The following is a 53,547-nucleotide window of genomic DNA, read 5'->3' as shown; positions in this document are numbered from 1 at the left end:
GACGGACCTGGTGTCGGGGCGCGGTCATGGTGCGGGGTCCTGCGGGTGGAGCGCTGATTCGGGTTTGCCGGAATGTGGCGAGGGCCCGGGGCTGGGGTGCGTATTCCCTGCCTGTCCGGCGTTTGAGGACGGACCTGGTGTCGGGGCGCGGTCATGGTGCGGGGTCCTGCGGGTGGAGCGCTGATTCGGGTTTGCCGGAATGTGGCGAGGGCCCGGGGCTGGGGCGCATATTCCCAGCCCGTCCGGCGTTTGAGGACGGCCCCGGGCCCCAGGCCCGGTCACGGCGCGGGATCCCCACGGGTGGAGACCCGCCCCGCCGGAGCCCCCGCAACGGAGCCAAGGGGCCCGGGGCCCGCCCCCGGAGCTCACCCCCGCCGACCCCCCCGCTTCAACCGCCTCGCCTCCCGCACAACCCGCCGTACCGCCGAATGCCTGGGCACGGGCAGCCCGCCCGGCAGCCCCAGCGCCGTCAGCCGCCGCCGCTTGAAGTACCGCAGGGTCCGGGGCGTGAGGTGCGCCCCGAGATACGTCTCCGCCGCCTCGCGCAGATCGGGCCGCACTCGCGCCTGCATCGCGTAACCGACCGCGCTCACCAGGCCGTTCAGCCCCTCGGGCAGGGTCAGTCCGGCCAGGACGCCCTGGTCGAGGTCCTCCAGTTCCGGAAGCACCGCGTCGGTGATCGTCACGGGGATGCGGTTGCTGTTCTGATACGGGGTCAGCCGCTCCAGCAGCGGCTCGGTGCCGACCCGGGCCACGGGAATCCCGTAGAAGGTGCTCGCGGTGAACAGGGCCGTCGAGAAGCAGCCCGCGACCAGAGTGGGCCGCAACTGCCGGTAGAGCACCTCGGCGAGGAGCGGCCGGTCCAGGACGGTGAGTTCGACGTCGAGCGCGTCGGCCTCGCGCTCCAGCGCACGGGTCCAGGACGCGGGGGCGGTGGGGTGGGGCTTGAAGACGATCCGCCGGTGGCCCCGGGCGACCGCACCGCGGACCATGCGCAGATGGAGGTCCTCCTCCTCCTGCGGGGTGAGGATGCCGAGCGCGGCCAGATACTGGCCCAGCAGGAGTGCCGCGCCCTCCTCGTACGGGCCCACGGACACCGCGTCCGACAGCTCCGCCACGACCTTCACGAACGCCTCCGCCGGGACCACCCGCGCCTCGACGCCGAACTCCGCGAGGAGCAGGGGCTCCAGACCGGGTACCAGATCCAGATGGAACAGCCGGCGCACCCGCCCGCCGACGAGGGGATCGATCTGGTCGCGGGTGGGGCCGTAGCTCATCAGGCCGTCGGCGTAGACGTCCACGGGCGCGTCCGGGAAGATCTTGGCGATCGACAGGGCCGGTGTCACCTGGATGGACTCGACGGCCAGCTCGACCCGGTCGTCGCCGAGGCTCCACAGCATGCGCAGATACCGTTCCCACAGCGGGATGTCGCCCGTGCGGGGTGACCAGCCCCCGGGGTGGTAGGGCGCGACGGCCTCGTTCCACGACACCACGTCGTCGAACCTTCCGCGCAGCCGCTCGAAGCCCGGCATGGTGTCGAGGGACGGTGAGGTCTCCGGGACGGAAGCGTTGTTGGCGACCAGCAGCAGCCGCCGGTCGGCCGGGGTGAAGCAGCCGCTGTCGATGGCGGCGGCCAGCGTGGCGGCGCCGTAGAGGGAGGAGGCGTAGAAGATCTGAGTCGTGGGCATCAGGCCGCGACCTCACCGGACGAGCCGGGGGAGTTGGTCGGGCTGGTGGAGCCGGCGGTGGAGGAGCGCCTGCGGAGCCGTCGCAGCCGGGCCGCCCGTTCGGAATCCATGCCGTCGAGAACCTCCCGCAGCACGTCCTGCGGCATCCGCTTCAGCGCCGATGCGGTCACCGCGTACAGCTTCCTCGCCACCTTGGGTTCGAGCTGGTCCGCCCTTCCCAGGTGAAAGCAGATGAGGGCGCAGTAGGTGCGGACCACCTTCGGCAGCAGTTTCGCCGCGTCCCGGTCCTTCGCTGTTTCCTCGACTATCAGATCGAACGCGCGGGTGAAGTCGAGCTGCCGCATGTCCCCGATCTGCGTGAGCGATGTGGGGACCCCTCGGCGGTAGAACATGCCCATCTCACTCACGGCGGCAAACGATTCCGCTTCCCGGTGCAACCGCCAGATCCACGGCCGGTCCTCGCAGGTGCGCAGCTCCTCCACGAAATGCAGCAGACCCCGGTCCACGAGCCTCCGGTGAAACAGGCCGGTGCACGCGTTGGGGTAGTCCACGGCGGACGAGCGGTTCACCGGCAGAATCTCGTCGCGCGGCGACAGAACCTCGTTGCGCCGCGCGACCGGCACGCGGCGGATTTCACGGGCCGTGCCATTGACCTGCACATGATCGTTGCGGACAAAGTCGCATCCCAGATGCTCGATCGCTGTCACGAGTCGCTCGAAGTGCCCGGGTGAGGCCCAGTCGTCGCCGTCGAGGAAGCCGATGTACTCGCCTCTCGCGGCGTCGATGCCGGTATTGCGCGAGGTGGGGAGCCCGCGGTTTCGCTCGTGCCTGATCAGGCGCGCGCCCGGGATCTCGCGCACCCCCCGCTCCAGGACCTCCGGGGTCCAGTCCGTCGAGCAGTCGTCGACCAGGATGAATTCGAAGTCGTCCCTGGTATTCATCCGGAGACTTCTGAGGGTGTCGGGCGCGTATGTCTGCACGTTGTAGAACGGCACGATGACGGAGAGTTTCACCCGGGCAATGTAGCGCGACAACCGGAATCATGTCCCATGATGCTCTGGGGGGCCGGGAAAGTTGCAGCTGCCCGGGAAATTTTTGTAAAACTCTAAATCACGTAATAATCGATTTTAAATCTCTGTGAGTGCGTGAGCCTTGCTGCGATCTTTGCTTTTCCTTCTCTTTGCCCGTACTTTAATATTCCATGGCCCAATTCCTTGAAAACCTTCTTAGTGTCGCTGGGGTGCCATCACGTACAGACAAGGCCGTACGCGTCGCCGTGCTCGCCGACTCCGACACCCGGTGGAAGTGGGGCGCCCTGACCGCGCGCCGAATCGCTCCCGACACCGCCCGTCTCACCGGTTTCCTGCTGCGCGGCCGGGCCACGCCGACGGTCCGGCAGCTCGCCGAGGTCGGTGTTCCGGCGGACGAACTGCGCGAGGTGACCGGGCAGCAGTTCCTGCGGACCATCGCCGAAGGGGAGGACGGAAGTGAGGCTGGAGGAGGGGACGGAAGTGAGGCCGGCGGTGAAGGCAGGGGCGGCGGCGCAAGCGGAGGCGGCGGCGAGGAGGGGCCCGGTGCGTACGACGTCGTCGTGCTCGCCCTCGTCGGCGGCGCCGTCCAGGCGATGCTGCACGGCCTCGCGGCCCTGAAGCTGCGCCGCCGCCCCGTGGTCGTCACCGGTTATGTCGGCGTGGTCTACGAGAAGCTCTGCGACGGGCTGCTGCTGCGGCACGGCTGCGACATGGTCCTCGCCAACTCCCGTTACGACGCACGGCGGTTCCGCGAGGTGTACGAAGGCGTCGGCACCGACCCCTCCGCCGTCACCGAGGCGGCGCTGCCCTTCCTCGGCGGCGCGCCCTACCGGCCTCGGACCGGGCGCGACACGCTCGTCTTCGCCGCCCAGCCCTCCGTGCCGGCGACCCGCGCCGACCGGCTGTACCTACTGCGGCGGCTGGTGGAGCACGCCCGGTTCCACCCCGGCCGCGAGGTCCTGCTGAAACTGCGTTCCAAGCCGGGTGAGCACACCACCCACATCGAGGAACTGCCGTACCAGAGCCTCACGGAGCGACTCCCGGGCCGGCTCCCGCCCAACTTCAGCCTGGTGTACGGGAACATGGGCGAGGTCCTCGACCGTACGGATCTGCTGGTCACCGTCTCCTCGACGGCCGCGCTGGAGTCACTGCACCGGGGCATCCCGACCGCGATCCTCACCGACCTGGGCGTACGCGAGGTCCTCGGCAACCACCACTTCATCGGCTCCGGGCTGCTGACGTCCTTCGACCGCCTCGACGGGGGCCACCGGCCCGTACCGGAACCCGGCTGGACGGCGGACCAGGGCGTCGCCGCCGACGGCACGTACGACACCGCCTTCGACCCGGCGCGCGAGAGGCTCGCCGGGCTGCTGGCCGGGCGGGCCGAACTGCCGCCCGTCACGCCGTACTACACCCCCACCTCCGCGCCCGGCTATCTGCCGCCGCTCCTCGCGCGCCACCATCTCGCCGCCGACGGCACCCCGCTGGCGGCCGGCGCGGGCCGGGAGCCGAACGCCCGCGTACGGCGCGCGATGCGCGTGGCGGTACGCGGAGTGGCCCGGGGCGCCTACCGGCACGGCGTACAGCGCGTCGCCCCGGTGATCCGGCGGATGGGCCAACTGTGAACCACATAACGACTCTCCCGGGAGAACACCGGATGAACGTCCTCGCCGTGATCCCCGCCCGTGGCGGCTCCAAAGGCGTACCCGCCAAGAATCTCGCCGCCGTGGGAGGGATGCCCCTGGTGGCACGGGCCGTACGGGCGAGCCTCGCCGCGCGGCTCGTGACCGATGTCGTCGTCTCGACGGACGACCCGGACATCGCCGCCGCCGCGCGGAGGGCGGGTGCCGATGTGGTTCTGCGGCCGTCCGCGATCGCGGGGGACACGGCGACGAGCGAGGCGGCGGTGCTGCACGCGATGGGCGCCTTCGAGGAGCGGCGGGGCATGCCGGTGGACGTGGTGCTGCTCGTCCAGTGCACCAGCCCGTTCCTGACGCGGGAGGATGTGGAGCGCGTTGCGGCGGCGGTGGCGGAGGGCGGCGCGGACAGCGCGGTGACGGTGGCGCCGTTCCACGGCTTCGTATGGCGGGAGGGGGCCGGGGCCGGCGAGGCCGGAACCGCCGGTGACCGGGAAGCCGTACATGTGACGGGCGGTCGGGCCGTGGGGGCGACGGACTCCGGGCGAGGGCCGACGGACTCCGGCCAGGGGGTCTCTTGGCGGGGCGCGGCCCGCTCCGGGGCGGAGGGGCCGAATCCGGGCTCCGGCCAGGGGGTCAACCACGACTCCGCCCACCGGCCCCGGCGCCAGGACCGGCCCCAGGACTATCTGGAGACCGGCGCCGCGTACGCCATGAACGCCGAGGGCTTCCGCGCGGCCCGGCACCGGTTCTTCGGGCGGACCGCCCTCGTACCCACTGATCCCGCGCGCGTCCTGGAGGTCGACGACCCCCACGACCTCGACAGGGCGCGCGCGCTCGCACCTCTGCTGGACGTCACCGAGCGTCCCGCCCGGCACGACGTCGACGCCGTCGTCCTCGACTTCGACGGCACGCAGACCGACGACAAGGTCCATATCGACTCGGAGGGCCGTGAGACGGTCGCCGTCCACCGTGGGGACGGCCTCGGCATTGCACGGCTGCGGGCGGCCGGGCTGGCCCTGCTGATCCTGTCCACGGAGGTCAACCCGGTGGTCGCGGCCCGGGCCCGCAAGCTCCGGATCCCCGTGCTGCACGGCATCGAGCACAAGGACCTCGCGCTCAAGCAGTGGTGCGAGGAGCGGGGGATCGCGCCCGAACGGGTGCTCTACGTCGGCAACGACGTCAACGACCTTCCGTGCTTCGACCTCGCGGGCTGGCCCGTGGCCGTCGCCGACGCGCACGACGCCGTACGGACGGCGGCACGGGCCGTCACCGCGACGCGCGGTGGCGAGGGGGCGATCCGCGAGGTGGCGTCCTGGCTCCTCGGCCCGGCACTCGACGCGGTGCCGTAGCCCCCCTGCCCCGTACCACCTCACCAGGCTCCCCGTACCGCCTCACCCGCTCCCTTCACCACCTCATCCGCTCCCCGTACCACCCTGACCACTCCCCGTGGATACCGGTACCGCCACTCCCTATGGATACCGGTACCACCACCGCTCACCCCGTCCCCGTACGAACACCGGCCGGCTCGCGCCGATGCGGCCGTCTCCCGGTGTACCCGCGCCAACGGAAGCACCTCGCACCTCTCGCACAGTTAGGAACCGCACCATGAGCACGTCCCGTCTGCGCACCCTCGGCGACCGGACCACCGGTCCCGGCCACCCCGTGTACATCACGGGTGAGATAGGCATCAACCACAACGGGGACCTCGACAACGCCATCGCGCTCATCGACGCCGCCGCCGACGCGGGCTGCGACGCGGTCAAGTTCCAGAAGCGCACGCCCGAGATCTGCACCCCGCGCGACCAGTGGGACATCGAGCGCGACACCCCCTGGGGGCGGATGACGTACATCGACTACCGCCACCGGGTGGAGTTCGGGGAGGAGGACTACGGCCGTATCGACGAGCACTGCGCCCGGCGCGGCATCGACTGGTTCGCGTCACCGTGGGACACGGAGGCGGTCGCGTTCCTGGAGAAGTTCGACGTGCCCGCCCACAAGGTCGCCTCCGCGTCCCTCACCGACGACGAACTGCTGCGTTCCCTGCGCGCCACCGGCAGAACGGTCATCCTGTCCACCGGGATGTCGACCCCGCGCCAGATCCGGCATGCGGTCGAGGTGCTCGGCAGTGACAACATCCTGCTCTGCCACGCGACGTCGACCTACCCCGCGCAGCCCGAGGAACTGAACCTGAGGGTGATCGAGACCCTGCGGGCGGAGTACCCGAACGTTCCGATCGGCTACTCCGGCCATGAGACCGGCCTCCAGACCACGCTCGCCGCCGTGGCGCTCGGCGCCGCCTTCATCGAGCGGCACATCACGCTCGACCGCGCGATGTGGGGCTCCGACCAGGCCGCGTCCGTGGAGCCGGGCGGCCTGGCGCGCATGGTCCGGGACATCCGTACGATCGAGACCGCGCTCGGCGACGGGGTGAAGCAGGTGTACGCCTCGGAGCTGGCCCCGATGAAGAAGCTGCGCCGGGTGCCCGGTGTCGTGGCGGAGTCGGGCGACCGCGAACCGGCCGGGGTCTGAACCGGCCGCGCCCGCCCCGCGAAGTGACCTCCCCGCAGATGAACGTCGCGCTCGTGGAGAGCCCGGTCCAACTCCTCAACGTCCTGGAATGGGCGCACACCCGGTGGGGCGGGCGTGCCGCGCCGTCCGTACGCGTTCCCGCCCGGTGCGGCGGGGGCCGGGCCGCCGCCCCGGCCGGGGAGGAAGCCTTCGACCGGGCCGGGCAGGCGGCCTTCGACCCGGCCCGCAAGGCGGGTTCCCGTTCGGTCGGCCCACCCGGGGACGGCGGCTCCGGCCGGGTCCCGCCGTCCCGGCAGGGGGTCCCCGACCGGGCCGGCGGGCTCACCGTGGTCGTGCTGCCTCCGACCGATGTCCCGACGCGGGGTCAGCTGAGCCGGATGGCCGACCTGGCCCGGGCGGAGGGCGTCACCGTCCACTGGCAGGAGGCGCGGGGCGGGGCGGGCGGGCCGCTGAAGACCGTACGGAGACTCGTCCCGCTGCTGCACCGCGCCGGGCGGCTCGTCGTCGGGGACCCCTTCTCCCGCATGGTGCAGCTGCTGCTGACCTTCGTCCGCGCGGGCACGGAGCTGACGGTCGTGGACGACGGCACCGCCACCATGGAGTTCGTGGCACAGCTCACCCGGGGGGAGCGGCTGGAGCGCTGGCACCGCCGCGGCGGCAGGCGCGGTCCGCGCGAGATGGTGCTCGCGCCGGTGTCCCTGCTGGGGCGCCGCTCTCTGACGCCGTCCACGGCCCGCGGGGTCGAGATCTTCACCGCGATGCCCGTGGAGCCGCAGCCGGGAATCACCGTCACCGCCAACGGCTTCGACTGGACGCGCACCCGCTTCGGCCCGCCGAGGCTCATCCCGGGTGCGGAACTGATCGGCACCTCCCTGGTGGAGACGGGGGTGGTCGACCCGGACCACTATGTGGAGGCCGTCCGGGGTCTGGCCCGTACGCACGGAGCCGTGCGCTACTTCGCCCACCGGCGGGAGAGCCGGGGCAAACTCGACCGGATCGCCGCGGAGACCGGTCTGGCGGTCGTCCGGCCGGAGCTGCCGCTGGAGCTGGTGGCCCGGCGCGGGCCGATCGGAGCCACGGTCCTCAGTTTCCCGTCCACCGTCGTCCACACACTGCCGCTGGCGCTGGCGGGCTCCGGCGTCACGGTGGCCGTCTGCGACATCGCGCCGGAATGGCTCAGCGACGGGGCCTCGCCGAGGGCGCGGGGGTTCCTGGAAGGGGTCACGGACAGCGCGTCGGGCGCCGAGCGGCTGCCGGGAGCGGAGGGAGGGAGGTGAGGGCCCGCACGCGCACGCGGCGGACGGAGGGGTCCGGTGACCTCACGGCGTAACTCCGCTTGACCTTGACACGGTGACAGGGTCTTCACTGAAGCGGAGGAGGTGGTGGTCCCGATGAGCGCCCCGGCACAGGACAGCGACACAAACACAGGCACGGACACAGGCACGGACACGGACACAGGAACGAGCACAGGCACAGGCAAGGACACAAACACAGGCACAGACACAGACACAGACACAGACACAGACACAGACACAGACACAGCTACGGATCCGGCTACGGCTACGGATCCGGTTCTCCAGGGGCTGGAGGACAGCCGCCCGTCGGTACGACTGCGGGCGGCGCTGGCGGTCGGTACGGCCCCAGGCCCGGGGTTCATCGGCAAGCTCGTCGAACGATGCGCGATCGAACCCGACTTCTCCGTGCGCGAAATGCTGACATGGGCGCTCACCCGCCACCCGGCGTCCCTGACGGTCCCGGCGCTCGTGCGTGAAGTCCGCTCGGAGCGTGCGCAGGCACGGAGCCAGGCGCTGCACACGCTGTCCAAGATCGGGGATCGGACGGCGTGGCCTGCGATCACCCGGGCGCTGCTGGCGGACAGCGACGACGAGGTGGCGCGGAGCGCCTGGCGGGCGGCGGTCGCGCTCGTACCCGAGGACGAGAAGCCCGGGTTGGCCTCGGCGCTGTCCACCCAGCTCGGGCGGGGCGGACGGGAGACGGGGCTGAGCCTCAGCAGGGCCCTGATCGCGCTCGGCGGTGAGGTCATGGCGCAGGCTCTGCGCGCGGCGGCGACGGATCCCGACCCCCGGGTCCGGGCGCACGCGCTCGCCACGGAACGGCTGGCGCGGGACCCGGACTCCGGATTCGAGTTCGCGATCAAGGAGGCGAAGCGCGCCGCGGTCCTCGACGGGCCCGGCCAGGAGGGATGACGGACGGTGCTGATCGGTGAGGTGGCACGGCGGTCCGGCGTCAGCACCCGCATGCTCAGGCATTACGAGTCGCTCGGCCTGGTACGGCCCACGGGTCGTACCAGGGGCGGCTATCGGGAGTACTCCGGCGAGGACATCCGGCGGATCTTCCATATCGAGAGCCTGCGGTCGCTGGGGCTGTCGCTGCGGGAAGTCGGGCGCGCGCTCGACGACCCCGGCTTCATGCCCTCGGGGCTGATCGACGACCTCGTCCGCCAGACACGGGAACGCATCGAGGCCGAGACGAAACTGCTCACCCGCCTCTGCCGGATCGGTGCCGCGGAACCCACCGGCTGGGAGGACGTCCTCCAGACGGTCGCACTCCTCAGGGCGCTGGGGTCGAAGAGCGCCCGAAAGCGCCAGCGCGCCGCCCTCTCCTCGGTCGAGGAGGCTCCGGTGCCGGTGGAAGCACTGGTGGAGGCCGTGCTGAGCGAGACGGACCCGGTCGTCGCCGGAGCCCTTCGCTGGGCGCTGGCGCAATCGGGCGACGACGGACGGGCGCTGCTGGCGGAGGGCCTCGGCTCTCCGGACGCAGAGGTGCGGAAACGCGCCGTCCAGTCCCTCGCCGAGATCCCGGACGGCGAGGTGACCGCGGTACTGCGGGACGCCCTCGCGGACCCCGACGTCGTGGTCCGCCGATACGCGGCTCTGGCGCTCGGGGTACGCGGTGTGGCCGACGCGGTCCCGACGCTCATCGACATGATCGCGGAGGGGACGAACGACGTCGAGGCGGCCGACGCGCTGAGCGCGCTGGCGAGCCGTCCCGCGCTCGCGGACCGGATCGCCGCCGGGCTCGTCGACCGGCTCGCCGGCGGCACCGTGGAATCGTCCGCGCGCCGCAGGCTGCCGCAGGCGCTCGCGGACATCCCGGGAGACACGGCGTCGGGTGCGCTCGCGGAACTGTCCCATGACGAGGACCGGGTCGTCGCGCGTACGGCGTCGTACATTCTCGGGCTGCGCGACGCACGCTGACGGCTCTTTCCCGGGAGGCCCGTCTCGCCACCGGCCCGCCCGAGCCACCGGCCCACCCGGCCCGCGTAGGCGCGGGGCTGACGGGGGCCGCCCGGGTGCGCCCCGTACGAGAGCGCTCCTCGGCCCGGCGACCGTACGTCCCGACCCCCGGCGGACCCCGTCCTCCGGGCGGTGGTATGGCGCACGGGGAGCGACCGGGCCCGCGGCGACGGCCGTCACCGGGGCGTCGGCCGCGCTCCGGGGCGCCGGGCCGGGCGCGGGACAGCACGGGCTGTCCTCCGGGCGGACGGCGCCGGCACGCCGACAGGCGGCCCGGGGACCCGCCGACCGTTGGGCGAACCGACCGCGGGCGTACCGTCGGCGGCCCTGAGCCCTCAGCCCAGCTTCTCCGCGAGCATGATGATGATCCCCTCCGGCCCGCGGATGTAGCAGAGCCGATAGCTGTCCTCGTACTGCTCCACCCCGCCGAGGAGCTCCGTACCGCGGGCTTCGAGCCCGGCGACGGTGGCGTCGATGTCATCGACCGAGAAGGCGATACGGCGGATGCCCAGGGTGTTCGGCGGGGCGTTCCGGTCGCCGGTCCGGGCCGCGGGGGAGTGGAACCGCATCAGTTCGAGCTGCCCCTGGCCGTCCGGGGTGTTCAGCATCACGATGTCCACGCGGACGTCCTGGAGCCCCACGACCCGGTCCACCCAGTCGCCCCCGACCGGCCCCTCACCCACCACCGTCAGGCCGAGCTCGACGAAAAAGGCCGTCGTGGCCGCGAGGTCCTCGACCACGATGCCCACGTTCTCCATGCGCTGGATCGTCATGGGCCCGACGGTAGCGATACGACGGCCCCGGCTCCACCGTCCCTGGCTCCCATGTTCCCGGCGCCGGCCGGCGAGAATCAGCCTCGTCCCCTGTGCCCCTCTGCCTGGGGTGGCCGGGGTGGCCGGCCCGGAGGTGACCCGGTCCCACCGACAACTCCGGTGCCCCGGCCACTCGGGCACGGCGTCCGCCGGGCGGAGGCGGGCGAAGGCGTGTACGGTCGGAAAGAGGCGTGAGTTTACCCACACACGTGCCGAATCATGCACCTCGGGGCTGTGTTTCTATCCCCTATCGGATTGAACTTTTGTTGATCAGTGGTCAGTTGACCCCTGCCTGGCCGTACTCTTCAACAGGTGAACCAACTGATGTCCCGAGAGTCCGAAAACGATCTGCCCGGGAGCGTCGAACTCCCCGGCACGCTGTCCGAATCCCTGCGCGCCGAGCTGATCGCCTTCCGGCGCGATCTGCATATGCACCCCGAGCTGGGCAACCAGGAGTTCCGTACGACCGCTGTGATCAAGGCCCGGCTGGAGAAGGCGGGCCTGGAGCCGCGCGTACTCGGCGTGGGCACCGGACTCATGTGTGACATCGGTTCCTGGGACGGGGTGACACCCGCGCTGGCCCTGCGCGCGGACATCGACGCGCTGCCCATCCCCGACACCAAGGTGGGGGTGCCGTACCGTTCCACCGTTCCCGACCGGGCCCATGCCTGCGGGCACGACATCCACACCACCACGGTTCTCGGCGCCGGGCTCGTCCTCGCCGAACTGCACCGGCAGGGGCTGCTGCCCCGGCCGGTACGGCTGATCTTCCAGCCCGCGGAGGAGGTCCTGCCGGGCGGAGCGCCCGACGCGATCGAGTCGGGCGTGCTGGAAGGCGTCGGGCGCATCATCGGTGTGCACTGCGACCCGAGGGTGGACGCGGGGGTCATCGGGCTGCGTCCCGGGCCGATCACCTCGGCGTGCGACAGGCTCGAAATCACCCTCGACGGGCCCGGCGGGCACACCGCGCGTCCCCATCTGACCACCGATCTGGTCACCGCGGCGGCGAAGATCGTCACGGAGGTGCCGGCGCTGCTGGCACGCCGGGTGGACGCGCGGTCCGGGCTCGCGGTCACCTGGGGCCGTATCGAGTCCGGGCACGCCTGCAATGTGATCCCGCAGCACGCGGAGCTGTCCGGTACCGTGCGCTGCCTCGATCTGCCCGGCTGGCGCGCGGCCCCCGATCTGGTGCACGCGGCCATCGACGAGATCGCGACGCTGCACCGGGCCAAGTCGCAGATCAACTACATCCGCGGGGTGCCGCCGGTCGTCAACGACCCGGTGGTCACCGAGTTGCTGCGCGAGGCGCAGACGGTACGGCGGGGTGTGTACGCGATCGAGGACACCGAACAGAGCCTCGGCGGCGAGGACTTCTCCTGGTACCTGGAGCAGGTGCCGGGCGCGATGGCGCGGCTCGGGGTGCGGGTCCCCGGGGACACGGCGAAGAGGGATCTGCACCGGGGGGACTTCGACGTGGACGAGGAATCGATTCGCGTGGGGGTCGAACTGTTCACCGCGGCGGCGCTGCTGGACGCGGGCCACGGAAAGGAATAGTCCAGGCTCCTGGTATTTCGCCGCGATAGCCTTCAGGAACAGCCGACGAGGCGCCCGTGAACGACACGGGCGCCTCGTTTGCTTATGGAGAACCGAGCAGAACGGTCAGTGCTCAGTACCTGTCGGCAAAGGCGCGATCGGGTACCCGGAAGTCAGGGCAGTACTTCCTGGACTCCTCGCCATTCTTCTTCCAGGGTCCGAAGTAGACATTACCGCCGCACCAGACCTCGACCCGGACCCGGCCGCCCTCTCCCATGCCTGTGCACGAAGCCCATCCGTACTTGTACTGGCCGCCCCGGATGCCCGCTCCGCAGTCGGCCATAGCTGCGGAATCCGAGGCGGAAACCGACGGTGCGGTGGCCGCGGCCGAGGCGGTCGGCGCGAACCCCAGCATCATGGCCGCTGCGGCCACACCGACGAGCGAATTCTTTGCAATGCCCCTCAAAACCCCTCCTCAATTGATCGATTCGCCACGCCCGCAAAGCCCGTTGTCAGGGCGGGGCGATCGAATTAACGGCGACTTCAGTGGCCATGTTGTATCAGCGGTTCCCATGGCCCACAAGAGTGTTGGCCGTTATTGCGCGCGGCATCTTCGTCATCACGTGCTTATTCGCTCCGGCCGTGATAGGTAAATACCAATGAAGGTGGCCGGCCGGTGGTGATTTTTCGTACGGGAGGAAAACACGGAAGTGCGCGTCGGCGTCCCGGCACCGGATCGGTCCTCGGTCGCCGGACGGGCCGGGTGCTGCCGTCCTTGCCCGGTGGCGGTGCTCCGGAGCACGGTTCGTCCTCAAGCGCCGGACGGGCCGGGGGGCGAGGGTCCCGCCCTGTGACCGTGACCCGGCACACCGCCCGTCCTCACCGGCCGGACGGGGGCAGGCCATCAGTCGGAGGCGGGGCAGCAGTCCAGTCCGGCACAGGCCGCAGCCCGGCCGGCGCGACGACATGACGGCCGGGCCGGGACGAGAGACATGGCGACCGGTGTTCTCAGGAGAGCCAGTCGGCGTAGCGGGTGGCGGCCAGGTGGGCGTTCCTGTCGGTGAGGACGTCACCCTTGACGGCGGCGAACATACCGGCGCTGGGGTCGGTGACGACGGTGCGGTGGTCGCCCTTGTGGGACAGGGTGAGCCGGCCCAGCTCGTCCAGGGTGAAGATCTCGGGGCCCGCGATGTTGCGGATGCCGTTCAGCGGGGCGCCCGTGGAGACCTCCGCCACCGCGGCGGCCACGTCCTTGGAGGCGATCGGCTGGATCGGCGTGGCGGGCAGCCGGACGGTGTCGCCGTCGGCGGTCCAGGACAGAACGGCGTCCATGAACTCCATGAACTGCGTCGCCCGGACGATCGAGTAGGGGATGCTCCCGGCGGCGAGGAGGTTCTCCTGGAGCGCCTTGGCACGGTAGTAGTCCAGCTCCGGCACCCGGTCCGTGCCGACGATCGAGAGGATGACCACGTGGCCGACGCCGCCCTTGCGGGCCGCGGCCAGGAGGTTGTCCATCGAGGTCCGGAAGAAGGCCGGGGAGGCTTCGTCGAAGGTCGGGGAGTTCGTCAGGTTGACGACGACGTCGGCTCCCGCCACCGCCTCGTCCAGTCCCTGGCCGCTGATGACGTCGACGCCGGTGGACTGCGAGTGCGGTACGGCCTCGTGCCCGGCGGCGGTCAGGTTCTTGACGACCTGTGACCCGATCAGTCCGGTACCGCCGATGACTGCGGTCTTCATGGCATGCCTTTCGTGGGGGGTCATGTGCGGAACATGGCACATGAATAACTAGATGGGCTGGGCATGGAACGGGCCTCGTCCACCTGGGGAGGGGCGGCGTCAGGGGCCGTCGCGGTCTGGAGATACATGCCCACGTCCGCCCACTGGGGCCGGGCCATGCCGCGGTCGATGTAGCAGAACAGGGTGGCGGGCGCGCCGAAACGTCCCAGTTCGCGGATGCGGCCCTCGCCGCACCCTCTCCGGTTTCCCCGGGCCCGTCACGGGTCGGGGAACCTGCCCAGTCCAGCCCGTCCGGCGTTTGAGGACGGACCTGGCCCAGGGCAGGGGCCGCTTGGCGTGACCGCCCGGGCGGATCCACGTATTCCCAGCCCGTCCGGCGTTTGAGGACGGACGTTGCTCCGGTGCACGGTTACTTGGCGGGGACCCGCAACACCCTCCGGTTTCCCCGGGCCCGTCACGGGTCGGGGAACCTGCCCAGTCCAGCCCGTCCGGCGTTTGAGGACGGACCTGGCCCAGGGCAGGGGCCGCTTGGCGTGACCGCCCGGGCGGATCCACGTATCCCCGGCCCACCCGACGCCTGACGACGGACGCCGCTCCGGAGCGCGACCACCCGGCGAGGGCCCCGCACCAGTACGGCCCCGCACCCGAACCCGCACCCGCGGGCCCCGCGCCCGCCCCCGCGGCTCAGGGCACCCCCTCCCGGCCACCCGAGATCGCTCGACGCGCACCCCCACCCTCCCCGGGCTACCCTGTTCACGACGATCCGATAACGACTCATGAACAGGTCTTTAACTGACATCTACGCGCGTTACGATCGCCGCAAAACCAGCGCCGGAAGAGGCGCTTTCGGTCAGTCTCGAAGGGACCCCTCCTCTTGCGCCGGGTATCCAAGATCACTGCCGCGTGTATCGCGACCGCGGCCCTCGCCCTCACCGCCACCGCGTGTGGCGAGTCGTCGACCGACTCGGAGTCATCGAGCGGCGACAAGAAGCTCAAGGTCGGCATGGCCTATGACGTCGGCGGCCGTGGTGACAACTCCTTCAACGACTCCGCGGCCCGCGGCCTGGACAAGGCCAAGGCCGAGCTGGGCGCCGAGACCAAGGAACTGACCGCGAAGCACGGGGAGACCCCGGCCGACCGCGAGGCCCGCCTCACCTCCCTCGCCGAGGGCGGCTTCAACCCCGTCGTCGCCGTGGGCTTCGCCTACAAGGACGCGGTCGACAAGGTCGCGGCCAAGTTCCCGGACACGAGCTTCGGTCTGGTCGACTCCGTCTCCGAGGCGAAGAACGTCGACAGCATCGTCTTCACCGAGGAGCAGGGCTCCTATCTCGCCGGTGTCGCCGCCGCGCTGAAGTCCAAGGACGGGCAGATCGGCTTCATCGGCGGTGTGGACCTTCCGCTGATCAAGAAGTTCGCCGCGGGCTTCCAGCAGGGCGTGCTGGAGACCAACCCCAAGGCCAAGGTGCAGATCCAGTATCTGACCACGGGCACGGACCTCTCCGGCTTCGGCAGCCCCGACAAGGGCAAGGCCGCCGCCCAGGGCATGCTCGACAAGGGCATCGACATCATCTACGCGGCGGCGGGCGGCTCCGGCGCCGGTTCGATCGAGGCCGTCGCGGGCAAGCCGGGCGCCTGGTCGATCGGTGTCGACTCGGACCAGGCCAAGGACCCGGCCCTGTCGAAGTACGCGACCACGATCCTGACGTCCGTCGTCAAGAACGTCGACACCGGAGTCTTCGAGCTGGCCAAGTCCGTCAAGGACGGCAAGCCGCTGACCGGTACGCACTCCTACTCGCTCGCCGAGAACGGTGTCAGCCTCACCACGACCGGCGACCACCTCAAGGACATCCAGCCCAAGCTGGACGAGGCGAAGAAGAAGATCGTCGACGGCACGATCAAGGTCAAGACCACGACCTGATCCACCCGCCGACCGGGGCCCGGACGGGCGGCCGCGCCGCTCCTCCCGGGCCCCGGCCCGTACCATTTCTCCGCCTCCCCGAGAATGTTCCGGCGCTACGCGCGTAGTTCCTCGGTTACGCGATAGTTTTCGCCACCACGCATCCGGCACCACCCCTCCTATGCTCCTCCGCTCCTGCCCAGGGAGAGTGCGTCATCAAAGCGTCCAGCAGTCCCCACGCCGTACAGCTCCGGGGAATCACCAAGCGATTTCCCGGAGTCGTGGCCAACCACGACATCGACATCACCGTGCGCCGGGGCACCGTCCACGCCCTCGTCGGCGAGAACGGCGCGGGCAAGTCGACTCTGATGAAGATCCTCTACGGCATGCAGAAGCCGGACGAGGGCACGATCGAGGTGGACGGCGAACAGGTGTCGTTCTCCAACCCGGGTGACGCCATCACCCGGGGCATCGGCATGGTGCACCAGCACTTCATGCTCGCCGACTACCTCACCGTGCTGGAGAACGTCGTCCTCGGCTCGGAGAAGCTGTACGGGATCGGCGACCGGGCCCGCGCCAGGATCCGGGAGATCTCGGACGCGTACGGTCTGGGCGTCCGCCCCGATGTGTACGTGGAGGACCTCGGTGTCGCCGACCGCCAGCGGGTGGAGATCCTCAAGGTCCTCTACCGGGGCGCCCGTACGCTGATCCTCGACGAGCCGACCGCCGTCCTCGTACCGCAGGAGGTCGAGGCCCTCTTCGACAATCTGCGCGGGCTGAAGGCGGAGGGCCTGACCGTCATCTTCATCTCGCACAAGCTGGGCGAGGTTTTGTCGGTCGCCGACGAGATCACCGTCATCCGGCGCGGGACCACCGTCGGCACCGCCGACCCCGCGACCACGACCGCCAGGCAGCTCGCCGAGCTGATGGTCGGCAGCGAACTGCCCTCGCCCGAGACCCGTGAGTCGACCGTCACCGACGTCCCCATGCTCACGGTCGAGGACCTGCGGCTGACGGCCACCGACCCGGACGGCGTCGTCCGCGCGGTGCTCGACGGCATCGACTTCACCATCCACAAGGGCGAAGTGCTGGGCATCGCCGGTGTGGAGGGCAACGGCCAGTCCGAACTGGTCGAGGCGATCATGGGGATGCGTGCCCTGGACACCGGCAGGCTCACCCTGGGCACCGAGGACATCTCCCATACCCCCACCCGCAAGCGGCGCGAGGACGGCATGGCCGTCATCCCCGAGGACCGCCACCGCCATGGACTGCTGCTGGAAGCCCCCCTGTGGGAGAACCGCATCCTCGGCCATGTCACGGAGAAGCCCAACAGCAAGGGCGCGTTCCTCGACCTCAAGGCCGCCCGCGCCGACACGGAGCGGATCGTGCGGGAGTACGACGTACGGACCCCCGGGATCGATGTCACCGCGGCCTCCCTCTCCGGCGGCAACCAGCAGAAGCTGATCGTCGGCCGCGAGATGAGCCATGAACCCCGGCTGCTGATAGCCGCGCATCCCACGCGCGGTGTGGACGTCGGCGCGCAGGCGCAGATCTGGGACCAGATCCGGGCGGCGCGCCGGGAGGGCCTGGCCGTCCTGCTGATCTCCGCGGACCTGGACGAGCTGATCGGGCTCTCCGACACCCTGCGTGTGATCTACCGCGGCCGGCTGGTGGCGGACGCCGACCCCGCCACGATCACCCCGGAGGAGCTGGGCTCGGCGATGACGGGCTCGGCCACCGGCCACCTCGAAGCCCCCGCCGACACCGTCCCCGGGCCCCGGCCCGAAACCGGCACCACCGAAACCGAGCCGCCGGCCACCGAGCTCCCCGCCACCGAAAACCCCGGCACCGAGCTCCCCGCCACCGAACCCCCGGCCGACGGGACCTCCGCCGGCGGGACCCCCGAAGGCGACGGCCCTCAGAACGGGGGAGAGGACCGATGAAGAAGTTCGACAAGGAGCGAGTGCTCCTGGGGCTCGCGGCCCCCCTGCTCGCGATCGTCGTCGCGTTCCTGGTCACCGCGCTCGTGCTGGCCTCCACCGGCAAGGAGCCCTTCAACGCCTTCGGCATCATGTTCGACTACGGCAGCAAGTCGGACAGCCAGGTCTACATCCTGAACAAGGGCACCACCTACTACCTCGCGGGGCTCGCGGTCGCCGTCGGCTTCCGGATGAACCTGTTCAATATCGGTGTCGACGGCCAGTACCGCCTCGCGGCCTTCTTCGCCGCGGCCCTCGGCGGCGCGCTGACCCTCCCCGGGCCGCTTCAGATCGTGATGATCATCCTCTGCGCGATGATCGTCGGGGCGATGTGGGCCGGGATCGCCGGTGTCCTCAAGGTCACCCGCGGAGTCAGCGAGGTCGTCTCCACGATCATGCTGAACGCCATCGCCACGGCGATCATCGGCTATCTGCTCCAGGTGGGCCGCCTCGGCCATCTCGACCAGGCGGGTACCAAGATCTCCACCAAGCCGATCCCCGAGTCCGCGCGCTTCTTCGAGTTCCCGACCTCGCCCGCTCCCGTCTGGGGCTTCATCGTGGTCGCGATCGTCGCGGGCATCGCCTTCTGGTTCACGCTTTCCCGCACCCGCTTCGGCTTCGACCTCCGTACCGTCGGCCTGTCCGGCAGCGCGGCCGAGGCCAGCGGGGTCAATGTGAAGCGGATGGTCGTCACCTCCATGCTGATCTCCGGCGGGATGGCCGGTCTGATCGGTATGCCGACGCTGCTGAACGACTCGTTCGAGTACAGCGGCGACTTCCCCGTCGGCATCGGCTTCACCGGTATCGCCATCGCCCTCCTCGGCCGTAACAACCCCGTCGGTATCGCGCTCGGCGCACTGCTGTGGGCCTTCCTGGAGCGCGGCAGCGGCCAGCTCGAATTCAAGGGCTACGACAAGGAGATCGTCGGCGTCATCCAGGGCGTCATCGTCCTGTGCGTCGTCATCGCCTACGAGGTGGTGCGCCGCTACGGCCTCAAGCGCCAGCAGCGCCAGGTCGGCGCGGAACTCGCAGCCCAGGCCCGGAATACCGGCAACACCGACAAGCAGGAGGTGTCGGCGTGACCGTCACGGCGACTTCCACCCCGCCGCCCGCGGCTCCCCAGGTGAGCGGCGGCAGCGGCAAGCGCGGGCGCACCCGCCTCTCCTTCCCGGTCATCCTGCTGCTCGCGGCGGGCGCGCTCCTCGCCCTGTCCACGATCCGCTGGATCGGCACCACCTTCGGCTTCATCCCGGACGCGGACATCGACAACTGGTGGGCGCTCACCGCGAACGGCCAGATCACCGCCGCGCTCGCGATGGCCGTACCGATCGGGCTCGCCGGTCTCGGCGGGCTGTGGGCCGAACGCGCGGGCGTGGTCAACATCGGCCTCGAAGGCATGATGATCCTCGGCACCTTCTTCGGTGCCTGGGCGGGCTGGCAGACCGACCCCTGGATCGGGGTGCTCGCCGGTGTCCTGGGCGGGATGTTCGGCGGTCTGCTGCACGCGGTGGCCACCGTCACCTTCGGCGTCGACCACATCATCTCCGGTATCGCGATCAACATCCTGGCGCTCGGCGCCACCACCTACTTCGCCAAACTGTGGTTCAACAGCGGTGAGGCAGTGGACAAGGGCGGCAGCCCCAAGCAGTCACCGCCCGCCGACGACATCACCACGGTCACCGTGCCCGGGCTCTCCGACTGGCTCAAATCGATCGAGAAGGAGCGCGATTTCTTCGTCGCGGACGTCGCGGGCTTCTTCGGCGGACTGGTCACCGATGTGTCGCTGCTGACGATCGTGGCCGTCCTGCTCTTCGTGATGACGTTCGTCGTGCTGTGGAAGACCTCGTTCGGTCTGCGGCTGCGCTCCTGCGGTGAGAACCCGATCGCGTCCGAGTCGCTGGGCGTCAACGTCTACAAGTACAAGTACATCGCCGTGATCGTCTCCGGCGGTATGGCCGGACTGGGCGGCGCGTTCCTCGCCCTGGTCACCTCGCACATCTACAACGAGGGCCAGACCGGCGGCCGCGGTTACATCGGCCTCGCCGCGATGATCTTCGGCAACTGGCGGCCCGGCGGACTCGCCATGGGAGCGGGCCTGTTCGGCTACGCGGACGCGCTCCAGCTCCGCAACGGCGGCAGCACCGTCCATGTGATGCTTCTGCTGCTGGTGATCGTGCTGCTGGCGATCGCCGCGTGGAAGGCCTACCGCAAGAGCTGGATCCAGGCCGGGGCCAGCGCGGTCATCGCCGTCGGTGTGCTGATCTGGTTCCTCAACACCGACACCGTGCCGGTCGAGTTCGTGGCCGCCACCCCGTATGTGGTGACCCTGCTGGTGCTCTCGCTCTCCGCCCAGAGACTGCGGATGCCGAAAGCCGACGGAATGCGCTACCGCAAGGGCCAGGGCAAGTGACCGCCCCCGGGGCCGCGGCCGGCTTCGACTGGGAGGTGCTGCGCCGTCGGGCCCGCGAGGCCATGACCCGCGCGTACGCCCCCTACTCGGGGTATCCCGTCGGAGTCGCGGCACTCGTCGACGACGGGCGCACGGTCACCGGCTGCAATGTGGAGAACGCGTCGTACGGGCTGTCGCTGTGCGCGGAGTGCGGGCTCGTCTCCCAGCTCCACGCCACCGGCGGCGGGCGGCTGACCCACTTCACCTGTGTGGACGGCGAGGGCCGGAGCCTGGTGCCGTGCGGCCGGTGCCGGCAACTGCTGTACGAGGCCGGGGGGCCCGGGCTGCTGCTCGACACCCCCGAGGGCATCCGGACGATGGGGCAGATGCTGCCGCAGCCGTTCGGCCCCGGGCATCTCGCGTAGCGCTGTGACCGGAGAGTTCACCGGGGGACCTCTCCGGTCACATCACTGGACCAGCCGGGCCGCCCCCGTCAGGGGTCGGGGGCGTCCCGGCACCGGCAACACAGGAGGATTACCCATGAGCATGGACGTCATCTCCGTCATCCGCACCAAGCGGGACCGGGGCGAGCTGAGCCCGGAGCAGATCGACTGGGTCATCGACGCCTACACCCGCGGTGAGGTCGCCGACGAGCAGATGTCGGCGCTGGCGATGGCGATCCTGCTCAACGGGATGAACCGTACGGAGATCGCCCGCTGGACCGCCGCGATGATCGCCTCCGGCGAGCGGATGAACTTCGACGCGCTCTCCCGCCCCACCGCCGACAAGCACTCCACGGGCGGGGTCGGCGACAAGATCACCCTGCCGCTCGCGCCGCTGGTCGCCGCGTGCGGGGCGGCCGTGCCCCAGCTCTCCGGCCGGGGCCTCGGCCACACCGGGGGCACCCTCGACAAGCTGGAGTCCATCCCCGGCTGGCGGGCGCTGCTGTCCAACGAGGAGATGCTGGCCGTCCTCGGCTCAACGGGAGCGGTGATCTGCGCGGCGGGCGACGGACTCGCCCCCGCCGACAAGAAGCTGTACGCGCTCCGCGATGTCACCGGCACGGTCGAGGCGATCCCGCTGATCGCCTCCTCGATCATGTCGAAGAAGATCGCGGAGGGTACGGGGGCGCTGGTCCTGGATGTGAAGGCCGGCAGCGGCGCGTTCATGAAGAACCTCGACGACGCGCGCGAGCTGGCCGCGACCATGGTCGCGCTCGGCAAGGACAGCGGGGTACGGACGGTCGCCCTGCTCACCGATATGTCCACGCCCCTGGGCCGCACCGCGGGCAACGCCCTCGAAGTCCGCGAGTCACTGGAGGTCCTCGCGGGCGGCGGCCCCGCGGACGTTGTCGAGCTGACCCTGGCACTCGCCCGCGAGATGCTGGACGCGGCGGGCCTGAAGGACGCCGACCCCGCGAAGGCGCTCGCCGACGGCTCGGCGATGGACGTCTGGCGCCGCATGATCGCAGCCCAGGGCGGTGACCCGGACGCGGCCCTCCCCGTCGCCCGTGAACACCATGTCGTCAACGCCCCCGCCTCCGGTGTCCTGACCCGCCTCGACGCCTACGGGGTCGGCCTCGCCGCCTGGCGCCTCGGCGCGGGCCGCGCCCGCAAGGAGGACCCGGTCCAGGCGGGCGCGGGCGTCGAACTCCACGCCAAGCCGGGCGACACCGTCACCGAGGGCGAGCCGCTGCTGACCCTGCACACGGACACCCCGGAGAAGTTCTCCTACGCGCTGGAGTCCCTGACGTCCGCCTACGACATCGCCCCGCCCGGGACCCCCTTCACGGGGACCCCGATCGTCCTGGACCGCCTCGCCTGACGGTCCTGCGCCGTCAACCCCGTAAGGGTGACGACTCGTACGGCTGAACGGGACCGGTAGCCCCTCGCCGGTCCCGTTCAGCATGCTGCACTCGGTGACACATCCAGCGAGGAGATCACCATGAGCGCACCCGCGGCCGATCACACGGACCATGACCAGGAGTGGGACGAACTGGTCCGGATCTGGCAGGGGACGGACGCACCGGGGGGCTGCAAGGTGGAGATCGTCGAGGGGACCGTCACCGTGTCACCGCCGCCGCTCCGTGCCCACCACGACATCGCCGACACCGTGCAGCGACGTCTGTACGGTGTGATCCCCGAGGACTGGGGGATCTACCAGACCCTGGGCACGGCCGTCCCCTCCCGGGACGGTCTGTACATCCCGGATCTCGCGCTGGTACCGAAGTCCGTTCTGCGGGCGGAGCCCGGGCACTTTGTCTCCGCGTCGGCGCCTGAGCTGATCGTCGAGATCACCTCGAAGTCCACTGCGGGCAACGACCGCATCAAGAAGCCGGCGGGCTATGCCCATGCGGGCGTCCCGCTCTATCTGCTGATCGACGGCTGGGCCTCCGGCGGCCCCACGGCGACCCTCTACGGCGAGCCCGAGAACGGCGTCTACCGGGTGCTCCAGGCCGCGAAATTCGGCGACCCGATCCGCCTTCCCGCGCCCTTCGGCCTGGACCTCGACACCTCGTCCTTTCCCACCCCGTAGGGCCCCCGGAGCGCTCGGCCCGGGGAGCGGGAGCGTACGGCCCCAGGGCTATCACCGGTCCCGTTCGCGCCCCTGCGATGAGTTACCGGTCCGGTGGCGGTCTGCCCGGGTGTGGATGCCACAGAGACGGTCGTCATCAGAATCTCCGGGAGCCCGGGACCGGACGATGTGCCGCGCCTGTGCGCGGAATTGAGCGTTCTGCTCGGCGGCACCGAGGGCCCGGGCGAGGCCGTCTGTGATGTCGGGGACATGATCGCGGCCGATCTGACCGCGGTCGACGCCATCGCCCGGCTGCGGCTCACCGCCCAGCGGCTGGGCCGCGACTTCCGGCTGCGGGGCGCGGGGCCCGAGCTACGGGCCCTGCTGCATCTGGTGGGGCTCTCCGGCCTCGCCGGGCCGGGGTAACCGGTCCGGCCCCGGGCACGGTCGGGCCCCGGATAACGGTCCGGCCCGGGTGCGCGACCGGTCCCGGACAGTGGCTGGACCGAGTCGGCGGTCTGCCCCGGGTAGCGCCGGGCCCTGGCCGTCCAGGGCCCGGGTAACGGTCGGGCCCGGGCGCCGACGGGCCCGGCCACGGGAGCCCCCGTCACGCCCCCTCCGCGGCGCCCTCCTCCTCCAGCCGGTCGGGCAGGCCGAACATCGGGAACCAGCGGGCGGTGTCCAGGAACGAATTGATCGCCGCGATCTTCCCGCCGCGGATCTCCATGACCATCAGCGCCCAGGGGGTGTGCCCCTTGCCGTCCTCCGCCGCGTGGTAGTGGGCGAAGGCGGGCATGCCGTTGGCGATCGTCGGGACCAGACGCGAGCCGCGGCACACCGAACCGACGCCCAGCATCCAGCCGACGATGTTCTCGTGGCCCTGGAGCCACAGGTCGTACGGGGGCATGGAGAGCGTGGCGTCATCGTGGAGAACCGCCGTGAGGGCCTCCATGTCATAGCCCTCGAAGGCCGCGACATAGCGCTCCAGCAGCTCCCGCTGCTCCTCGTCGAGAGGGTCCGCCGCGTCGCTCACCGTCGGCGGGGACTGGGCCAGCGTCGCCCGCGCCCGCTGGAGCGCGCTGTTCACCGACGCGACCGAGGTGCCCAGCAGCTCCGCCACCTCACTCGCCTTCCAGGCGAGCACCTCGCGCAGGATCAGGACCGCGCGCTGCTTCGGCGGCAGATGCTGGAGCGCCGCGACGAACGCCAGCCGGATCGTCTCCCGCTCCACCGCCGTCTCCGCGGGGTCCGCCACCGACGGCAGCACCCGCCCGTCGGGCACCGGCTCCAGCCAGGTGGCCTCGGGGCGGGCGCTGAGCCGCGCCTCGGCGACGGGCGTCGGGCCCGACAGATCCATCGGGCGGGCCCGGCGATTGCCCGCGTTCAGCATGTCGAGACAGACATTGGTCGCGATCCGGTAGAGCCACGACCGCAGCGAGGAACGCCCTTCGAACTTCTCGAAGCTCCGCCAGGCACGGACCATCGTGTCCTGGACGGCGTCCTCGGCCTCGAACGAGGATCCGAGCATTCGATAGCAGTAGCCGGTCAGCTCCCGGCGATACCGCTCCAGCTCGGATTCCAGGTCTTCTTTTGTCGCGAGATCACTCATCGGGTCCACCCCTGTCGCCCATTGGCATCAGCCCTTGGGAACCTACAGGAGGGGACTGACAATGAGGCTCAGGTACCCGGCTTGCGCCCGTACACGTAGACGTCGTCGCCGTTCTTCAGCAGATTCCAGTAGGCCTTCGCGTCCGCCGGGCGCATATTCACGCAGCCCGCGGATCCCGGCGGGTTGTACATCGACTTGGTCACCGAGTGGAATGCCTGTCCGCCGTCGAAGAACTGCGCGTACGGCATCCTCACTTTGTAAAGCGTCGACCAGTGGTTGATGTTCCGCCAGTAGATCTTCTTCGAGCCGGTACGGGTCTCCGCGCCGTTCTTCCCGGTACGGACCGGCACCGGCCCGTACTTCAGCTTCTTGCCGTCCTGGATCCAGCTCAGCTGCCGGGTCAGATCGACACAGGCGATCCGGCCCCTGTTCGTCGGGCACTTGCCCGCCTTGTTGGGGTTCTTCCCGGCGGCCCGCTGCTGGAGGATCGTGTTCATCGTCTGCCAGGTCAGCGGTCCCGCGTAGCCGATGGCCGGGGTGATGCCGTGCTGCCTCTGGAACGCGCGGATGGCCTGGCAGTCGGCCACCGACTGCTTGCCGTCCACAGGACGCCCCAGGAACTTCTCCACCTGCTTCTGGTACGGACCCTTCGACGCCGTACAGGACGACGCCGCCTGCGCGGTCCCCGTACCGACGGCCAGCGTCAGCGGGACGATCATGCCCGTCAGTCCGAGCACGATCCCCGCGCGCCTGCCGGTCCTTTTGATGCGCCGTACTTTCCGTATGCTCCCCGTCGTTTCCATGTGCCCCCCACTCAGCTCCGGGTCTCCGGGCGATCGCCCCGGTCTGCTCGTTTGACGCCTGCCGGGGGCCGACCGGTTGTACGGAACATGTCTCAATCCCGCTACGGTCAGGGCGAGATGACCGGCACGACGGAGTCGATCACGGGTGTCGCCGGCCGGGAGCGGGTCCGGCCGGAGCGGGTAGGGGGCGGGGGCGCGCGACGACAGGAGGCCCGCCGTCGACAGAGGAGGCTGCTGTCGACGCAGCAGACCGCCGACGACGGAAGACCGTCGCCGGCGGGGAGTACCGCGGACCCGCGGGAGGGTCAGCGGCGGGCGGCCGCCACCGGAACCCGGGCCCCGGCGATGGGGCCCTCGACGGCCCGGCCCTCCAGCGCCCGGCCCTCGACAGCGCGGCCTCCGGTGGTCCGGGCCTCGGAGGCGCGGACCGTGGCGGTCCGGGCGGCCCAGCTCCCGTACAGCGTGATCGACACCACGCCGAGGACGGCCAGCACGCCCAGCGCCACCGTGCCCGCCCAGCCCGCCGAGTGGAAGGCGATCGCGCCCAGGGTGCCGCCGACGCTGCTGCCGAGGTAGTACGCGGACTGGTACAGCGCCGACGCCTGAGCGCGGCCCGTCCTCGCCGTACGGCTCACGGCCGCCGAGGCGACCGCGTGGCCCGCGAAGAAGCCCGCGGTGATCAGCACCAGGCCGAGGAGTACGGCGGCCAGCGCGTCCGCGAGCGACAGCAGCAGCCCGGCCGCGGTGGTGACGACTGCCAGATACAGCGCCCCGCGGCGGCCCAGCCGTCCGACGAGCGCCCCGGCGGCGGCCGAGGAGAGGGTGCCGACGAGATAGACCAGGAAGATCGAGCCGACGACGCCCTGCGGAAGGCTGAAGGGCTCCTCGACGAGCCGGTAGCCGATCACGGTGTAGACCGCGCCGAACACCGTCATGAACAGCGCGCCGATCGCGTACAGCCGCAGCAGCAGCGGATCGGACAGATGCCCGCGCACCGTCCCGGCCAGCGCCCTCGGGCTCAGTGTGCCGGGTGTGAAGCGCCGGGGCTTCGGCAGCAGCACCCGGAAGACGGCCACGGCCACCAGCGCCAGCAGACCCACGGCGGCGAGCCCGGCCCGCCAGCCCCACAGCTGCGCGGCCCAGCCGGTGACGATCCGGCCGCTCATCCCGCCGATGCTGTTGCCCGCGACGAACAGCCCGACCGCGGCCACCAGCGCCTTCGGCCGCACCTCCTCGGCCAGATAGGCCATCGCAGAGGCGGGCACCCCGGCCAGCGCCGCGCCCTGCACGGCCCGCAGCACCACCAGCCACTCCAGGCTCGGCGCGAACGGAACCAGCAGTCCGACGGCGGCGGCGACCATCAGGGACACGGTCATCAGGGTGCGCCGACCGAACCGCTCGGACAGCGCGCTCAGGGGGAGTACGAAGAGGGCCAGCGCGCCCGTCGCGGCGGAGACCGTCCAGCTCGCCGCCGACGCGCTCACACCGAACCCGGCGGAGACGGCGGGCAGCAGTGCCTGCGTGGAGTAGAGGAGGGCGAAGGCGGCGACGCCCGCGGCGAAGAGCGCGAGGCTCATACGGCGGTAGCCGGGGCGGCCGGGGGACAGGGGCTCGGGGACGGGGGCGACGGAGACGGCGGCCACCTCGGTGGACGCCTCGGTACTGGCGGCAGGCATGCCACGAACGTACGGCCGCAGAATTCATGCGTCCAATGCATAAAACAGCGATAATCGTTCCCATGGTGCATGATCGCAGTTCAGAGAAGCGGCTGTCACACAGCAGTGACACAGACGACACAGCCCTGCTGCTCGTACCCCGGCTCGCGTACTTCGCCGCGGTCGCCCGGCACGAGCATGTGACGCGCGCCGCGCAGGAGCTGGGTGTGCCGCAGTCCACGCTCTCGCGCGCGATGGTCCGGCTCGAACAGGACCTGGGAGTCGCCCTGTTCGCCCGCAAGGGCCGTACGGTCTCCCTCACCGCGGCCGGACGGACCTTCCTCGCCTCCGTGGAGCGCGCGCTCGGCGACGTCGAGCGGGCCGCCGACGCCGTACGCGCCGACGCGGACCCGTACGCGGGCAAAGTCGCCTTCGGCTTTCTGCACACGATGGGATCCGAGACGGTTCCGGCGCTGCTGCGGGCCTTCCGTGCCGACCATCCGAAGGTCCGCTTCACCCTCGTCCAGAACTACGGCGAGGCCATGCTCGGCGGCCTGCGTACGGGCGAACTCGACCTCTGTCTGACCTCACCGCTCCCCGACGCGCCCGACCTCGCGGCCCGCCGCCTCGACGAACAGCGGCTGCGCCTGGTCGTGCCGGACGACCACCGGCTCGCCTCCCGCAAGCGCGTCCGCCTCGCCGAGGCCGCCGACGAGTACTTCGTCACCCTCGAAACGGGTTACGGGCTCCGCCGTATCACCGACGACCTCTGCGCGCAGGCGGGCTTCACCCCGAGGGTCGCCTTCGAGGGCGAGGAGGCGGAGACCCTGCGCGGCCTGGTCGCCGCGGGCCTCGGCGTGGCCCTGCTGCCCCCGCCCGCGGTGGCCCGCCCCGGCGTGGTCGAACTGACCGTGACCGCGCCCCGGGCCGTCCGCGAGATCGGCCTCGCCTGGCTCGACGGCCACCCCGACACCCCACCCGTAGCCGCCTTCAAACGCTTCCTCCTCTCCCGCCGCGGCCACCTCCTCCCCGACTGACAGCGACGATTGGCCACGACACCGCTCAGGAGCCCGCCCCCACCCACCCGGCCACGCCAACGTCCCCAGCGTGCGGGGGCAACCACTCCAGCCTGTCCGGCGTTTGAGGACGGACTTCGGCCTCGGGTGGGTCTCACGTGGTGTGGCTGCCGGGCCGGATCCACGTATCTCCAGCCTGTCCGGCGTTTGAGGACGGACCTCCGCCCCGCGCGGGGCACACTCGGCGTGACCGCCCGCGCGGGCAACCACTCCAGCCCGGCCGGCGCCTGAGGACAAGGCCCCGGCCCCAGGTACCCGCACCCGGCCCACCCTCACGGTCTCAGCGACTTACCGAACCCCGCCGCCAACGGCATCCGTAGCCCCAGCGGCGGCGGCGCCGCCAACGCGTCCGCCACCGGACGCGCGTACGGATGCGGGAACAGCGACCCCAGCACGAAGTCCACGGCCAGCGCCAGCACCTCGTCATGGTGCTGCCGCAGCGCGTTGCCGTCCGTGTGGACCTCGAACCGGCATATGTTCCGGTTCGCCTTCTTCACCCGCTCCGCCAGCCGGTACGACAGATCCGGCGGCGTCCGCTCGTCATTCGTGCCGTGCACGATCAGCACCTGCCGTCCCACCAGCTGCTTCACCGGCTCCGGCGGCGACGTCATCTCGTCCGCCGGCAGCCAGGGAGCCATCGCCAGGACCGAGCTGACCGCCGGATGCCCGCCCGCCCTGAGCGCCGCCCGCCCGCCGAAGCCGTGCCCGGCGAGGCACACCGGCACATCCCCGTACCGCCGTGTCACCTCGTCCGCCGCCCACTGGGCGTCCACCGCGAGTCCCGCCTCGGACCCGTTCCAGCCGCGGCAGCGGTAGTGCACCGGATGCACCACCAGCCCGTCCGCGCGGCCCGCCCGCGCCAGCGCCCGCCCGAGGGGCAGCGCCGCCGCGTGCGCCCACCGCGACCGCCCCCGCGCCGACTGAGGCACACCGTCCGGCAGGACCAGGACCACCCCGCCGACAACGGGCTCCACGGCCCGCCTCCCGTACGCACGCCCCAGCCGGGCCCCTCGCTTCACCTCGGTCGTCGCACGACCGTCCGTACGCCCCCTCCACAGGGGCAGCGCGTGGTGTGTCACGGCAGAACAGTGTCAGAATCGCGGGCCCCGTCCACCCGTACGCGCGATCACTGTTACATATCGAGCCGCAGACATCTACGCGCGTAGGGGCTAGAGTGCGCCAATGACGACCCAGACCATCACCACGCCCACCGCGGACCAGATCCGCCGCGCTCCGAAGGTGCTGCTCCACGACCACCTCGACGGCGGGCTGCGTCCGGGCACGATCATCGACCTGGCCCGCGAGAACGGCTACGGGGCGCTCCCCGAGGACGAGCCCGACAAGCTCGGCGTCTGGTTCCGCGAGGCCGCCGACTCCGGCTCGCTGGAACGCTATCTGGAGACCTTCGCGCACACCTGCGCCGTGATGCAGACCCGGGACGCCCTCTTCCGCGTGGCCGCCGAGTGCGCGGAGGACCTCGCCGAGGACGGGGTGGTGTACGCGGAGGTGCGCTACGCCCCCGAGCAGCACCTGGAGGCCGGGCTGACCCTCGAAGAGGTCGTCGAGGCCGTCAACGCGGGCTTCCGCGAGGGGGAGCGGATCGCCAGGGCGGGCGGCCACCGCATCCGCGTCGGCGCCCTGCTCACGGCCATGCGCCACGCGGCCCGCGCCCTGGAGATCGCCGAACTGGCGAACCGGTACCGCGATGTCGGCGTCGTCGGATTCGACATCGCGGGCGCGGAGGCCGGCTACCCGCCCACCCGCCACCTCGACGCCTTCGAGTACCTCAAGCGCGAGAACAACCACTTCACCATCCACGCCGGCGAGGCGTTCGGACTCCCGTCGATCTGGCAGGCCCTCCAGTGGTGCGGCGCCGACCGGCTCGGCCACGGCGTCCGGATCATCGACGACATCGAGGTCTCCGAGGACGGCGCCGTCCAGCTCGGGCGGCTGGCCGCGTACGTACGCGACAAGCGCATCCCGCTGGAGCTGTGCCCGACCTCCAACCTCCAGACCGGGGCAGCTGCCTCGTACGCGGAACACCCCATCGGGCTGCTGCGCAAACTGCACTTCAGGGCGACCGTCAACACCGACAACCGGCTGATGAGCGGTACCACCATGAGCCGTGAGTTCGAGCTGCTGACCGAGACTTTCGGATACACGCTCGACGACATGCAGTGGTTCACCGTCAACGCGATGAAAAGCGCGTTCATCCCTTTCGATGAACGGCTCGCGATGATCAACGACGTCATCAAGCCCGGATATGCCGAGTTGAAATCCGAATGGCTGTTCCGTCAGACCGCCACGACCAGCGAATCTTCCTCGCGGGAAGGCTGAGTTTCCTTGTCGGGGAGCGGCCGGGAACGCCAACACCCCAGGACTTCCGGGTGTTTGCGGCCATGGCGCGGGGGTGGCTAGCTTGCGGAGCCGCTCGTATTCCCCCGTCCCAAGGAAACACACCTCATGAAGCAGTCCCCCGCCAAGACTCTCGGTGTCGCCGTGCTCGGTGCCGCCTTCGCCGCCACCGCCGCGGGTACCGCCTCCGCCGCCCCCGCCTCGCTTCCCGAGGCGGCCACCTCGCTCGACACCGTCACCAGCGTGCTGCCGGTGCAGGAGAGCCTCACCAAGCTCCCGGCGGGCGCCGAGTCGCTGGCCGGCGGTCAGGCGGCCCTGACCCAGGCCGCGGGCACCGTGCCGGGCACGCTCCAGGGCGCCGCGCACCGGGTGCTGTCCGCCGAGGCCACCGAGCCCGTCGCCGCGCTGCTCGGCGGCCTCCCGGCCGGTGATCTGGCACAGGGCCTGCCCGTCGGCGGCCTCGGCTGATCCGCGACCCCGCCGTCGGCTTCCGCCGTCTCTTCCCCCTGAACGGCACATCCTCCTGAACGGCACGGCTGAGGGGCGCACCCGCGATACGCGGTGTGCGCCCCTTTTCCCATGCCGTACGGGGTTTTCACTCCGTACGGGGACTCCATCCCGTACAGGGACGGCGGCGGTCCTACCAGGCGGTGGTGGCGGTCTTCTCCGCCGGCAGGAACGCCCACAGCCCCAGATAGATCAGGAACTGCGGTCCCGGCAGCAGACACGAGACCAGGAAGATCACTCGCATGGTGGTGGCGGAGGTGCCGAAGCGCCGTGCCAGCGCCGCGCACACCCCACCGATCATGCGACCCTCACGCGGGCGGACAAGTGCGGCCATGGTGGGCTCCTTCGCGAGAACCGGTCGTGGGTTCGGGAGCCGCTCTCTCCGGTGCTCCCGTCATGTCTCCATGGTGGCCGCGCGAAGGGGGTCAAAGCGTCGCTCTACGGTGCGATCCCGACCCTGGTAATCGTCGGGGTCGAGCCCTGGGCCGGCTCCTCCGCCGGTACCGGTCCCGGGGGCAGTGCCTCGGCCCTGTGGCTGAGGGCGACGGGCCGCCCCGCCCGCTCCCTCGGTCCCCTGCGGCGCAGCCTGGCCCGGCAGAGCGGCACCACCAGCAGATGGGCGAGCGCCACACCGGCGGTGTTCAGCAGCAGGGAGTCGACGTCCAGCACCCGGCCCGGTACGCCCGTCTGCAGCAGTTCGATACCGAGGGAGATCAGCGCCCCGGCCGCGACCGTACGGGCCAGGGAGGCCAGCGGGGACACCTGGACCTTGCCGCCGGCCATCGGCAGCAGTACGCCCAGGGGGGCGAGCAGCAGCAGCCCCTCGCCGATCCGGCGGGCGGCCTCCACCGGGCCGAGCGCCAGATCCGCCTTGATACCGGCGAACAGCTCGAGATTGGTGGCCGTCACCCACGGCACGTCCAGCGGGCGCAGGGTCAGCCATCCGACGAGCAGCAGATGCGCGAGGACGAGGAGGATCCCCGCCGCCCGGAAGCTGATGACGGCACTGCCGCCCTTGCCTTGACGCTGCACGTCACACAAGACGCAACCCGCCCGCGAATCGGTTCCGCAGGCCCTTCCCGGGTCCGGGCGCCCCGAAACCGGCCGCCGGATGAGCTGCCTCACAGGCCGGGGAACCCCCGCACGGAAGGCCGGGGAGGCCGGCGGTCACGCGGACGGCGACGGCGGCGGCGAGGTGAGGGGGTGGGTGGGGACCGGCTCGGCGGGGCGGTCCCGGGTGACGCCGGTGCACTCGTAGGCGCGGGGGGCGTACGCACCCGGCCCGCCGAGGACCACGACGCCCGCGGACGCCGCCCGGCTCTCCGCGAAGGTGCAGACGATCTGTGAGAGGGCCGCCGCGGGCAGGTCCTCCGGCTGGCGGCTGAGCCGGAGCGTGCCCGCGGGATCGGAGGCGCGCCCGCCGCCCACCGATATCCCGCCCCGGACGTAGGTGGCGAAGCCCGCTTCCCGCTCGGCGGAGGACGGCTCCTTCTGCAGTTCGGCCAGCAGTGCCTGTGCCGTCCGCAGAGCGTCCGCCGGGGACTTCGCCGCGGGTATGTCGGCCGTGCGGTCGACCAGCGAGAGCTGGGACGCGCACACCAGATAGATCCGCACCGGCACGCCCTGCGGCTGCGCCGACCGGTTGTCGCCCGACACCTCGCACGGCACCCGGGAGGGCGCGGGACCGGCGTCCACCGGGACCTGGGTGGGGCGGATGCCGCAGCCGGCGAACGCCAGCGTGCCCAGCAGCGCGGCCAGGCCCGTGAGCGCGCCCGCCCGGCGCCGGTGCCGGACTGGTCGGGTCACTGCGTACCGTCCTCTCCCCGGCCGGAGCCCCGGGCGCCGCCGCCGCTCCCGCCGTCACCGCCGCCGTCCTCACCGTGCCCGCCGTCGAGGTCCCGGCGGCCGTCGCCGTCGTCGCCGTCGTCATCGTCCCCCGCCCCGGCGGAGCCGTCCTTCGCGGCCGTCGCGTCGCACGGCAGCCGCAGTACGAACACCGCGCCGTCGCCGTCCGGCGAGTTCGCCGCGGTGATCGTGCCGCCGTGGATATGCGCGTTCTCCACCGCGATCGACAGCCCCAGACCGCTGCCCTCGGAGCGGGGCCGGGACGCGCTCGCCTTGTAGAACCGGTCGAAGACATGGGGCAGTACCTCGGCGGGGATACCGGGGCCGTGGTCGCGTACCTCGATCACCAGCTCGGCCCGCTCGCCCGTGCCGACGGTCCGCACCGACACCCGCACCGGCGAACCGCCGTGCTTGAGTGCGTTGCCGATCAGATTCGCGAGGATCACATCCAGCCGCCGCGGATCCAGCCGCGCCATGATCCCGCGCTCGGCGTCCAGCTCCACCGCGTCCAGCCAGGCCCGCGCGTCGATGCAGGCGGTCACCTGGTCGGCGACGTCGACCGTGTCCAGGACCACCCTCGCCGTGCCCGCGTCGAAGCGGGTGACCTCCATCAGGTTCTCCACCAGATCGCCCAGCCGGCGCGTCTCGCTCACCACGAGGTTCACGGCGGGCGCGATCATCGGGTCGAGGTTGTCGACCTCGTCCTCCAGCACCTCGGTGACCGCGGTGAGCGCGGTCAGCGGGGTGCGCAGCTCATGCGACATATCGGCCACGAAACGACGGCTGGACTCCTCCCGCGCGCTCATGTCCGCGACCTTCTTCTCCAGCGACTCCGCGGTCTTGTTGAACGTACGGGCCAGTTCGGCCAGCTCGTCCGTACCCGAGACCCGCAGCCGGGTGTCGAGCTTGCCCTCACCGAGCCGCCGGGCCGCGTCACCCAGCCTGCGCACGGGCTTGAGGACCGTCGTCGCCGCGGCCTGCGCCAGCAGCGCCGAGCCCACGAGCGCGAGCGCGGTGGCGATCCCGAGCGACCAGGCGAGGGTGTTGAGGTCCTGCCGCTCCTGGTCCAGCGACTTGAACACATACCCGGTCGGACCGCCGTTGACGATCTTCGTTCCGCCGACGAGATACGGCGTCCCGCCGCGCTGGACCCGCTGCCAGTACAGGTGGTACGGGACCGGGTTCCCGGTGCTCGTGCCCTGGCGTTCGTTCACGGCGCCCTGGAGCCGCTCCGGTACGTCGCCGAGGGTGAAGGCATCCGGGTCGGACGCGCCCACCACCGGCTTGCCCTCGTCCCGCTCGCCGATCAGCAGGACGTTGTACCCGGGCTTGCCGCGGGTCATCTGCTCGGCGGCGTCTTGCAGTTCTCCCTGGGTGGGGTGGAGCGGCAGCGCCGCCGCCCGGTTCTGCATCTGCTGGCGGAAGTCGCCGAGCGCGGAGTCCTGGGTACGGGTCAGCACGGCCTCGCGGTTCAGCCAGTACGCGATCCCGGACGCGGACACCGCCGCGGTCAGCGCGACCACGGCGAAGACGACGACCAGACGCAGACGCAGACTCGTCCAGCGAAGTCCGGCGAGGACCACGCGCTTCGCGGCACCGCTCACGTAGTCGTCCCGTTCCGGCGGTCGTTCCGGCGGGCACTCCCGGCTCCCGCGACGGTCACTGCGGGACGTCCAGCCGGTAGCCCACACCCCGTACGGTACGGATCAGGGTCGGCGAGGACGGCACGTCCTCCACCTTCGCGCGCAGCCGCTGGACACAGGCGTCCACCAGCCGTGAGTCACCGAGGTAGTCGTGCTCCCACACCAGCCGCAGCAGCTGCTGGCGGGAGAGGGCCTGGCCCGGCCGGCGGCTCAGCTCCAGCAGAAGGCGCAGCTCGGTCGGCGTGAGCTGCAGATCTTCGCCGTTCTTGGTCACGGTCATGGCGGAGCGGTCGATCACGAGGGAGCCGAAGGTCGCGGAGTCGGTGGACTCACGCTCGCCCCGGCGCAGTACGGCACGGATACGGGCGTCCAGGACCCGGCCCTGGACGGGCTTGACCACATAGTCGTCCGCTCCGGACTCCAGGCCGACCACCACATCGATGTCGTCGCTGCGGGCGGTCAGCAGAATGATCGGCAGCTGGTCCGTGCGTCTGATGCGGCGGCACACCTCGAATCCGTCGATACCGGGCAGCATCACATCCAGCACGATCAGGTCGGGCCGCTGCTCACGCAGCAGTTTCAGGCCGTCCTCGCCCGTCGCCGCGGTGGCCACACGGTGGCCCTGGCGAGACAGGGAGAGTTCGAGGGCCGTGCGGATGGCGTCGTCGTCCTCGATCAGCAACAGGAAAGGCACAGGGGTCATTCTGGCCCATGGGGGTGCCCGAGTTCGACTGGTGGACCGCCCCCGAGCGCGTCAGACGGCCGGGACGCATGCCCCCGGGAGGCGTTTCGGGCAGTTTGTGAAGCCCTGCTCGGGCCCGCCCGAGTCCCGCCCGTACGACAAGGGGGAGCAGGGGCCGGAAGGGCCCTGTGACAGTGCTGTGACAGTCGGCGGACACCGCCATGAAATCGCCTGGGCAAGCTTTTCGGCACACGGACGGAAACAGACTCCACTCGACGGGGGGCGCGAGATGAACGCACTGCACAGCACCACCTCAAGCGCAGTTGTCACGCGTCTCCACGACGTCACGTGGAGCACCGAGAAGTCCGGCGCCGTGAACGGACGGGGGTGCGTTCGCGGCGCCGGACGTCAGCACAAGCCGTCGTACATGACGGTGGTTGACGTCACCACGGGGGTGGGGACGGGGGTCACGGCCGACACGGGGGCGGCCGGGACCGGTACCAGGACGAGCCTCTCGGAGGCCGAGTTCACCGCGTACGTCAGGGAGCGCCGCTCCTCGCTGTACGCGACCGCGTACCACCTGACCGGGGACCGGTTCGAGGCGGAGGACCTGCTGCAGAGCGCGCTCTTCTCCACGTACCGGGCGTGGGACCGGATCAGTGACAAGGCGGCGGTCGGGGGGTACCTCCGCCGCACCATGACCAATCTGCACATCAGCGCCTGGCGCCGGCGCAAGCTCAACGAGTACCCGACGGAGGAGCTGCCGGAGACGGCGGGCGACACCGACGCGATGCGGGGTACCGAGCTGCGGGCGGTCCTGTGGCAGGCGCTGGCCAGGCTGCCGGAACTCCAGCGCACGATGCTGGTCCTCCGTTACTACGAGGGCCGCACCGACCCGGAGATCGCGGACATCCTGGACATCAGCGTCGGCACGGTGAAGTCGAGCATCTGGCGGTCGCTCCGCCGGCTGCGCGAGGACGAGGTCCTCAGCTTCGGCCGTGACGAGGAAGAGTCCTTCGGCGAGCTGGTGGCCTGAGGGCGAACGGGGGGAATGTGGGGGGGCCGCCACCTCGGGGGAGACGGCGGGTGAAGTGGGGGAACACGGGGGTACGGGGGCCCTTCGGGGCAACGGGGGGAAAGCGCGGGACCGGACAGGCCGGGGGGTCTTGTCCGGTCCCGCGCGCATTGGCGTGTGCGGGCGCTCCGGCGGTTGAGGAGCGGGTCCGGGGCGGAGCCCGCAAGGGCCGGCACGGGTGAAGGCCGTTCGGCGATCCGGTTTCGACGGTTTCGACGGCTGTTGGCGGCCGGGCGGCGTGGCCGGGTGGGGCGCCGGGCGGGTCAGGAGCAGGAGGAGGGCGACGTCGTGCGGCGGGGGCCCGCCGTCACGGCGGCGGCCAGCCTGCCCAGCGCCTCCGCCGTGTCGCACGGGTGCGCTCCCAGCGCCGTCTGCCGTGCCACGATGCCGCGTTCCGCGCGCATCAGGCGCCAGCCCCTCCGCAGAAGGACGGGCACCGGCTTGCGGCCCTCGCGCAGATCCCGCAGCAGCCGGCGGCGGAAGGTCGTCGAGGGGCGCCCCCGCAGACAGAGCGCGTCGGCGAGGACTCCCAGCTCCCGGCAGCGGGACACGATGTCGGCCGCGAAGATGCCCTCCGCGACGAAGAGCGGGGCGCCGTCGGCGCCGAAGGTGTCCCACCCCACCCGGGCACTGGCCGCGATGTCGTAGACCGGCACGGCCGTACGCCCGGTACGGCACAGCTCCTCGATCGCCGCGACCGCCGCGTCCGCGTCCCAGGAGTCCGGCGAGTCCCAGTCGACGTCCCTGCTCCCGGCGACGAGCGGAAGGTCCGGGTCGTCGCCCTCCTTGTAGAAGTCGTCGAGGCGGAGTACCGGAAGTCCCGTACGCGCGGCGAGGGACGACTTTCCGGAGCCCGAGGGTCCCGCGAGCAGCACGACACGGGTGGGCGGACAGGGATGGCCCGGGGTTGAGTTCACGGGACACCAGTGTGAGGCATTCCCCCGTGGAGGGGATCCCCCGGGGACGGCGAGGCTCCCGGAGCAACGACTCAACTACTCTGTGTGCCTCAATGATTACTCGTACAGGTGGGAACTCCATGGCACGTCAGACACCTTCCCCGGCCCGGCGGCGGCTCGTCCTCGGCGCGGGTCTCACCGCCGCGGCCATCGGCGCCGCCCTCGCCGCTGGTGAGACCGCGCACGCGGCCCCGGCCGCCCCCGCCGCTCCCGTGGGCGGGGGCGGGACGGCCCTGCCCGGCCCGGCGGCGGGCGTGGCCGGAGCGGTCACCAACTCGGTCACCGGCATCGGATATCTGAAGAGCCTTCAGCTCAACCCGCTCGCCAAGACCGGTGTCGACCCGCTGGCGAACGGCGTCGGCACCCAGGTCGCGGACTTCAAGCCCGTCTCCACCGAACTGGTCACCGGTCCGCTGTCCGATGGAGCCGCGCTCCAGGACCTGCCGGTCGTGGGAGGGGTCGCGAAGACGCTGCCTCTGTGAGAACGGCCCCGCCCGGGCCCTCTGTGCGGGCGGCCCGGGCGCGGCGGAGCCCCCTGGCGTCGGACGAAACGCCAGGGGGCTCCTGTCCGGGGGGCGGGACGCGGGACGCGGGACGCGGGACCGGTACGGCGGCCCGGCGTGCGTACGACGAGCCGGTGCGGCGGCCCCGCGCCCGGACGCTGATCCCGATCGGTGACGCTGATCCCGATCGGTACGGTGACCGGATCCGTACGACGACCGAATCCGTACGACGACCGGATTCCCTGCGACGATCCGGGCTCAGTACGACGAGCCGGACACCCCCAGCGCGCCCGTGGGGTGCCAGACCGTCTTGGTCTCCAGGAACGCGGTGAGGCGGGCCGTGCCCGGATCCGCCGTGTAATCCACAGGCTGTGGACGCAGTACCCGCTTCATATTGTCCGCCGCGGCGATCTCCAGCTCCTTCGCCAGTTCGCCGTCCGCTCCGGTGAGATCGATGGCGTTGACGTCCTGGTGCGCGGCGAGCGTGGCCGCGATCTCCGCCGTACGCCCCGAGAGGACATTGACCACACCGCCCGGCAGATCGGAGGTGGCGAGCACCTCGCCCAGGGAGAGCGCGGGCAGCGGGTGCCGCTCACCGGCCACCACGACCGCCGTGTTGCCGGTGGCGATGACGGGGGCGATCACCGAGACCAGGCCCAGGAAGGAGGAGTCCCGGGGCGCGAGGACCGCGACGACCCCGGTCGGTTCGGGGGTGGACAGATTGAAGAACGGACCCGCGACCGGATTGGCCCCGCCGACGACCTGCGCGATCTTGTCCGTCCAGCCCGCGTACCAGACCCAGCGGTCCACCGCCGCGTCCACCTGGGCCCCCGCCCGGGACTTGGACAGCCCCTCGGCGTCGGCGACCTCACGGACGAACTGGTCGCGCCGGCCCTCCAGCATCTCCGCGACCCGGTAGAGGACCTGGCCGCGGTTGTACGCGGTCGCGCCGGACCAGCCGCCGAACGCCTTGCGGGCCGCGACGACCGCGTCCCGGGCGTCCTTGCGGGACGCGAGGGGGGCGTTGGCCAGCCATCTGCTCTTCGAGTCCGTCACCTCGTACACCCGGCCGCTCTCGGAACGCGGGAACTTTCCGCCCACGTACAGCTTGTAGGTCTTGAGGACGCGTCGTCGGGATGTGTCAGACATCGAGGTATGCCTCCAGGCCGTGACGGCCGCCCTCGCGGCCGAAGCCCGACTCCTTGTAGCCGCCGAAGGGCGAGGTCGGGTCGAACTTGTTGAACGTATTGGCCCAGACGACACCCGCCCGGAGCCTGCTCGCGACCGCCAGGATGCGGGAGCCCTTCTCCGTCCAGATGCCCGCCGACAGGCCGTACTGGCTGTTGTTGGCCTTGGCCACCGCCTCCTCCGGCGTACGGAAGGTGAGGACGGAGAGCACCGGGCCGAAGATCTCGTCGCGCGCGATGGTGTGCGCCTGCGTCACGTTCGTGAACACGGTGGGCGCGAACCAGTAGCCGGAGGAGGGCAGTTCGCACGGCGCGGACCAGCGCTCGGCGCCCTCGGCCTCCCCGGTGTCGGCGAGCGCGGTGATACGGGCCAGCTGCTCGGCCGAGTTGATCGCGCCGATGTCGGTGTTCTTGTCCAGCGGGTCGCCGAGCCGGAGGGTGGCGAGCCTGCGCTTGAGGGAGTCCAGCACCTCCTCCCGTACCGACTCCTGGACCAGCAGCCGGGAGCCCGCGCAGCAGACCTGGCCCTGGTTGAAGAAGATGCCGGTGACGATGCCCTCGACGGCCTGGTCGACGGGCGCGTCGTCGAAGACGATGTTCGCGCCCTTGCCGCCCAGCTCCAGGGTGACCTTCTTGTCCGTGCCCGCGAGCCGGCGGGCGATCGCCTTGCCGACGGCGGTCGAGCCGGTGAAGGCGATCTTGTCGACGTCCGGGTGCGCGACCAGGGCCTCGCCGGTGCGGCCGTCGCCCGTCACGATGTTGACGACGCCCTTCGGCAGTCCGGCCTGCCGGCAGATGTCCGCGAAGAACAGGGCGGACAGCGGGGTCGTCTCGGCGGGCTTCAGGACGACGGTGTTGCCGGTCGCGAGGGCGGGGGCGATCTTCCACGCGAGCATCAGGAGCGGGAAGTTCCAGGGGATCACCTGCCCGGCCACGCCCAGCGGCCGGGGGTCCGGCCCGAAGCCCGCGTGGCCGAGCTTGTCCGCCCAGCCCGCGTAGTAGAAGAAGTGTGCGGCGACCAGAGGCAGATCCGCGTCACGGGTCTCCCGGATCGGCTTGCCGTTGTCGAGGGTCTCCAGGACGGCCAGCTCACGGCTGCGCTCCTGGATGATCCGGGCGATCCGGAACAGATACTTCCCGCGCTCGGCGCCCGGCAGCGCGGACCACTTCTCGAACGCCTTGCGCGCGGCCCTCACCGCTCGGTCGACGTCCTCGTCGTTCGCCTGGACGTACTCGGCCAGGACCTCCTCGGTGGCGGGCGAGAGGGTCTTCCCCCGGTCCTCGCCGGAGCCCTCGGTGAACTCGCCGTCGATGAACAGGCCGTACGAGGGCGCGATGTCGACGATCGAGCGGGACTCGGGCGCGGGTGCGTAGGCGAAGGGGTCGGTCGTGGTCATGATGCTCAGTCCACCGTTACGTAGTCGGGGCCGGAGTAGCGGCCGGTGGCCAGCTTCTGGCGCTGCATTAGCAGATCGTTGAGCAGGCTCGACGCGCCGAAGCGGAACCAGTGGTTGTCCAGCCAGTCCCGGCCCGCGGTCTCGTTGACCAGGACCAGGAACTTGACGGCGTCCTTGCTGGTACGGATGCCCCCGGCGGGCTTCACTCCGACCTGGACGCCCGTCTGCTCCCGGAAGTCTCGGACCGCCTCCAGCATGAGCAGGGTGTTCGCCGGGGTCGCGTTGACGGCGACCTTGCCCGTGGAGGTCTTGATGAAGTCCGCGCCCGCCAGCATCCCGAGCCAGGAGGCGCGGCGGATGTTGTCGTACGTGGACAGTTCGCCGGTCTCGAAGATGACCTTCAGCCGGGCCGCGCCGGACGCCTCCCTGACCGCGAGGATCTCCTCGTACACCTTCAGATACCGGCCCGCCAGGAACGCGCCGCGATCGATGACCATGTCGATCTCGTCGGCTCCGGCGGCGACGGCGTCACGGGTGTCGGCGAGCTTGACGCCGAGGGCGGCCCGGCCGGCGGGGAAGGCGGTGGCGACGGACGCGACCTTGACGTCCGCGCCGTTCAGTGCCTCCCTGGCCGTGGCCACCATGTCCGGGTAGACGCAGACGGCGGCGGTCGCCGGGGTCGTACGGTCGGTCGGATCCGGGTGGACCGCCTTCGCGGCGAGCGCCCGGACCTTGCCCGGGGTGTCCGCGCCTTCCAGGGTCGTCAGATCGATCATCGAGATGGCGAGATCGATGGCGTACGCCTTGGCGGTGGTCTTGATCGACCGGGTCCCGAGAGAGGCGGCACGCGCTTCCAGGCCGACCGGGTCGACGCCGGGCAGCCCATGGAGGAACCGGCGAAGGGCCTGGTCGGACGCGGTTACGTCGGCGAGAGCGGGGGCGATGCTGGGCATGGTCACCACGAGAGCATATCTACGCGCGTAGCGACCTGTACAGGGGGTGGAGGTTCCCGGGAGGGGGGTCCGCTGGGGCTCTGCTGCGGGGGCGGGCCGGGTTCACCGCGGGGTCCGCGACCGGGTCCGCGGCCGGGGCGGGAAACAGCTCCCGGAACGGGTCGGGAGCCGCTTCCCGGCCGGGCCCGGACCGGGGAACGGGCGGCCCGGGAGCGGGCCGCGGGACCGATCGCGCGAGGCCGGCGGGCCGTACGGCAGAATCGACGGCATGAGCACCTCGCCTCCGCCCGCGGAACCCACCTACGCCGACCGCGTGTTCCGGTCACCCGCCGGGATGGCCGGCGGGGTCCTGCTGCTGGCCCTGGCCGTCTGGCTGGGCGGGGACGCGCTCATCCGGGGAGAGGGCACGACGCCCTGGTTCGCCGCGGCGACCCTACTGATCGTGGTGCCGGCCCTGGTGGCGTTCACCCTGCGGCCCGCCGTGTTCGTGAACGACGACCGCGTACGGATCAGGAACCCGTTCCGGACGGTCATCCTGCCCTGGGCGGTCGTCGAGGACGTACGCGCCGGGTACTCCAGCGAGATCTTCACCAAGGACGGTACGAAGTACCAGCTCTGGGCCGTGCCGGTCTCCCTGCGCGCGCGCAAGCGGGCCAACCGGCAGCAGCTGAGGATCGCCCGGGACCAGGAGCGCGGCCGGACCCCCGCGGGCGGCCACCCGGACCGCGTCCCGCAGGCGCAGACCGACCGCACGATCGCCGAACTCCGCGAACTGGCCGAGCACAACGCCGCCCGTCCCGCCGCCCAGGGCGAGGCCGCCGTCCGCTGGGCCTATGAACTCGCCGCTCCGGCGGCGGCGGGCGCGGTCCTTCTCGTGGTGCTGCTCGCGATCGGCTAGAACGGTCCCGGGGCCGTTCGGGCCGGGCCGGGTGCCGTGTCCGGGCCTCACCGCCGGGCGCGGGGCGAGTGTCCGCACGCTCGGCGAAGGCGAGGTGCCCGGCGGTCCCGGGGCGCGTAGGGGAAGCAGCGTTCACGCGCGAGCCGCGGCAAGCGGTTGCGGCTACGGCGGTCCCTGCCAGACCAGGAGCATATAGGCGCCCGACCAGGAGGAGAGCAGGGTGGCCGAGGCCAGGGCCACGACGACCGTGGCCCGGCGGCGGGCGCGCGCCAGGGCCAGGGCCAGGGGGATCAGCAGGGGAAAGCCGGGCAGCAGGAACCGGGCGCGGGGGAAGTAGACGCCCTCGCTGCCCAGGACCACCAGGAGCAGCACCCCGGTGAACACCAGCAGCGGCAGCGGCTGCCGGTCGGTCCAGCACAGGACGTACAGCACCGACGAGATCACGAGCACGGCCGAGACGGTCAGCGGGAAGAGCTGCGGTTCGGTCGAGTAGACGAGCTGCTGGCGCAGTTCCAGCAGGGTCGCCCTGCCGCCGTCCCACTCGTTCTTCCACAGCCGCTGCACCGCGAAGTAGCCGTCGGCCCGCCCCACCCGCAGACCCACCCAGGCCACGAACCCCAGCCAGCCCAGCGGGGCGATCAGCCCGGCCGCGACGACCGGGGCGCGGCGGCCGGGGCGTTCGCGCCGTACGGCCAGGGCGGCGGCGACGGTGACGGCCGCGGCGACCGCGATACCGGTGGGGCGGGTGAGACCCGCGAGCGAGGCCAGCGTGCCCGCCCACAGCCAGCGCCCGGTGAGGACCGCGTACAGCCCCCATGCGCCGAGCGCGGTGAACAGGGACTCGGTGTATCCCATCCACTGCACGATCGCGACCGGCAGCACCCCCCACAGCACGGCCAGCAGCGTCCCGGCCCGCCGGCCGTGGAGGCGGTCGCCGACCGCGAAGACGCCCCACGCGGCCACGAGGGAAAAGAAGACGGCGAGAAACAGTCCGACGGAGGCCCGTGAGCCGGGGGTGAGTGCCGCGACCGCCTTCACCAGCATCGGGTAGAGCGGGAAGAAGGCGAGGTTGTTGGAGTTGACCTCGGTGCCGAGGGAGCCGGTGTAACCGTGGTCGGCGATCCCGAGATACCACTCGGAGTCCCAGGACGTCGCCAGGGTCGCCCACACGCCCCGGCCCTTGACGTGCGCCAGACGGGCCAGGAACAGCAGCCCGCAGAGCCGTACCGCCAGATACGCGGTCAGCGCGGGTGCCGCGTACCGCAGTGAGCGCAGCAGCCGCCCGCCCGCGCCCGGCGCCCGCCCGTGGCCCGGGGCCGGAGCGCGGCGGGAGGCGGGGACGAAGGCGTGAACGGTCGCGGCGGGGGACAACGGCGGCTGCTCCTGGTGGCTCGGCGGGTGCTACCGGGCCCACCATTGCCCGGACCGTCCCGGCCGGGGGACGGGCGGCGGCGGCGCCGTACAAGAATCACCCGGACGGCCCATTCCGGTGCCGCCGGGGCCGCCCGGCCGCGCGGCAACCGCCCGGGGCGGCGGGGCTCTTGAGCCGGGGCCGTCCGGGCACTCGGCCCGGGGGTTTCCGGGCGCGGGCTCCCGGCCGACGCTGCCGGCCGGCGCTCGGGGCCAAGCCCTTCAGTGAAGGCCCGCGGCCACCGACAGATCGCGCTTGACCGCCGCCAGGACCTCCGCCGCGCGCTCCCGCGCCCGCGCCGTCCCGCCGGTGCCGTCCACCGGTACGACGACCTCCAGATAGCACTTCAGCTTCGGTTCGGTGCCGCTCGGGCGCACGATCACCCGGGCCCGGAACCCGCCGTCCAGGAAGTACCGCAGTCCGTCCGTGGGAGGCAGGGAGCCGCTGCCCCCGGCGAGGTCGTCGGCCCGGGTCACCGTCAGCCCGGCCAGCTCCGTGGGGGGAGCGGAGCGCAGCCGGTCCATGGCGGCCGTGATGATCCCCAGGTCGTCCACACGCACCGACAGCTGGTCCGTGGCGTGCAGCCCGTGCTCCACCGCGAGTTCGTCCAGCAGATCGGTGAGGGTGCGGCCCCGCTCCTTGAGCACGGACGCCAGCTCGGCGACGAGCAGCGCGGCGGTGATGCCGTCCTTGTCGCGTACGCCGTCGGGGTCGACGCAGTAGCCGAGCGCCTCCTCGTATCCGAACCGCAGGCCCTCGACACGCGCGATCCACTTGAAACCGGTCAGCGTCTGCGCGTACGGCAGCCCCGCGGCCCCGGCGATACGGGCGAGCAGGGACGAGGACACGATCGACTCGGCGAAGGTGCCCCGCGCGCCCGAGCGGACCAGGTGGACGGCGATCAGCGCGCCCACCTCGTCGCCGCTGAGCATGCGCCAGCCGCCGTCCGGCCCGGGTACGGCCACCGCGCAGCGGTCGGCGTCGGGGTCGTTGGCGATCACGATGTCCGGGCGGGCGGCGCGCGCGGTCGCGAAGGCCAGATCCATCGCTCCCGGTTCCTCCGGATTGGGGAACGCGACGGTCGGGAAGTCGGGATCGGGTTCGGCCTGCTCGGCCACGAGGACGGGCGCGGGGAAGCCGGCCCGGGCGAACGCGGCGGTCAGCACCTCCTTGCCGACCCCGTGCATCGCCGTGTAGACGACACGGGCCGTGCGCGGTGAGCCCTCGGTCAGGACCGCGTCCGTACGGGCGAGATAGGCGTCCAGGACCTCGTCGCCGAGCGTGTCCCAGCCCGAGTCGGCGCGCGGGACGCCGTCCAGGCTCCCGATCGCGGCGATCTCGGCGGCGATCTCCCCGTCGGCGGGGGAGACGATCTGGGAGCCCGCGGGGGCCGCCGGGTCGGGGTAGCCCCAGCCGAGGTAGACCTTGTAGCCGTTGTCGCGCGGCGGATTGTGGCTGGCGGTGACCTCGACCCCGGCGACCGCGCCCAGATGCCTGATCGCGAACGCGAGTACGGGCGTCGGCAGCGGGCGCGGCAGCACGGCGGCGCGCAGGCCCGCGGCGACCATCACGGCCGCGGTGTCACGGGCGAAGTCGGCGGACTTGTGGCGGGCGTCGTAGCCGATGACGACCAGGCCGTCCCCCCTGCCCCGGGCCTTCAGGAACGCGGCGAGCCCGGCCGCCGCGCGGATCACGACCGCGCGGTTCATCCGCAGGGGTCCGGCCCCCAGTTCCCCGCGCAGCCCGGCCGTGCCGAACTGGAGCGTGCCGCCGAAGCGGGCGGCCAGCGCGGCGGTGTCCCCGTCCTCCGCCGTCTTGATCAGTCCGGCCAGTTCGGCGCGGGTGTCGGGGTCCGGGTCCTCGGCGAGCCACGCCCGCGCCCGGTCGATGAGGTCCTGCTGCACCGTGTTTCCGCCTCTCGTGTCCGTACGTCCGTGCGGGGGGTCGGATCGGGGCCGGGCCGGGCTCGGCCCGGGCTCGACAGGGGCCGGATCCGGGATGGATCCGGGTCAGATCCGGGAGGGATGGATCCGGGTCAGATCCGGGCCAGGACCCTTGTGAGAAGATCGCCCATCCGGGCGGCGGAGTCCCGGCCGGCCCGCAGGACCTCCTCGTGGTTCAGCGGCTCGCCCGACAGACCGGCGGCGAGATTGGTGACCAGCGAGATGCCCAGTACCTCGGCGCCCGCCTCACGGGCGGCGATGGCCTCCAGCACGGTGGACATGCCCACGAGGTCCCCGCCCATCGCGCGGACCATGCCGATCTCCGCGGGGGTCTCGTAGTGCGGCCCGGTGAACTGCACATAGACCCCCTCCTCCAGGGTGGGGTCGATCTCCCTGCACAGGGCCCGCAGCCGGGGGGAGTACAGATCGGTCAGGTCCACGAAGTTCGCGCCGGCGATCGGGGAGGCCGCGGTGAGGTTGATGTGGTCGCTGATCAGCACCGGCTGACCCGGTCGCATGCCCTCGCGCAGACCGCCGCAGCCATTGGTCAGGACCACGGTCTTGCAGCCCGCGGCCACCGCCGTACGGACCCCGTGGGCGACGGCGGCGACGCCCCGGCCCTCGTAATAGTGCGTACGTCCCAGGAAGACGAGGGTCCGCTTGTCCCCGATGCGGTACGAGCGGATCCGGCCGCCGTGGCCCTCGACCGCGGGCGGCGGGAAGCCGGGCAGCTCGGTGACGGGGAACTCGGCCTCGGGCGTGCCGAGGGCGTCCACGGCCGGAGCCCAGCCGGATCCCATTACCAGGGTCACGTCATGGGTCTCGGCGCCGGTCAGCTCCCGCAGCCGCGCGGCTGCGGCGTCCGCCAGCTCCTGGGGGGTGGCGGCAGCGCCGTCGGGGTCCGGATTCACATGTGCGTTCACGCGAATGAGGGTAGCCGGTGATTCCCTACGCGCGTAGATGAACAGGCCACGGTCCCGGGATCGTTGTCTTGTCGTTTCCGGCGGCGACTGTGGGTGACGGGTGCGGGGGGCCGCGACCGCGGCCGGGGTCGGGGTCGGGGTCGGGCCGGGGTCGGTTTCCCCGGGTGGGACCGGCTCCGGGGCGCGGCCCGGGCTGTCATGGGGGTGAGGTTTGCCCGGACGCTGGGGCTGGTGGACGAACGGCGGTCACTCTCCCTGGGCCTGGCTGCCCCGGGGGCGCCCCGGCCCCTGGGGCAGTGTGGTCCGGAGGTACCCGCACCCTTGGTTCTGGGGGTCGGGGGGCGTCCCGGTCCTGGGCCCGGGAGGTACCCGCACCCCTGGGCCTGGCGGTCCGGGAGGTGTTCCCCCTGGGCCCGGCGGCCCGGGAAGTGCCCCGGTCCTGGGCCTGGCGGTCCGGGAGGTGCCCCTATTCCCTGGGTTCAGCGGTCCAAGGGTGCCCGGTCCGGGGGCACCCCGGTCCCGGGGTGCCCCGGTTCCGGACCGGGAGGTGCCCCCACCCCCTGGGTTCAGCGGTCCAAGGGTGCCCGGTCCGGGTCCGGGAGATGCCTCCAGCCCTGGGCCGGCTGTCGGCCCCCAGGGAAGCCCCGACCCTGGGGCCTGGCGCGCCCGGCGCCGCGTGCTCCGAAACACCAGGTCCGCTCGGCGGCGGATACGGCTCCGCCCCGCGATGCTTCCACAGCCTCCGGCACGCCGGCTCTCACTCGTCGTCGCACCGTTCCAGAACCAAGCCCAGGGAACCCTCCTCCAGGCCGTTGCCGTCTTCGAGGTGCAGATGGCTTCCACCGGGAACGCCCTCCCCGGCAAGTACGAGCAGATGTCCGGCAAGCGTCCTGAGCCCTGCGGCATTCGCCTCGATGACGACCTCGCCCCCGAGGTTCCGCACGTCGATTCGCGCGTCCGCCTCCCAGGCGAACACGAGCGCGGTGCCATCGACAACGGTCCTGACGCGGGTGCGCTCTCGCGGGGAACCGTGCGATCCGGAGTTCATGGTGACCATCCTGCCGGGGCACGCGGCTCCCGAGGGCGCTCGCCGTATCGGGGTCCCAGCTCTCAGCAGGGGCGCTTGCGCAGTTCCATCACATAGTCGTGGGGTGCGCCCGCCGAGTCGGCCGCGTCGGCGATCTCGCCCAGGTAGCGCGCCGAGGGCAGCCCGCCCTCGTAACCGTTCAGCACGTACACCCAGGCCGGCTCCTCGCCGTCCAGGGTGTGGACCCGCAGGCGCATCCGCCGGTAGATGTCCATGCCGACACCCTCCCAGCGGTCCATCGAGTCCTCGTCCATGGGCGCGATGTCGTACAGGGCGACGAAGACCTGGGAGCGCGGCGCCTCCACGATCGTGGCCAGCGCGCCCTCCCAGCCCATCTGCTCGCCGCCGAACGTGAGCCGCCAGCCGTTCAGCCAGCCGGTGCCGCGCAACGGGGAGTGCGGAGCGCGGCGCGTCATCAGCCGCGCGTCGAGGTTGCCGGCGTACGCGGCGTAGAGCGACATGGGATCGAGGGTACGGGAGGGGCGCGGGTGGTCGCCCTTCCCGACGTGCTGCCAGGGGTTCCGTCCACCCGGGGACCGCGGGGAGGCAATCCGCGGACCCGGGAGCGGGCGGGTTGAAGCGTGCGGGACAATGGAGGACGTACTCCAAGCCCAGCGGGACACCCCCACCCGGCCCACCCGGCAGCAAAGAGAGCGCGAGGCGTAGACCCCAGTGACCCGGATCGTGATCATCGGCGGCGGACCCGGCGGCTACGAGGCCGCCCTGGTGGGCGCCCAGCTCGGTGCGGAGGTGACCGTCGTCGACTGCGACGGCCTCGGCGGCGCGTCCGTACTGACGGACTGCGTGCCCTCGAAGACCCTGATCGCGACGGCCGAGGTGATGACCACCTTCGACTCGTCGTACGAGGAGCTCGGCATCATCGTCGCCGACGACACCCCGCCGCTGGAGCAGGCGGCCCGGGTGGTCGGCGTGGATCTCGGCAAGGTCAACCGCCGTGTCAAGCGGCTCGCCCTCGCCCAGTCCCACGACATCACCGCGTCCGTCACCCGCGCGGGCGCCCGGGTGATGCGCGGCCGGGGCCGGCTGGACGGCCGGCAGGCCGTGGACGGCTCCCGCACGGTGGTCGTGCGCACGGCCGACGGCAGCGAGGAGCGGCTGACCGCCGACGCGGTCCTGATCGCGACCGGCGGCCACCCCCGCGAGGTCCCCGACGCGCTGCCCGACGGGGAGCGCATCCTGAACTGGACCCAGGTCTACGACCTCGACGAGCTGCCCGAGGAACTGATCGTGGTCGGCTCCGGTGTGACCGGCGCCGAGTTCGCGGGCGCCTACCAGGCGCTCGGCTCCCGGGTCACCCTCGTCTCCTCCCGCGACCGGGTGCTGCCCGGTGAGGACCCGGACGCGGCCGCCGTGCTGGAGGACGTCTTCCGCCGCCGCGGCATGAACGTCCTCGCCCGCTCCCGCGCCGGGTCCGCCAAACGCGTCGGCGACCGGGTCGAGGTCACCCTCACCGACGGCCGGGTGATCTCCGGTTCGCACTGTCTGGTGGCGGTCGGCGCGATCCCGAACTCGGCGGGCATGGGCCTGGAGGAGGCGGGCGTACGGCTCCACGATTCGGGCCACATCTGGACCGACAAGGTCTCCCGCACCAGCGCGCCCGGAGTGTACGCGGCGGGCGATGTCACCGGTGTCTTCGCGCTGGCCTCCGTGGCCGCCATGCAGGGCCGGATCGCGATGTACCACTTCCTCGGCGACGCGGTGCAGCCGCTGAACCTCAAGACCGTCTCGTCGAACGTCTTCACCGATCCCGAGATCGCGACCGTCGGCTACACCCAGGCGGACGTGGACGCGGGCCGGATCGACGCCCGGGTGGTCAAGCTGCCGCTGCTGCGCAATCCGCGCGCCAAGATGCAGGGCATCCGGGACGGCTTCGTGAAGCTCTTCTGCCGTCCGGGCACCGGGATCGTGGTCGGCGGCTGTGTGGTCGCGCCCCGCGCCAGCGAGCTGATCCATCCGATCTCGATCGCGGTGGACAACAATCTGACCGTGGAACAGATCGCAAACGCATTCACCGTGTACCCCTCTCTGTCGGGCTCGATCGCCGAGGTGGCACGTCAGTTGCACACCCGTAAGGCGGCGGGCGAGGGCTGAGCGGCGCGCATTGGTCCGAGCGGAAGGGGGAAAACCCGGTCAGGGCGGGGCAGTTCACCCGGCAGCCGATCAGGTTCGGGCCAACCACTGGTCAAAGGTGAGCCAACTGTGATCGCGTCCATACCACTTAGTGGCCCTTGGTGAACGCAATACTTGTTAATCGGTGCATAGAGCTGAAAACCGTCGGTCGGTCAGGTTACTGTCAGTTCCGTGTTCGCTGCAGAACGTCGCCAACTGATCCTTGAAATGGTGCGCGCCAATGGAGCCGTGTCGCTCCGGGAGCTCGCCCGCGTCGTCCAGACCTCCGAAGTGACCGTACGCCGGGACGTGCGCGCGCTGGAGGCCGAAGGACTCCTCGACCGCCGTCACGGCGGTGCCGTACTGCCGGGTGGTTTCACCCGGGAATCCGGCTTCCCGCAGAAGTCCCTGTCCGCCACCGCGGAGAAGACGGCCATCGCCGATCTCGCCGCGAGCCTCGTCGAAGAGGGCGAGGCGATCGTCGTCGGCGCGGGGACGACCACACAGGAGCTGGCCCGCCGGCTCGCCCGGGTGCCCGGGCTGACCGTCGTCACCAACTCCCTGCTGGTCGCGCAGGCCCTGGCCCACGCCAACCGCGTCGAAGTCGTCATGACGGGCGGCACCCTGCGGGGTTCCAACTACGCGCTGGTGGGCAGCGGGGCCGAGCAGTCCCTCCAGGGGCTGCGGGTCTCCCGGGCCTTCCTGTCCGGGAGCGGGCTCACCGCGGAGCGCGGGCTGTCCACCTCCAACATGCTCTCCGCGAGCGTGGACCGGGCGCTGGTGCAGGCTGCGGCGGAGGTGGTGGTCCTCGCCGACCACACCAAGCTCGGCGCCGACACCATGTTCCAGACCGTGCCCACGGATGTCATCACCCGCCTGGTGACGGACGAGCCCCCGCCGCACGACGACCGCGCCGCGACCGAACTCCAGGCCCTCGCGGACCAGGGCGTCCAGATCGCGGTGGCCGGTACCGGACCGGCGTCGTCCGACCCCGACTCCCCGCCGGGCCGTCCCGCCCGCCGTGAGGTCCCTCTTCCCGGCCAGCGCCGTACGCGCGGAGGCGCCGGCCCCCAGCGGCTGACGCCCCACGGGCTGGATGCCGGCCGGGACGGTCTCGGCGGCGGCATGGGGGCGATGGAACGGACCGCCCGGGTGGCGGACCTGCGCCGCCGCTGACGCATCTCCGGGACGTCCCCGGGACGGTAGCCGAAGGCCCCCGGGACGCGGTCGGGTCGGTTCCGGGGCACGGTCGGCCGGCGTAGGGACGCGGTCGGCCGGCGTCGGGACGCGGTCAGCCGGACCCGTGCGCCGTCAGCCGCTGTCGGGAGGGTGCCGTCAGCCCGTGTCCGGGCGCAGGCCCCGCAGGGTCAGGGCGAGCAGACGGTCCGGCAGTTCCGGGTCGTCCGGGGCCTGTTCCGAGGCCAGGGCGATGCCGTTGGTCAGCTGGAGCAGATCGCCGATGGCGGCGTCGGCGCGTACCGCCCCGGCCGCCCTCGCCCGGACGAGCAGGCTCTCACCGGCCTCGTACAGGGGCACACAGCACTCCGACAGCGCCGAACTGCGGTCGTGCGACGCCGACATGAGCGCGCGGGACAGCCCCCGGTACTCCCCGGCACAGGTGATGAAGGCCCGCAGCCACTCCGCGAGCGCGTCACGGGGACTCTCGGAGCGGGCCAGTTCGCGCGCGCGGTCGAGCAGCGAGGCCAGGGCGTCCTGGAAGACCGCGTTCATCATGGTGTGCCGGTTGGGGAAGTGGCGGTACAGGGTGCCGATGCCGACGCCCGAGCGGCGGGCGATCTCCTCCAGGGAGGCGTCGGTGCCGTGCTCGGCGAAGACCGTACGCGCCTCCGCCAGCAGCCGTTCGTAATTGCGGCGTGCGTCCGCCCGCTTGGGCCGTGCCGTGTACGCCCCCGTGCTCGTCGCCATCGCCCCGTCCTCCGTCGTCAGCCGGACTCCAGGATGCCATCGTCCGCCGCCCCGGGCCCGACCTCGAACGGGAGGACGGCCGGCCCCGAAACGAAGGCCGGACCGTGGAGGGCGGGCGGTGGAAGGCGGGGACCTCCCCGCGCGGGTGCCGCTCATGGGAAACGGCCCGCCCGGACGAGCTTCACCACTCGTCCGGACGGGCCGCCGGTCCGACAGTACGTCACCTACGCCCGTCCCCGGTATGTACGGCTGTCGGTCTCCGTGGGTACTCCGTACGTACGTCCTCGGGGACCGTGTGCGCCGGGTGTCTCAGTCCTTGATCTCGCAGATCGTCGCGCCCGACGCGATCGACGCCCCGACCTCGGCACTCAGGCCCTTGACGGTGCCCGAGCGGTGCGCGTTCAGGGGCTGCTCCATCTTCATGGCCTCCAGGACGACGACCAGGTCGCCCTCCACGACCTCCTGGCCCTCCTCGACCGCGATCTTCACGATGGTGCCCTGCATCGGGGACGCGAGGGTGTCACCGGAGGCGGCGGACGCGGACTTCTTGGCGGCGCGGCGCTTGGGCCGGGCGCCCGCCGCGAGACCGGTACGGGCCAGGGACATGCCCAGCGACGACGGCAGCGACACCTCCAGGCGCTTGCCGCCGACCTCGACGACGACCGTCTCGCGGCCGGGCTCCTCCTCCGTCTCCGCCTCGGCGGGCGCGGAGAACGCGGGGATCTCGTTGATGAACTCCGTCTCGATCCAGCGTGTGTGCACCCGGAACGGGTCGCTGGTGAACGCCGGGTCCGTGACGGCCGCGCGGTGGAAGGGGATGGCGGTCGCCATGCCCTCGACCGTGAACTCCTCCAGCGCGCGCGCCGCCCGCTGGAGCGCCTGCTCGCGCGTCGCGCCCGTGACGATCAGCTTCGCGAGGAGCGAGTCCCAGGCCGGGCCGATGACGCTGCCGGACTCGACCCCCGCGTCCAGCCGGACACCGGGCCCGGACGGCGGGCCGAAGGCGGTGACCGTACCGGGCGCGGGCAGGAAGTTACGGCCCGGGTCCTCACCGTTGATACGGAACTCGAACGAGTGGCCGCGCACCGCCGGGTCGCCGTACCCCAGCTCCTCGCCGTCGGCGATACGGAACATCTCGCGCACGAGGTCGATGCCGGTGACCTCCTCGGTCACCGGGTGCTCCACCTGGAGCCGGGTGTTGACCTCCAGGAAGGAGATCGTGCCGTCGACGCCGACGAGGAACTCGACCGTGCCCGCGCCGACGTAACCGGCCTCCTTGAGGATGGCCTTGGACGCGGCGTACAGCTCGGCATTCTGCTCGTCCGTCAGGAAGGGGGCCGGGGCCTCCTCCACCAGCTTCTGGTGCCGGCGCTGGAGCGAGCAGTCGCGGGTGGAGACGACCACGACATTGCCGTGACGGTCGGCCAGGCACTGGGTCTCGACATGCCGGGGCTTGTCGAGATAGCGCTCGACGAAGCACTCGCCTCGCCCGAACGCGGCGACCGCCTCGCGGACGGCGGAGTCGTAGAGCTCCGGGACCTCCTCCAGCGTGCGCGCCACCTTCAGACCGCGTCCGCCGCCGCCGAAGGCCGCCTTGATCGCGATCGGCAGCCCGTGCTCCTCGGCGAAGGCGACGACCTCGTCCGCGCCCGAGACCGGGTCCGGGGTGCCCGCGACCAGGGGGGCGCCGGCGCGCTGGGCGATATGCCGGGCGGCGACCTTGTCACCGAGGTCCCGGATCGCGGAGGGCGGGGGGCCGATCCAGGTCAGCCCCGCGTCGATGACGGCCTGGGCGAACTCCGCGTTCTCGGAGAGAAAGCCGTAGCCGGGGTGGATGGCGTCCGCACCGGAGTCCTTCGCCGCCTGGAGCACCTTGCCCATGTCCAGATAGCTGGCCGCCGGAGTGTCACCGCCCAGGGCGAACGCTTCATCGGCCGCGCGGACGTGCAGAGCGTCCCGGTCCGGATCGGCGTAGAC

At 71.6% G+C, this 53,547-nt stretch carries 48 protein-coding genes and 1 pseudogene (1 of these 49 cut by a window edge); 23 read left to right on the top strand and 26 right to left on the bottom strand.

Features of this window, described 5'->3' with window-relative positions; genetic code table 11:
- Nucleotides 1–365 precede the first annotated feature (365 nt).
- Entirely contained in the window at nt 366–1,688 is a 1,323-nt protein-coding gene (locus tag ACIBCM_RS20835) for an alpha-2,8-polysialyltransferase family protein (RefSeq protein WP_399245229.1), read from the bottom strand.
- Nucleotides 1,688–2,701, bottom strand: coding sequence for a glycosyltransferase family 2 protein (locus ACIBCM_RS20830; protein WP_399245228.1), 1,014 nt, complete (start codon nt 2,699–2,701; stop codon nt 1,688–1,690). Before ACIBCM_RS20830 ends, ACIBCM_RS20835 begins: the two co-directional genes overlap by 1 nt.
- A gap of 188 nt (nt 2,702–2,889) precedes the next feature.
- Between ACIBCM_RS20830 and ACIBCM_RS20825 the strand changes: the two genes are divergently transcribed.
- The 6 genes from ACIBCM_RS20825 to ACIBCM_RS20800 all read left to right on the top strand — a co-directional run bounded on the left by ACIBCM_RS20825 (nt 2,890) and on the right by ACIBCM_RS20800 (nt 10,106).
- Nucleotides 2,890–4,344: a DUF6716 putative glycosyltransferase gene (locus ACIBCM_RS20825; RefSeq protein WP_399245227.1), complete on the top strand. Its 1,455-nt coding sequence runs from the start codon at nt 2,890–2,892 to the stop codon at nt 4,342–4,344.
- Nucleotides 4,345–4,376: 32 nt separating this feature from the next.
- On the top strand, nt 4,377–5,708 hold the full coding sequence (locus ACIBCM_RS20820) for a cytidylyltransferase domain-containing protein (RefSeq protein ID WP_399245225.1): 1,332 nt from the start codon (nt 4,377–4,379) through the stop codon (nt 5,706–5,708).
- 256 nt (nt 5,709–5,964) lie between these two features.
- Nucleotides 5,965–6,888, top strand: a complete 924-nt coding sequence (locus ACIBCM_RS20815; protein ID WP_399245223.1) for an N-acetylneuraminate synthase family protein — start codon at nt 5,965–5,967, stop codon at nt 6,886–6,888.
- A gap of 38 nt (nt 6,889–6,926) precedes the next feature.
- On the top strand, nt 6,927–8,165 hold the full coding sequence (locus tag ACIBCM_RS20810; protein WP_399245221.1) for a hypothetical protein: 1,239 nt from the start codon (nt 6,927–6,929) through the stop codon (nt 8,163–8,165).
- 306 nt (nt 8,166–8,471) lie between these two features.
- Nucleotides 8,472–9,095 (top strand): HEAT repeat domain-containing protein, encoded by a 624-nt coding sequence (locus ACIBCM_RS20805; RefSeq protein ID WP_399245371.1) that lies wholly within the window; start codon nt 8,472–8,474, stop codon nt 9,093–9,095.
- Nucleotides 9,096–9,101: 6 nt separating this feature from the next.
- Nucleotides 9,102–10,106, top strand: a complete 1,005-nt coding sequence (locus ACIBCM_RS20800; protein ID WP_399245219.1) for a HEAT repeat domain-containing protein — start codon at nt 9,102–9,104, stop codon at nt 10,104–10,106.
- A gap of 374 nt (nt 10,107–10,480) precedes the next feature.
- Here the strand turns inward: ACIBCM_RS20800 and ACIBCM_RS20795 are convergent, their stop codons facing one another.
- Entirely contained in the window at nt 10,481–10,918 is a 438-nt protein-coding gene (locus tag ACIBCM_RS20795; RefSeq protein WP_399245217.1) for a VOC family protein, read from the bottom strand.
- A 363-nt stretch (nt 10,919–11,281) separates the two neighbouring features.
- On the opposite strand from ACIBCM_RS20795, the gene ACIBCM_RS20790 reads away from it, so the two are divergent.
- Nucleotides 11,282–12,511: an amidohydrolase gene (locus ACIBCM_RS20790; protein WP_399245370.1), complete on the top strand. Its 1,230-nt coding sequence runs from the start codon at nt 11,282–11,284 to the stop codon at nt 12,509–12,511.
- 112 nt (nt 12,512–12,623) lie between these two features.
- On the opposite strand, the gene ACIBCM_RS20785 is transcribed toward ACIBCM_RS20790, so the two are convergent.
- From ACIBCM_RS20785 to ACIBCM_RS20775, 3 genes and pseudogenes are all read right to left on the bottom strand, one after another.
- Nucleotides 12,624–12,956 (bottom strand): hypothetical protein, encoded by a 333-nt coding sequence (locus tag ACIBCM_RS20785; RefSeq protein WP_399245215.1) that lies wholly within the window; start codon nt 12,954–12,956, stop codon nt 12,624–12,626.
- Nucleotides 12,957–13,498: 542 nt separating this feature from the next.
- Nucleotides 13,499–14,227: an SDR family oxidoreductase gene (locus tag ACIBCM_RS20780; protein ID WP_399245213.1), complete on the bottom strand. Its 729-nt coding sequence runs from the start codon at nt 14,225–14,227 to the stop codon at nt 13,499–13,501.
- Nucleotides 14,228–14,340: 113 nt separating this feature from the next.
- Nucleotides 14,341–14,465, bottom strand: a pseudogene (locus tag ACIBCM_RS20775) (nitroreductase); the annotation flags it as partial.
- Between the two features lie 636 nt (nt 14,466–15,101).
- Between ACIBCM_RS20775 and ACIBCM_RS20770 the strand changes: the two are divergent.
- The 8 genes from ACIBCM_RS20770 (at nt 15,102) to ACIBCM_RS20735 (ending at nt 23,432) form a co-directional block, all read left to right on the top strand.
- Nucleotides 15,102–16,145, top strand: coding sequence for a BMP family protein (locus ACIBCM_RS20770; RefSeq protein WP_399245211.1), 1,044 nt, complete (start codon nt 15,102–15,104; stop codon nt 16,143–16,145).
- A gap of 194 nt (nt 16,146–16,339) precedes the next feature.
- Complete coding sequence (locus ACIBCM_RS20765) at nt 16,340–18,067, top strand: ABC transporter ATP-binding protein (RefSeq protein ID WP_399245368.1); 1,728 nt, start codon at nt 16,340–16,342, stop codon at nt 18,065–18,067.
- Nucleotides 18,064–19,185, top strand: a complete 1,122-nt coding sequence (locus ACIBCM_RS20760; protein WP_399245209.1) for an ABC transporter permease — start codon at nt 18,064–18,066, stop codon at nt 19,183–19,185. Before ACIBCM_RS20765 ends, ACIBCM_RS20760 begins: the two co-directional genes overlap by 4 nt.
- The gene (locus ACIBCM_RS20755; RefSeq protein WP_399245207.1) at nt 19,182–20,513 is read left to right on the top strand and encodes an ABC transporter permease; all 1,332 of its coding nucleotides are present in this window, start codon (nt 19,182–19,184) and stop codon (nt 20,511–20,513) included. The genes ACIBCM_RS20760 and ACIBCM_RS20755 overlap by 4 nt, the downstream gene beginning before the upstream one ends.
- Nucleotides 20,510–20,917: a cytidine deaminase gene (locus tag ACIBCM_RS20750; RefSeq protein WP_399245205.1), complete on the top strand. Its 408-nt coding sequence runs from the start codon at nt 20,510–20,512 to the stop codon at nt 20,915–20,917. The genes ACIBCM_RS20755 and ACIBCM_RS20750 overlap by 4 nt, the downstream gene beginning before the upstream one ends.
- Nucleotides 20,918–21,038: 121 nt before the next feature.
- A complete protein-coding gene (locus ACIBCM_RS20745; RefSeq protein ID WP_399245366.1) occupies nt 21,039–22,316 on the top strand; it encodes a thymidine phosphorylase in 1,278 nt (425 codons plus the stop codon).
- Nucleotides 22,317–22,436: 120 nt separating this feature from the next.
- Complete coding sequence (locus ACIBCM_RS20740) at nt 22,437–23,027, top strand: Uma2 family endonuclease (protein ID WP_399245203.1); 591 nt, start codon at nt 22,437–22,439, stop codon at nt 23,025–23,027.
- Between the two features lie 111 nt (nt 23,028–23,138).
- Nucleotides 23,139–23,432 (top strand): STAS domain-containing protein, encoded by a 294-nt coding sequence (locus ACIBCM_RS20735; protein ID WP_399245201.1) that lies wholly within the window; start codon nt 23,139–23,141, stop codon nt 23,430–23,432.
- 181 nt (nt 23,433–23,613) lie between these two features.
- On the opposite strand, the gene ACIBCM_RS20730 is transcribed toward ACIBCM_RS20735, so the two are convergent.
- The 3 genes from ACIBCM_RS20730 to ACIBCM_RS20720 all read right to left on the bottom strand — a co-directional run bounded on the left by ACIBCM_RS20730 (nt 23,614) and on the right by ACIBCM_RS20720 (nt 27,094).
- Nucleotides 23,614–24,615 carry a sigma-70 family RNA polymerase sigma factor gene (locus ACIBCM_RS20730; protein WP_399245199.1) on the bottom strand — a complete coding sequence of 334 codons (1,002 nt, stop codon included), beginning with the start codon at nt 24,613–24,615 and terminating at the stop codon, nt 23,614–23,616.
- Nucleotides 24,616–24,683: 68 nt separating this feature from the next.
- Complete coding sequence (locus ACIBCM_RS20725; protein WP_399245364.1) at nt 24,684–25,334, bottom strand: L,D-transpeptidase family protein; 651 nt, start codon at nt 25,332–25,334, stop codon at nt 24,684–24,686.
- Nucleotides 25,335–25,723: 389 nt separating this feature from the next.
- Nucleotides 25,724–27,094: an MFS transporter gene (locus ACIBCM_RS20720; protein WP_399245197.1), complete on the bottom strand. Its 1,371-nt coding sequence runs from the start codon at nt 27,092–27,094 to the stop codon at nt 25,724–25,726.
- A 62-nt stretch (nt 27,095–27,156) separates the two neighbouring features.
- Here ACIBCM_RS20720 and ACIBCM_RS20715 point away from each other — a divergent pair, with 62 nt between their 5' ends.
- On the top strand, nt 27,157–28,110 hold the full coding sequence (locus ACIBCM_RS20715; RefSeq protein WP_399245195.1) for a LysR family transcriptional regulator: 954 nt from the start codon (nt 27,157–27,159) through the stop codon (nt 28,108–28,110).
- 311 nt (nt 28,111–28,421) lie between these two features.
- Here the strand turns inward: ACIBCM_RS20715 and ACIBCM_RS20710 are convergent, their stop codons facing one another.
- On the bottom strand, nt 28,422–29,123 hold the full coding sequence (locus ACIBCM_RS20710; RefSeq protein ID WP_399245193.1) for an alpha/beta hydrolase: 702 nt from the start codon (nt 29,121–29,123) through the stop codon (nt 28,422–28,424).
- Between the two features lie 208 nt (nt 29,124–29,331).
- Here ACIBCM_RS20710 and ACIBCM_RS20705 point away from each other — a divergent pair, with 208 nt between their 5' ends.
- Both ACIBCM_RS20705 and ACIBCM_RS20700 read left to right on the top strand, forming a co-directional pair.
- On the top strand, nt 29,332–30,486 hold the full coding sequence (locus tag ACIBCM_RS20705; RefSeq protein ID WP_399245191.1) for an adenosine deaminase: 1,155 nt from the start codon (nt 29,332–29,334) through the stop codon (nt 30,484–30,486).
- Between the two features lie 126 nt (nt 30,487–30,612).
- Nucleotides 30,613–30,972, top strand: a complete 360-nt coding sequence (locus ACIBCM_RS20700) for an ATP-binding protein (protein WP_399245189.1) — start codon at nt 30,613–30,615, stop codon at nt 30,970–30,972.
- Nucleotides 30,973–31,144: 172 nt separating this feature from the next.
- Here ACIBCM_RS20700 and ACIBCM_RS20695 read toward each other — a convergent pair whose 3' ends face one another.
- From ACIBCM_RS20695 to afsQ1, 5 genes are all read right to left on the bottom strand, one after another.
- Nucleotides 31,145–31,345, bottom strand: coding sequence for a PspC domain-containing protein (locus ACIBCM_RS20695; protein WP_389267239.1), 201 nt, complete (start codon nt 31,343–31,345; stop codon nt 31,145–31,147).
- 104 nt (nt 31,346–31,449) lie between these two features.
- Nucleotides 31,450–32,043, bottom strand: coding sequence for a VanZ family protein (locus tag ACIBCM_RS20690; protein WP_399245187.1), 594 nt, complete (start codon nt 32,041–32,043; stop codon nt 31,450–31,452).
- A gap of 135 nt (nt 32,044–32,178) precedes the next feature.
- Nucleotides 32,179–32,817: a hypothetical protein gene (locus ACIBCM_RS20685; RefSeq protein ID WP_399245186.1), complete on the bottom strand. Its 639-nt coding sequence runs from the start codon at nt 32,815–32,817 to the stop codon at nt 32,179–32,181.
- Nucleotides 32,814–34,460: an ATP-binding protein gene (locus tag ACIBCM_RS20680; RefSeq protein WP_399245184.1), complete on the bottom strand. Its 1,647-nt coding sequence runs from the start codon at nt 34,458–34,460 to the stop codon at nt 32,814–32,816. Before ACIBCM_RS20680 ends, ACIBCM_RS20685 begins: the two co-directional genes overlap by 4 nt.
- A 55-nt stretch (nt 34,461–34,515) precedes the next feature.
- A complete protein-coding gene (gene afsQ1 / locus ACIBCM_RS20675; protein ID WP_175257369.1) occupies nt 34,516–35,193 on the bottom strand; it encodes a two-component system response regulator AfsQ1 in 678 nt (225 codons plus the stop codon).
- A gap of 277 nt (nt 35,194–35,470) precedes the next feature.
- Between afsQ1 and ACIBCM_RS20670 the strand changes: the two genes are divergently transcribed.
- Nucleotides 35,471–36,217 (top strand): SigE family RNA polymerase sigma factor, encoded by a 747-nt coding sequence (locus tag ACIBCM_RS20670; protein WP_399245182.1) that lies wholly within the window; start codon nt 35,471–35,473, stop codon nt 36,215–36,217.
- Nucleotides 36,218–36,519: 302 nt separating this feature from the next.
- Here the strand turns inward: ACIBCM_RS20670 and ACIBCM_RS20665 are convergent, their stop codons facing one another.
- On the bottom strand, nt 36,520–37,173 hold the full coding sequence (locus ACIBCM_RS20665; protein ID WP_399245180.1) for a uridine kinase: 654 nt from the start codon (nt 37,171–37,173) through the stop codon (nt 36,520–36,522).
- 119 nt (nt 37,174–37,292) lie between these two features.
- On the opposite strand from ACIBCM_RS20665, the gene ACIBCM_RS20660 reads away from it, so the two are divergent.
- Nucleotides 37,293–37,694, top strand: a complete 402-nt coding sequence (locus ACIBCM_RS20660) for a hypothetical protein (protein ID WP_399245178.1) — start codon at nt 37,293–37,295, stop codon at nt 37,692–37,694.
- 279 nt (nt 37,695–37,973) lie between these two features.
- Here ACIBCM_RS20660 and ACIBCM_RS20655 read toward each other — a convergent pair whose 3' ends face one another.
- From ACIBCM_RS20655 to deoC, 3 genes are read right to left on the bottom strand one after another with little or no spacing between them, the layout of a single operon-like run.
- Complete coding sequence (locus tag ACIBCM_RS20655; protein ID WP_399245176.1) at nt 37,974–38,864, bottom strand: aldehyde dehydrogenase family protein; 891 nt, start codon at nt 38,862–38,864, stop codon at nt 37,974–37,976.
- Nucleotides 38,857–40,299, bottom strand: a complete 1,443-nt coding sequence (locus ACIBCM_RS20650; protein ID WP_399245174.1) for an aldehyde dehydrogenase family protein — start codon at nt 40,297–40,299, stop codon at nt 38,857–38,859. Before ACIBCM_RS20650 ends, ACIBCM_RS20655 begins: the two co-directional genes overlap by 8 nt.
- A 5-nt stretch (nt 40,300–40,304) precedes the next feature.
- On the bottom strand, nt 40,305–41,252 hold the full coding sequence (gene deoC / locus ACIBCM_RS20645; RefSeq protein WP_399245362.1) for a deoxyribose-phosphate aldolase: 948 nt from the start codon (nt 41,250–41,252) through the stop codon (nt 40,305–40,307).
- Between the two features lie 268 nt (nt 41,253–41,520).
- On the opposite strand from deoC, the gene ACIBCM_RS20640 reads away from it, so the two are divergent.
- Nucleotides 41,521–42,150: a PH domain-containing protein gene (locus ACIBCM_RS20640; protein ID WP_399245172.1), complete on the top strand. Its 630-nt coding sequence runs from the start codon at nt 41,521–41,523 to the stop codon at nt 42,148–42,150.
- Nucleotides 42,151–42,312: 162 nt separating this feature from the next.
- On the opposite strand, the gene ACIBCM_RS20635 is transcribed toward ACIBCM_RS20640, so the two are convergent.
- The 5 genes from ACIBCM_RS20635 to ACIBCM_RS20615 form a co-directional block, all read right to left on the bottom strand.
- Nucleotides 42,313–43,521 (bottom strand): hypothetical protein, encoded by a 1,209-nt coding sequence (locus tag ACIBCM_RS20635; protein ID WP_399245171.1) that lies wholly within the window; start codon nt 43,519–43,521, stop codon nt 42,313–42,315.
- A 261-nt stretch (nt 43,522–43,782) separates the two neighbouring features.
- Nucleotides 43,783–45,465: a phospho-sugar mutase gene (locus ACIBCM_RS20630; RefSeq protein WP_399245170.1), complete on the bottom strand. Its 1,683-nt coding sequence runs from the start codon at nt 45,463–45,465 to the stop codon at nt 43,783–43,785.
- Nucleotides 45,466–45,596: 131 nt separating this feature from the next.
- Entirely contained in the window at nt 45,597–46,415 is an 819-nt protein-coding gene (locus ACIBCM_RS20625; protein WP_399245360.1) for a purine-nucleoside phosphorylase, read from the bottom strand.
- A 769-nt stretch (nt 46,416–47,184) separates the two neighbouring features.
- Nucleotides 47,185–47,475: a hypothetical protein gene (locus ACIBCM_RS20620; RefSeq protein ID WP_399245169.1), complete on the bottom strand. Its 291-nt coding sequence runs from the start codon at nt 47,473–47,475 to the stop codon at nt 47,185–47,187.
- Nucleotides 47,476–47,537: 62 nt separating this feature from the next.
- On the bottom strand, nt 47,538–47,975 hold the full coding sequence (locus tag ACIBCM_RS20615) for a gamma-glutamylcyclotransferase (protein WP_329022672.1): 438 nt from the start codon (nt 47,973–47,975) through the stop codon (nt 47,538–47,540).
- Between the two features lie 211 nt (nt 47,976–48,186).
- Here ACIBCM_RS20615 and ACIBCM_RS20610 point away from each other — a divergent pair, with 211 nt between their 5' ends.
- Together ACIBCM_RS20610 and ACIBCM_RS20605 are read left to right on the top strand one after the other, a co-directional pair.
- The gene (locus tag ACIBCM_RS20610) at nt 48,187–49,626 is read left to right on the top strand and encodes an NAD(P)H-quinone dehydrogenase (RefSeq protein ID WP_399245167.1); all 1,440 of its coding nucleotides are present in this window, start codon (nt 48,187–48,189) and stop codon (nt 49,624–49,626) included.
- A 246-nt stretch (nt 49,627–49,872) separates the two neighbouring features.
- A complete protein-coding gene (locus ACIBCM_RS20605) occupies nt 49,873–50,820 on the top strand; it encodes a DeoR/GlpR family DNA-binding transcription regulator (protein WP_399245358.1) in 948 nt (315 codons plus the stop codon).
- A 159-nt stretch (nt 50,821–50,979) separates the two neighbouring features.
- Here ACIBCM_RS20605 and ACIBCM_RS20600 read toward each other — a convergent pair whose 3' ends face one another.
- Nucleotides 50,980–51,570 carry a TetR/AcrR family transcriptional regulator gene (locus ACIBCM_RS20600; protein ID WP_399245165.1) on the bottom strand — a complete coding sequence of 197 codons (591 nt, stop codon included), beginning with the start codon at nt 51,568–51,570 and terminating at the stop codon, nt 50,980–50,982.
- 309 nt (nt 51,571–51,879) lie between these two features.
- On the bottom strand, nt 51,880–53,547 hold the 3' portion of the coding sequence (locus ACIBCM_RS20595) for an acetyl/propionyl/methylcrotonyl-CoA carboxylase subunit alpha (protein ID WP_399245163.1). 87 nt of this gene lie beyond the right edge of the window; 1,668 of the gene's 1,755 nt are visible here — the last part of the coding sequence; the start codon falls outside the window, past its right edge; the stop codon is at nt 51,880–51,882.

It is taken from the genome of Streptomyces sp. NPDC051018 (assembly GCF_044456085.1).
In the GTDB taxonomy this organism is placed as follows: domain Bacteria; phylum Actinomycetota; class Actinomycetes; order Streptomycetales; family Streptomycetaceae; genus Streptomyces.
This window is presented reverse-complemented; position numbering and strand designations above follow the sequence as displayed.

Coding starts and splice junctions, on each gene's coding strand:
- ACIBCM_RS20835 (WP_399245229.1), bottom strand. CDS start 1,688: ATGCCCACGACTCAGATCTTCTACGCCTCCTCCCTCTACGGCGCCGCC.
- ACIBCM_RS20825 (WP_399245227.1), top strand. CDS start 2,890: ATGGCCCAATTCCTTGAAAACCTTCTTAGTGTCGCTGGGGTGCCATCA.
- ACIBCM_RS20820 (WP_399245225.1), top strand. CDS start 4,377: ATGAACGTCCTCGCCGTGATCCCCGCCCGTGGCGGCTCCAAAGGCGTA.
- ACIBCM_RS20815 (WP_399245223.1), top strand. CDS start 5,965: ATGAGCACGTCCCGTCTGCGCACCCTCGGCGACCGGACCACCGGTCCC.
- ACIBCM_RS20810 (WP_399245221.1), top strand. CDS start 6,927: ATGAACGTCGCGCTCGTGGAGAGCCCGGTCCAACTCCTCAACGTCCTG.
- ACIBCM_RS20795 (WP_399245217.1), bottom strand. CDS start 10,918: ATGACGATCCAGCGCATGGAGAACGTGGGCATCGTGGTCGAGGACCTC.
- ACIBCM_RS20790 (WP_399245370.1), top strand. CDS start 11,282: ATGTCCCGAGAGTCCGAAAACGATCTGCCCGGGAGCGTCGAACTCCCC.
- ACIBCM_RS20780 (WP_399245213.1), bottom strand. CDS start 14,227: ATGAAGACCGCAGTCATCGGCGGTACCGGACTGATCGGGTCACAGGTC.
- ACIBCM_RS20760 (WP_399245209.1), top strand. CDS start 18,064: ATGAAGAAGTTCGACAAGGAGCGAGTGCTCCTGGGGCTCGCGGCCCCC.
- ACIBCM_RS20745 (WP_399245366.1), top strand. CDS start 21,039: ATGGACGTCATCTCCGTCATCCGCACCAAGCGGGACCGGGGCGAGCTG.
- ACIBCM_RS20740 (WP_399245203.1), top strand. CDS start 22,437: ATGAGCGCACCCGCGGCCGATCACACGGACCATGACCAGGAGTGGGAC.
- ACIBCM_RS20730 (WP_399245199.1), bottom strand. CDS start 24,615: ATGAGTGATCTCGCGACAAAAGAAGACCTGGAATCCGAGCTGGAGCGG.
- ACIBCM_RS20725 (WP_399245364.1), bottom strand. CDS start 25,334: ATGATCGTCCCGCTGACGCTGGCCGTCGGTACGGGGACCGCGCAGGCG.
- ACIBCM_RS20720 (WP_399245197.1), bottom strand. CDS start 27,094: ATGCCTGCCGCCAGTACCGAGGCGTCCACCGAGGTGGCCGCCGTCTCC.
- ACIBCM_RS20715 (WP_399245195.1), top strand. CDS start 27,157: ATGGTGCATGATCGCAGTTCAGAGAAGCGGCTGTCACACAGCAGTGAC.
- ACIBCM_RS20705 (WP_399245191.1), top strand. CDS start 29,332: ATGACGACCCAGACCATCACCACGCCCACCGCGGACCAGATCCGCCGC.
- ACIBCM_RS20700 (WP_399245189.1), top strand. CDS start 30,613: ATGAAGCAGTCCCCCGCCAAGACTCTCGGTGTCGCCGTGCTCGGTGCC.
- ACIBCM_RS20695 (WP_389267239.1), bottom strand. CDS start 31,345: ATGGCCGCACTTGTCCGCCCGCGTGAGGGTCGCATGATCGGTGGGGTG.
- ACIBCM_RS20670 (WP_399245182.1), top strand. CDS start 35,471: ATGAACGCACTGCACAGCACCACCTCAAGCGCAGTTGTCACGCGTCTC.
- ACIBCM_RS20660 (WP_399245178.1), top strand. CDS start 37,293: ATGGCACGTCAGACACCTTCCCCGGCCCGGCGGCGGCTCGTCCTCGGC.
- ACIBCM_RS20655 (WP_399245176.1), bottom strand. CDS start 38,864: ATGTCTGACACATCCCGACGACGCGTCCTCAAGACCTACAAGCTGTAC.
- ACIBCM_RS20650 (WP_399245174.1), bottom strand. CDS start 40,299: ATGACCACGACCGACCCCTTCGCCTACGCACCCGCGCCCGAGTCCCGC.
- deoC (WP_399245362.1), bottom strand. CDS start 41,252: ATGCCCAGCATCGCCCCCGCTCTCGCCGACGTAACCGCGTCCGACCAG.
- ACIBCM_RS20640 (WP_399245172.1), top strand. CDS start 41,521: ATGAGCACCTCGCCTCCGCCCGCGGAACCCACCTACGCCGACCGCGTG.
- ACIBCM_RS20620 (WP_399245169.1), bottom strand. CDS start 47,475: ATGAACTCCGGATCGCACGGTTCCCCGCGAGAGCGCACCCGCGTCAGG.
- ACIBCM_RS20615 (WP_329022672.1), bottom strand. CDS start 47,975: ATGTCGCTCTACGCCGCGTACGCCGGCAACCTCGACGCGCGGCTGATG.
- ACIBCM_RS20605 (WP_399245358.1), top strand. CDS start 49,873: ATGGTGCGCGCCAATGGAGCCGTGTCGCTCCGGGAGCTCGCCCGCGTC.
- ACIBCM_RS20600 (WP_399245165.1), bottom strand. CDS start 51,570: ATGGCGACGAGCACGGGGGCGTACACGGCACGGCCCAAGCGGGCGGAC.